This window comes from Saccharothrix sp. CCNWYY140 (assembly GCF_037401995.1).
GTDB lineage: Bacteria > Actinomycetota > Actinomycetes > Mycobacteriales > Pseudonocardiaceae > Actinosynnema.
In genome coordinates this window covers 1-55,921 of record NZ_JBBEGC010000035.1, presented here as the reverse complement: position 1 = coordinate 55,921, position 55,921 = coordinate 1, and the positions used below count along the sequence as shown (strand labels likewise).

58 protein-coding genes (1 of these 58 cut by a window edge) are annotated in these 55,921 nt (G+C 72.5%); 14 read left to right on the top strand and 44 right to left on the bottom strand.

Going from position 1 to position 55,921, the window contains the following annotated elements:
• Window positions 1-125, bottom strand: the beginning of a protein-coding gene (locus WBN91_RS17960) for a serine/threonine-protein kinase (RefSeq protein ID WP_337724462.1). Its footprint begins 1,489 nt before the window's first position; the window shows 125 of its 1,614 coding nt (coding positions 1-125); the start codon lies at window positions 123-125; its stop codon lies beyond the left edge, outside the window.
• On the bottom strand, window positions 122-913 hold the full coding sequence (locus tag WBN91_RS17955; RefSeq protein WP_337724461.1) for a hypothetical protein: 792 nt from the start codon (window positions 911-913) through the stop codon (window positions 122-124). Before WBN91_RS17955 ends, WBN91_RS17960 begins: the two co-directional genes overlap by 4 nt.
• 181 nt (window positions 914-1,094) lie before the next feature.
• Here WBN91_RS17955 and WBN91_RS17950 point away from each other — a divergent pair, with 181 nt between their 5' ends.
• Window positions 1,095-1,886 (top strand): hypothetical protein, encoded by a 792-nt coding sequence (locus tag WBN91_RS17950; protein ID WP_337724460.1) that lies wholly within the window; start codon window positions 1,095-1,097, stop codon window positions 1,884-1,886.
• A gap of 260 nt (window positions 1,887-2,146) precedes the next feature.
• On the opposite strand, the gene WBN91_RS17945 is transcribed toward WBN91_RS17950, so the two are convergent.
• The 5 genes from WBN91_RS17945 to gap form a co-directional block, all read right to left on the bottom strand.
• Entirely contained in the window at window positions 2,147-2,491 is a 345-nt protein-coding gene (locus tag WBN91_RS17945) for an RNA polymerase-binding protein RbpA (RefSeq protein ID WP_121227993.1), read from the bottom strand.
• 37 nt (window positions 2,492-2,528) lie between these two features.
• Window positions 2,529-2,762: a preprotein translocase subunit SecG gene (secG, locus tag WBN91_RS17940; protein ID WP_337724459.1), complete on the bottom strand. Its 234-nt coding sequence runs from the start codon at window positions 2,760-2,762 to the stop codon at window positions 2,529-2,531.
• 89 nt (window positions 2,763-2,851) lie between these two features.
• Window positions 2,852-3,640, bottom strand: a complete 789-nt coding sequence (gene tpiA, locus WBN91_RS17935) for a triose-phosphate isomerase (protein WP_337724458.1) — start codon at window positions 3,638-3,640, stop codon at window positions 2,852-2,854.
• Window positions 3,640-4,830 carry a phosphoglycerate kinase gene (locus WBN91_RS17930; protein WP_337724457.1) on the bottom strand — a complete coding sequence of 397 codons (1,191 nt, stop codon included), beginning with the start codon at window positions 4,828-4,830 and terminating at the stop codon, window positions 3,640-3,642. The genes tpiA and WBN91_RS17930 overlap by 1 nt, the downstream gene beginning before the upstream one ends.
• Before the next feature lie 23 nt (window positions 4,831-4,853).
• The gene (gap, locus tag WBN91_RS17925) at window positions 4,854-5,858 is read right to left on the bottom strand and encodes a type I glyceraldehyde-3-phosphate dehydrogenase (protein WP_337724456.1); all 1,005 of its coding nucleotides are present in this window, start codon (window positions 5,856-5,858) and stop codon (window positions 4,854-4,856) included.
• Between the two features lie 378 nt (window positions 5,859-6,236).
• Between gap and WBN91_RS17920 the strand changes: the two genes are divergently transcribed.
• The 4 genes from WBN91_RS17920 (at window position 6,237) to WBN91_RS17905 (ending at window position 7,326) form a co-directional block, all read left to right on the top strand.
• Window positions 6,237-6,389, top strand: a complete 153-nt coding sequence (locus tag WBN91_RS17920) for a hypothetical protein (RefSeq protein ID WP_337724455.1) — start codon at window positions 6,237-6,239, stop codon at window positions 6,387-6,389.
• 2 nt (window positions 6,390-6,391) lie between these two features.
• On the top strand, window positions 6,392-6,562 hold the full coding sequence (locus WBN91_RS17915; protein ID WP_337724454.1) for a hypothetical protein: 171 nt from the start codon (window positions 6,392-6,394) through the stop codon (window positions 6,560-6,562).
• 127 nt (window positions 6,563-6,689) lie between these two features.
• Complete coding sequence (locus WBN91_RS17910) at window positions 6,690-6,932, top strand: FitA-like ribbon-helix-helix domain-containing protein (protein ID WP_337724453.1); 243 nt, start codon at window positions 6,690-6,692, stop codon at window positions 6,930-6,932.
• On the top strand, window positions 6,922-7,326 hold the full coding sequence (locus WBN91_RS17905) for a type II toxin-antitoxin system VapC family toxin (RefSeq protein WP_337724452.1): 405 nt from the start codon (window positions 6,922-6,924) through the stop codon (window positions 7,324-7,326). Before WBN91_RS17910 ends, WBN91_RS17905 begins: the two co-directional genes overlap by 11 nt.
• An 18-nt stretch (window positions 7,327-7,344) precedes the next feature.
• On the opposite strand, the gene whiA is transcribed toward WBN91_RS17905, so the two are convergent.
• From whiA to WBN91_RS17870, 7 genes are all read right to left on the bottom strand, one after another.
• Window positions 7,345-8,331, bottom strand: a complete 987-nt coding sequence (gene whiA, locus WBN91_RS17900) for a DNA-binding protein WhiA (RefSeq protein WP_121227983.1) — start codon at window positions 8,329-8,331, stop codon at window positions 7,345-7,347.
• Window positions 8,322-9,347, bottom strand: a complete 1,026-nt coding sequence (locus WBN91_RS17895; protein ID WP_337724481.1) for a gluconeogenesis factor YvcK family protein — start codon at window positions 9,345-9,347, stop codon at window positions 8,322-8,324. The genes whiA and WBN91_RS17895 overlap by 10 nt, the downstream gene beginning before the upstream one ends.
• Before the next feature lie 2 nt (window positions 9,348-9,349).
• Complete coding sequence (gene rapZ / locus WBN91_RS17890) at window positions 9,350-10,207, bottom strand: RNase adapter RapZ (RefSeq protein ID WP_443217742.1); 858 nt, start codon at window positions 10,205-10,207, stop codon at window positions 9,350-9,352.
• A 26-nt stretch (window positions 10,208-10,233) separates the two neighbouring features.
• Window positions 10,234-12,180 (bottom strand): excinuclease ABC subunit UvrC, encoded by a 1,947-nt coding sequence (gene uvrC / locus WBN91_RS17885; RefSeq protein WP_337724450.1) that lies wholly within the window; start codon window positions 12,178-12,180, stop codon window positions 10,234-10,236.
• An 89-nt stretch (window positions 12,181-12,269) separates the two neighbouring features.
• Window positions 12,270-12,764 (bottom strand): Rieske (2Fe-2S) protein, encoded by a 495-nt coding sequence (locus WBN91_RS17880; protein ID WP_337724449.1) that lies wholly within the window; start codon window positions 12,762-12,764, stop codon window positions 12,270-12,272.
• Window positions 12,765-12,867: 103 nt separating this feature from the next.
• Window positions 12,868-13,263, bottom strand: coding sequence for a Rieske (2Fe-2S) protein (locus WBN91_RS17875; RefSeq protein ID WP_337724448.1), 396 nt, complete (start codon window positions 13,261-13,263; stop codon window positions 12,868-12,870).
• A gap of 24 nt (window positions 13,264-13,287) precedes the next feature.
• Window positions 13,288-13,782, bottom strand: coding sequence for a hypothetical protein (locus WBN91_RS17870; RefSeq protein WP_309114855.1), 495 nt, complete (start codon window positions 13,780-13,782; stop codon window positions 13,288-13,290).
• Window positions 13,783-14,119: 337 nt separating this feature from the next.
• Here WBN91_RS17870 and WBN91_RS17865 point away from each other — a divergent pair, with 337 nt between their 5' ends.
• Genes WBN91_RS17865 through WBN91_RS17855 form a run of 3 tightly spaced genes read left to right on the top strand, consistent with a single transcriptional unit; the run spans window position 14,120 to window position 17,142 of the window.
• Window positions 14,120-15,619, top strand: coding sequence for a helix-turn-helix domain-containing protein (locus WBN91_RS17865; protein ID WP_337724447.1), 1,500 nt, complete (start codon window positions 14,120-14,122; stop codon window positions 15,617-15,619).
• Complete coding sequence (locus WBN91_RS17860) at window positions 15,619-16,104, top strand: hypothetical protein (protein ID WP_337724446.1); 486 nt, start codon at window positions 15,619-15,621, stop codon at window positions 16,102-16,104. The genes WBN91_RS17865 and WBN91_RS17860 overlap by 1 nt, the downstream gene beginning before the upstream one ends.
• 51 nt (window positions 16,105-16,155) lie before the next feature.
• Window positions 16,156-17,142 (top strand): helix-turn-helix transcriptional regulator, encoded by a 987-nt coding sequence (locus WBN91_RS17855; RefSeq protein WP_337724445.1) that lies wholly within the window; start codon window positions 16,156-16,158, stop codon window positions 17,140-17,142.
• Here the strand turns inward: WBN91_RS17855 and WBN91_RS17850 are convergent.
• From WBN91_RS17850 to rpe, 8 genes are all read right to left on the bottom strand, one after another.
• Window positions 17,099-18,433, bottom strand: coding sequence for a M28 family peptidase (locus tag WBN91_RS17850; protein ID WP_337724444.1), 1,335 nt, complete (start codon window positions 18,431-18,433; stop codon window positions 17,099-17,101). The two genes, WBN91_RS17855 and WBN91_RS17850, sit on opposite strands and share 44 nt — an antisense overlap.
• A 105-nt stretch (window positions 18,434-18,538) precedes the next feature.
• Window positions 18,539-18,724, bottom strand: coding sequence for a hypothetical protein (locus WBN91_RS17845; protein WP_337724443.1), 186 nt, complete (start codon window positions 18,722-18,724; stop codon window positions 18,539-18,541).
• Between the two features lie 626 nt (window positions 18,725-19,350).
• Window positions 19,351-19,782 carry a PH domain-containing protein gene (locus WBN91_RS17840; RefSeq protein ID WP_337724480.1) on the bottom strand — a complete coding sequence of 144 codons (432 nt, stop codon included), beginning with the start codon at window positions 19,780-19,782 and terminating at the stop codon, window positions 19,351-19,353.
• 5 nt (window positions 19,783-19,787) lie between these two features.
• Entirely contained in the window at window positions 19,788-20,267 is a 480-nt protein-coding gene (ribH, locus tag WBN91_RS17835) for a 6,7-dimethyl-8-ribityllumazine synthase (RefSeq protein ID WP_337724442.1), read from the bottom strand.
• Window positions 20,264-21,538: a bifunctional 3,4-dihydroxy-2-butanone-4-phosphate synthase/GTP cyclohydrolase II gene (locus WBN91_RS17830; RefSeq protein ID WP_337724441.1), complete on the bottom strand. Its 1,275-nt coding sequence runs from the start codon at window positions 21,536-21,538 to the stop codon at window positions 20,264-20,266. Before WBN91_RS17830 ends, ribH begins: the two co-directional genes overlap by 4 nt.
• On the bottom strand, window positions 21,535-22,155 hold the full coding sequence (locus WBN91_RS17825; protein ID WP_337724440.1) for a riboflavin synthase: 621 nt from the start codon (window positions 22,153-22,155) through the stop codon (window positions 21,535-21,537). The genes WBN91_RS17830 and WBN91_RS17825 overlap by 4 nt, the downstream gene beginning before the upstream one ends.
• Window positions 22,156-22,167: 12 nt before the next feature.
• A complete protein-coding gene (gene ribD / locus WBN91_RS17820; RefSeq protein ID WP_337724479.1) occupies window positions 22,168-23,145 on the bottom strand; it encodes a bifunctional diaminohydroxyphosphoribosylaminopyrimidine deaminase/5-amino-6-(5-phosphoribosylamino)uracil reductase RibD in 978 nt (325 codons plus the stop codon).
• 23 nt (window positions 23,146-23,168) lie between these two features.
• Window positions 23,169-23,819 carry a ribulose-phosphate 3-epimerase gene (gene rpe / locus WBN91_RS17815; protein WP_443217741.1) on the bottom strand — a complete coding sequence of 217 codons (651 nt, stop codon included), beginning with the start codon at window positions 23,817-23,819 and terminating at the stop codon, window positions 23,169-23,171.
• A gap of 194 nt (window positions 23,820-24,013) precedes the next feature.
• Here rpe and WBN91_RS17810 point away from each other — a divergent pair, with 194 nt between their 5' ends.
• Entirely contained in the window at window positions 24,014-24,649 is a 636-nt protein-coding gene (locus tag WBN91_RS17810) for an SDR family NAD(P)-dependent oxidoreductase (protein ID WP_337724438.1), read from the top strand.
• Between the two features lie 217 nt (window positions 24,650-24,866).
• Here WBN91_RS17810 and WBN91_RS17805 read toward each other — a convergent pair whose 3' ends face one another.
• From WBN91_RS17805 to WBN91_RS17780, 6 genes are read right to left on the bottom strand one after another with little or no spacing between them, the layout of a single operon-like run.
• A complete protein-coding gene (locus WBN91_RS17805) occupies window positions 24,867-27,317 on the bottom strand; it encodes a helix-turn-helix transcriptional regulator (protein WP_337724437.1) in 2,451 nt (816 codons plus the stop codon).
• A 36-nt stretch (window positions 27,318-27,353) separates the two neighbouring features.
• Window positions 27,354-27,872, bottom strand: a complete 519-nt coding sequence (locus tag WBN91_RS17800; RefSeq protein WP_337724436.1) for a flavoprotein — start codon at window positions 27,870-27,872, stop codon at window positions 27,354-27,356.
• On the bottom strand, window positions 27,869-29,293 hold the full coding sequence (locus WBN91_RS17795) for an RsmB/NOP family class I SAM-dependent RNA methyltransferase (RefSeq protein ID WP_337724435.1): 1,425 nt from the start codon (window positions 29,291-29,293) through the stop codon (window positions 27,869-27,871). The genes WBN91_RS17800 and WBN91_RS17795 overlap by 4 nt, the downstream gene beginning before the upstream one ends.
• Window positions 29,290-30,213 (bottom strand): methionyl-tRNA formyltransferase, encoded by a 924-nt coding sequence (gene fmt / locus WBN91_RS17790; RefSeq protein WP_337724434.1) that lies wholly within the window; start codon window positions 30,211-30,213, stop codon window positions 29,290-29,292. Before fmt ends, WBN91_RS17795 begins: the two co-directional genes overlap by 4 nt.
• Window positions 30,213-30,761 carry a peptide deformylase gene (def, locus tag WBN91_RS17785; protein ID WP_337724433.1) on the bottom strand — a complete coding sequence of 183 codons (549 nt, stop codon included), beginning with the start codon at window positions 30,759-30,761 and terminating at the stop codon, window positions 30,213-30,215. The genes fmt and def overlap by 1 nt, the downstream gene beginning before the upstream one ends.
• 52 nt (window positions 30,762-30,813) lie before the next feature.
• Window positions 30,814-30,954, bottom strand: coding sequence for a hypothetical protein (locus tag WBN91_RS17780; RefSeq protein ID WP_337724432.1), 141 nt, complete (start codon window positions 30,952-30,954; stop codon window positions 30,814-30,816).
• A 140-nt stretch (window positions 30,955-31,094) separates the two neighbouring features.
• On the opposite strand from WBN91_RS17780, the gene WBN91_RS17775 reads away from it, so the two are divergent.
• Together WBN91_RS17775 and WBN91_RS17770 are read left to right on the top strand one after the other, a co-directional pair.
• The gene (locus WBN91_RS17775) at window positions 31,095-31,679 is read left to right on the top strand and encodes an RNA polymerase sigma factor (RefSeq protein WP_337724431.1); all 585 of its coding nucleotides are present in this window, start codon (window positions 31,095-31,097) and stop codon (window positions 31,677-31,679) included.
• Window positions 31,679-32,875, top strand: a complete 1,197-nt coding sequence (locus WBN91_RS17770) for a hypothetical protein (protein WP_337724430.1) — start codon at window positions 31,679-31,681, stop codon at window positions 32,873-32,875. The genes WBN91_RS17775 and WBN91_RS17770 overlap by 1 nt, the downstream gene beginning before the upstream one ends.
• A gap of 43 nt (window positions 32,876-32,918) precedes the next feature.
• Here WBN91_RS17770 and ggt read toward each other — a convergent pair whose 3' ends face one another.
• Together ggt and WBN91_RS17760 are read right to left on the bottom strand one after the other, a co-directional pair.
• Complete coding sequence (gene ggt / locus WBN91_RS17765; protein WP_337724429.1) at window positions 32,919-34,694, bottom strand: gamma-glutamyltransferase; 1,776 nt, start codon at window positions 34,692-34,694, stop codon at window positions 32,919-32,921.
• A 347-nt stretch (window positions 34,695-35,041) separates the two neighbouring features.
• Window positions 35,042-35,611: a CGNR zinc finger domain-containing protein gene (locus WBN91_RS17760; protein ID WP_337724428.1), complete on the bottom strand. Its 570-nt coding sequence runs from the start codon at window positions 35,609-35,611 to the stop codon at window positions 35,042-35,044.
• A gap of 73 nt (window positions 35,612-35,684) precedes the next feature.
• Here WBN91_RS17760 and WBN91_RS17755 point away from each other — a divergent pair, with 73 nt between their 5' ends.
• Both WBN91_RS17755 and WBN91_RS17750 read left to right on the top strand, forming a co-directional pair.
• Window positions 35,685-36,461, top strand: coding sequence for an MBL fold metallo-hydrolase (locus tag WBN91_RS17755; protein WP_337724427.1), 777 nt, complete (start codon window positions 35,685-35,687; stop codon window positions 36,459-36,461).
• 104 nt (window positions 36,462-36,565) lie between these two features.
• Window positions 36,566-38,572 carry a primosomal protein N' gene (locus WBN91_RS17750; protein ID WP_337724426.1) on the top strand — a complete coding sequence of 669 codons (2,007 nt, stop codon included), beginning with the start codon at window positions 36,566-36,568 and terminating at the stop codon, window positions 38,570-38,572.
• Between the two features lie 350 nt (window positions 38,573-38,922).
• Here the strand turns inward: WBN91_RS17750 and WBN91_RS17745 are convergent, their stop codons facing one another.
• The 14 genes from WBN91_RS17745 to pyrR form a co-directional block, all read right to left on the bottom strand.
• A complete protein-coding gene (locus tag WBN91_RS17745; RefSeq protein ID WP_337724425.1) occupies window positions 38,923-40,911 on the bottom strand; it encodes a phosphocholine-specific phospholipase C in 1,989 nt (662 codons plus the stop codon).
• Window positions 40,912-40,941: 30 nt separating this feature from the next.
• The gene (locus WBN91_RS17740) at window positions 40,942-42,300 is read right to left on the bottom strand and encodes a hypothetical protein (protein ID WP_337724424.1); all 1,359 of its coding nucleotides are present in this window, start codon (window positions 42,298-42,300) and stop codon (window positions 40,942-40,944) included.
• On the bottom strand, window positions 42,293-43,495 hold the full coding sequence (metK, locus tag WBN91_RS17735; protein WP_337724423.1) for a methionine adenosyltransferase: 1,203 nt from the start codon (window positions 43,493-43,495) through the stop codon (window positions 42,293-42,295). Before metK ends, WBN91_RS17740 begins: the two co-directional genes overlap by 8 nt.
• Window positions 43,496-43,557: 62 nt before the next feature.
• Window positions 43,558-44,811, bottom strand: coding sequence for a bifunctional phosphopantothenoylcysteine decarboxylase/phosphopantothenate--cysteine ligase CoaBC (gene coaBC / locus WBN91_RS17730; protein ID WP_337724422.1), 1,254 nt, complete (start codon window positions 44,809-44,811; stop codon window positions 43,558-43,560).
• Window positions 44,808-45,086 carry a DNA-directed RNA polymerase subunit omega gene (gene rpoZ, locus WBN91_RS17725; protein WP_015103666.1) on the bottom strand — a complete coding sequence of 93 codons (279 nt, stop codon included), beginning with the start codon at window positions 45,084-45,086 and terminating at the stop codon, window positions 44,808-44,810. The genes coaBC and rpoZ overlap by 4 nt, the downstream gene beginning before the upstream one ends.
• Window positions 45,087-45,154: 68 nt before the next feature.
• Complete coding sequence (gene gmk / locus WBN91_RS17720; RefSeq protein WP_337724421.1) at window positions 45,155-45,754, bottom strand: guanylate kinase; 600 nt, start codon at window positions 45,752-45,754, stop codon at window positions 45,155-45,157.
• Entirely contained in the window at window positions 45,751-46,068 is a 318-nt protein-coding gene (mihF, locus tag WBN91_RS17715; protein ID WP_033427832.1) for an integration host factor, actinobacterial type, read from the bottom strand. Before mihF ends, gmk begins: the two co-directional genes overlap by 4 nt.
• 304 nt (window positions 46,069-46,372) lie before the next feature.
• On the bottom strand, window positions 46,373-47,191 hold the full coding sequence (gene pyrF / locus WBN91_RS17710; RefSeq protein WP_337724420.1) for an orotidine-5'-phosphate decarboxylase: 819 nt from the start codon (window positions 47,189-47,191) through the stop codon (window positions 46,373-46,375).
• Complete coding sequence (carB, locus tag WBN91_RS17705; protein WP_337724419.1) at window positions 47,188-50,502, bottom strand: carbamoyl-phosphate synthase large subunit; 3,315 nt, start codon at window positions 50,500-50,502, stop codon at window positions 47,188-47,190. Before carB ends, pyrF begins: the two co-directional genes overlap by 4 nt.
• A 1-nt stretch (window position 50,503) precedes the next feature.
• The gene (gene carA, locus WBN91_RS17700; RefSeq protein WP_337724418.1) at window positions 50,504-51,631 is read right to left on the bottom strand and encodes a glutamine-hydrolyzing carbamoyl-phosphate synthase small subunit; all 1,128 of its coding nucleotides are present in this window, start codon (window positions 51,629-51,631) and stop codon (window positions 50,504-50,506) included.
• Complete coding sequence (locus WBN91_RS17695) at window positions 51,628-52,110, bottom strand: PH-like domain-containing protein (RefSeq protein ID WP_337724417.1); 483 nt, start codon at window positions 52,108-52,110, stop codon at window positions 51,628-51,630. The genes carA and WBN91_RS17695 overlap by 4 nt, the downstream gene beginning before the upstream one ends.
• On the bottom strand, window positions 52,107-53,390 hold the full coding sequence (locus tag WBN91_RS17690) for a dihydroorotase (RefSeq protein WP_337724416.1): 1,284 nt from the start codon (window positions 53,388-53,390) through the stop codon (window positions 52,107-52,109). Before WBN91_RS17690 ends, WBN91_RS17695 begins: the two co-directional genes overlap by 4 nt.
• Window positions 53,387-54,319 (bottom strand): aspartate carbamoyltransferase catalytic subunit, encoded by a 933-nt coding sequence (locus tag WBN91_RS17685; RefSeq protein WP_337724415.1) that lies wholly within the window; start codon window positions 54,317-54,319, stop codon window positions 53,387-53,389. Before WBN91_RS17685 ends, WBN91_RS17690 begins: the two co-directional genes overlap by 4 nt.
• Window positions 54,316-54,888, bottom strand: a complete 573-nt coding sequence (gene pyrR, locus WBN91_RS17680; RefSeq protein ID WP_337724414.1) for a bifunctional pyr operon transcriptional regulator/uracil phosphoribosyltransferase PyrR — start codon at window positions 54,886-54,888, stop codon at window positions 54,316-54,318. The genes WBN91_RS17685 and pyrR overlap by 4 nt, the downstream gene beginning before the upstream one ends.
• Window positions 54,889-55,146: 258 nt before the next feature.
• Between pyrR and bldD the strand changes: the two genes are divergently transcribed.
• Window positions 55,147-55,635, top strand: a complete 489-nt coding sequence (bldD, locus tag WBN91_RS17675; protein WP_015103676.1) for a transcriptional regulator BldD — start codon at window positions 55,147-55,149, stop codon at window positions 55,633-55,635.
• Window positions 55,636-55,921 lie beyond the last annotated feature (286 nt).

Here is a 55,921-nt window from a genome sequence, read left to right as displayed (position 1 = left end):
ATCGCCACGGGACGGCCCAGCGGGCGGTGGACGCCGGCGTAGACCACGCCCATGCCGCCGTGGCCGATCTGACCGCCGATGTCGTACTGGGGCAGCGCCGCGACGACGCTGGCGCTGACCGTCACGCGGCACCGCCGGGCAGCGGGCGTGTGATGCGCTGGGTCGCCTCGGGGTCCGTGGGCGGCACGTCGTCGGATGCCGGGTGCGGGGTCAGGTAGCCCAGGAGCAGGGCGGCGGCGGCCGAGCCGAGCAGGAACGGGATCTCCGCCGCCGGTGACGGGGCCATCACCCGCAGGACGGACAGCGAGATCACCGCGACCAGGCCCGTGCCGACGCCGGCCGGGAGGAACTGCATCGCGCGCTGCCAGCGGTTGGCCGGGAGCTTGCGCCGCGCCAGGCCCCACAGTGCGGCGGCCCACGCCAGCACGGTCAGGACGAAGACGGCGAGGCCGAACACCCCGTAGACCGACCACATCGACCCGCGCACGTCACCGGTCGCGCTCACCGTCGCGACGACCTCGCGGTTGACGTCGAGGACCTCGATGTCGGTGGGCAGCAGGCCGGTCGCCTGGGTGCCGAGTTGGCCGAGGTCGAGCACGAAGGCCTTGGTGACGCTCTGCTTCGCGGGCACGTCGAAGGGCACGGTCGTGTCGTAGGAGAAGAACGTCAGCGCGAGCGCGGTGCCGGACAGGCGCACGGTCTTGATGTGGCGCACGGTGTCCGTTCCGTTGTGGACGGTCACTTCGATGCGCGTCGACGTCGCCGGGTCGAGCACGAGGTCGTCGTCCGGGGTGACCCGCTTGCCGTCCACAATGGCGCTCAGCGTGACCTCGTCGGGGGCGATCGCGTGCGCGGTCGAGGTGCCGGCGCCCAGGAAGATCCCGAGGGAGAGCAGTAAACCAACCCTGCTCATAATGCGTCTCACAGGGGCACCTCGAAGTTCATGGGCACGGACGAGTCCGGGAGTCGGTATGCGAACGGCTGGAACACTAGCTCTACTCGGTGCCGTGGCCTATGGCGTTACGACCCTTGTGTCCACACCGGCATCGGCGCAGCCAACGGCCGTCGCGACCGCCTCGCCCGAGCAGGGTCCGGTGGGCAGCACGTTCACCCTGACGTGGTCGGGCGTGTACCTCGACCCGGACTGCGGCGACTACACCGTGCGCATCATGTGGGACGGGAAGCAGGTCGTCGGGAGCGGCCGGCACTCCGGGCGCGGTGCGGGTTCGGGCACCGGCACGGTCCCGGCCGGCGCGTCCGTCGGGGGCCACCGCGTGACGGCGGTGCCGGTGTGCGCGGCCTCCGGGTACCCGACCGACAGCTTCACCGTCATCGCGACCCCGACCACCACCCGCCCGCCGGTCACGACGACCACCACCGCTCCCCCGCCGGTCACCACCACGACCACCGCGCCACCCACCACGACCACGACCCGCCCCACGACGACCACCACCACCGAGACGACGACCACGACCACCGACTCCAGCAGCTCGTCCGCCGCCCCCACGACCACCACCCCGTTCGACGGCGACGGCGCCCTGACGCTGGACAAGGACAACATCCAGCCCGGCGACCCGCTGACCGCCACCGGCACGGGGTGTCAGCCGGGTTCGGAGGTCAAGCTGTCGTCGCTGGGCGAGGACGTCGGCAAGGCGAAGGCGGACAGCTCGGGGACGTTCAGCACGCGGGTGGAGTTCGCGACCATCCAGCCGGGCCGGCACGTGATCCGGGCGGACTGCGGCATCGTGCTGGTCGGCAGCGTGGACGTGGCCCTGACCAGCTCGACCGGCGGCACCACGTCGACCCTGGTGGTGCTGGTCTTCTTCATCCTGATCGGGGCGCTGCTGCTCCGCCGCCAGTTCAGCGCCCTACGCCGCCGCACCTGATCGGGCCCCACCTGATCGGGAGAGAGGGGGCGGGGGGCCGGCGGCGGCGCAGAAGTGCGGTAGTTCGGCCTGGGACGGGTGGTCGGCGGCGGCTCGGGGTGGGCAGCGGAGTCTTCGGCTTTCCGACAGTCGCCGGCTGGTCCCGGCCGACGCTCACCCCGATCCTCGCCCCGGGCGTCCTCGCTCCGGGCCAGGGCCGGCCGAGCGCATGACGGCGGCCCCCGGCGGAGATCCGCCGGGGGCCGCTGTGCCGGTACCTGCTAGGGCTCTTCTCGCTGCTTGCGCAGCTTGGTGAGCGCCTCTTCGAGGATCGCCTCGCCGTCCGCGTCGGAGCGGCGCTCCTTCACGTACGCCAAGTGCGTCTTGTACGGCTCGTTGCGCGGAGGAGCAGGCGGGGCCTGCTCGTCCCGACCCGCCGGCAGACCGCACCGCGGGCAGTCCCAGTTCTCCGGGATCTCCGCCTCGACCGCGAACGACGGACGCGACTCGTGCCCGTTGGCGCACCAGTACGACACCCGGCGCCGGGGCGCGGACTCGCCGCGCTCCGATTCGCCCATCGGGCCTGCGCCGACGCGGGTACCGCGAATCGCGTTACCACCAGCCATCGACCCTCACACCCCCACCACTGTGGTTTCCCTGTAGTCAGTTGACCTTGAGCAGCAGCCCGATGCCGACGATGGCGATCACCCAGATCGCGCCGACGAACAGCGTCAGGCGGTCCAGGTTCTTCTCCACCACGCTCGACCCGGACAGGCTCGACTGCATACCGCCGCCGAACAACGAGGACAGCCCGCCACCGCGACCGCGGTGCAGCAGCACCAGCAGGATGAGCAGCAAGCTCGACACGATCAACAGGATCTGAAGGAACAGGATCATTTCTTCCTCGCTGTCAGGCAGGTGACGCCACAGAGTACCCGGTCAACTGCCGACCGTGGACCACCGCGGTGGTTGGGGATGTTCGAGACTCAGGGTAGTGGGCCGCCGGCGGCCAGGGCGCAGAGCTTGGTGAACTCGTCCGCGTCCAGGCTCGCACCACCCACAAGGGCGCCGTCGACGTCCTTCTGCGCGACCAGTTCGCCGATGTTGCCCGACTTCACCGATCCGCCGTAAAGCACCCGAACGGCCGACGCCACGTCCTCGCCGTGCAGCTCGGCGAGCTTGGCCCGCAGGGCCGCGCACACCTCCTGCGCGTCGGCGGACGAGGCGACCTTGCCGGTGCCGATGGCCCACACCGGCTCGTACGCGATGACGACGTCCTTCACCTGGTCGGCGGACAGGCCCGCCAGGCCCGCCACCAGCTGGTCGGTGCAGTGCTGGACGTGGTTGCCCGCCTCCCGCACGTCCAGCTGCTCGCCCAGGCAGAAGATCGGCGTGACGCCGTGCTTGAGGGCGGCCTTGACCTTGCGGTTGACCAGGGCGTCGTCCTCGTGGTGGTACTCGCGGCGCTCGGAGTGGCCCACGGTGACGTAGGAGCAGCCCAGCTTGGCCAGCATCGGGCCGGACACGTCGCCGGTGTAGGCGCCCGAGTCGTGCGGGGACAGGTCCTGCGCGCCGTACTTGAGCAGCAGCTTGTCGCCGTCGACGAGGGTCTGGATGGACCGGATGTCGACGAACGGCGGCAGCACCGCCACCTCGACCTTCGCGAAGTACTTCTCGGGCAGCGCGAAGGCGATCTTCTGCACCAGGGCGATCGCTTCGAGGTGGTTGAGGTTCATCTTCCAGTTGCCGGCGATGAGCGGCTGACGCTGTGCCATCAGTCCTCCAGAACCGACACGCCGGGGAGTTCCTTGCCCTCGAGGAACTCGAGGGAGGCCCCACCACCGGTGGAGATGTGCGAGAACCCGTCCTCGGGCAGGCCCAGCGCGCGCACGGCCGCGGCCGAGTCGCCGCCGCCGACCACGGTGAACGCCTCGCTCTTCACCAGCGCCTCCGCCACGGCACGGGTGCCGCCGGCGAACGCCTCGAACTCGAACACGCCCATCGGGCCGTTCCAGAACACGGTCTTGGCGTCGGCCAGCTTCGACGCGAACAGCTCGCGCGTCTCCGGGCCGATGTCCAGGCCCTGCCGGTCGGCCGGGATGGCGTCGGTCTTGACGACCTCGAACTCCGCGTCCGGCGCGAAGTCGGTCGCGGCCAGCACGTCCACGGGGAGCACCAGCTCGACGCCGCGCTTCTCGGCCTCGGCGAGGAAGCCGGACACCTGGTCCAGCTGGTCCGCCTGGAGCAGCGAGCCGCCGACCTCGTGGCCCTGGGCCTTGAGGAACGTGTAGGCCATGCCGCCGCCGATGAGCAGCCGGTCGACCTTGGTCAGCAGGTTCGCGATGACGCCGAGCTTGTCGGACACCTTCGCGCCGCCCAGCACGACCACGTACGGCCGCTGGAGGTCCGCTGTTGCCCGATTTCCGGCTCCGCCGGAGGCGAGCTTGTTCAAGACCTCGACCTCGGCCAGCACCAAGCCGCCCGCGTAGTGCGGCAGCTTGCGGGCCACGTCGTAGACCGACGCCTGCTTGCGGTGCACGACGCCGAAGCCGTCGGAGACGAACGCGTCGGCCTTCGCGGCCAGCTCGTCGGCGAGCGCCTCGCGCTCCGCGTCGACCTTGCTGGTCTCGCGCGGGTCGAAGCGGATGTTCTCCAGCAGCGTCACGGTGCCGTCGGCGCCGGCCTCGGTGCCCAGCTCGACGGTCTGGCCGAGCAGCTCGCCCAGCCGCACGGCGACCGGGGCGAGGGAGAACTTCGGGTCCGGCTCGCCCTTGGGGCGGCCCAGGTGCGCGGCGACCAGGACGCGCGCGCCCCCGTCGACGAGCGCCTTCAGGGTGGGCACCGACGCGCGGACGCGGCCGTCGTCGGTGATCTTGTCGCCGTCGAGGGGGACGTTCAGGTCGGCGCGCACCAGGACGCGCCGACCCGACACACCCTCGGCGATCAAGTCGCTGAGAGTCTTCACAGCTCCGCTTTCGGCTGGGGTGGTCAGAGCTTGGAGGCGACCAGGTTGACCAGGTCGGCGAGGCGGTTGGAGTAGCCCCACTCGTTGTCGTACCAGCCGACGACCTTGACCTGGTTGCCGATGACCTTGGTCAGCGGCGCGTCGTAGATGCAGGAGGCCGGGTCGGTGACGATGTCGCTCGACACGATCGGGTCCTCGTTGTAGCGCAGGTAGCCCTTGAGAGCGCCCTCCGCCGCGGCCTTGTAGGCGGCGTTGACCTCGTCGACGGTGGTCTCGCGGCCGACGGTCACGGTGAGGTCGGTGGCCGAGCCGGTGGGGGTCGGCACGCGCAGCGCGTAGCCGTCCAGCTTGCCGTTGAGCTCCGGCAGGACCAGGCCGATCGCCTTCGCGGCACCGGTGCTGGTGGGCACGATGTTCAGCGCGGCGGCCCGGGCGCGGCGCAGGTCCTTGTGCGGCGCGTCCTGGAGGTTCTGGTCCTGGGTGTAGGCGTGGATCGTGGTCATCAGGCCGCGCTCGATGGTGAACGCGTCGTGCAGCACCTTGGCCAGCGGGGCCAGGCAGTTGGTGGTGCAGGAGGCGTTCGAGATGACCGTCTGCGAGCCGTCGTACTGGTCGTCGTTCGCGCCCAGCACCACGGTCAGGTCCTCGCCCTTGGCGGGGGCCGAGATGATGACCTTCTTGGCGCCACCCTCGTCGACGTGCTTGCGCGCGGCGGCGGCGTCGGTGAAGAAGCCGGTCGACTCGACCACGACGTCCACGCCGAGGTCCTTCCAGGGCAGCTTGCCCGGGTCGCGCTCGGCCAGCGCCTTGATGGTCTTGCCGTCGACCTCGATGCCCTCGTCGTTCACCTTCACGTCGTACGGGAGCCGGCCGAGGATGCTGTCGTACTTGAGCAGGTGCGCCATCGTGTTGACGTCACCGAGGTCGTTGAAGGCGACGATCTCGATGTCGTGCCCGCTGGCCTGAACGGCGCGCCAGAAGTTGCGACCGATGCGGCCGAACCCGTTGACACCTACGCGAACCGTCACGGTGAGTCTCCTCGATACTCGACTGGCGATGTGCCAGTGGGCGTGCGGATTGACTGTTACGAGCAGCCGCGAGCCAGCCTAGCCTCCGCACTGCGTCCCTGGTCACGTGGACCACCAGGATCTCTTTATCGAGCAAGAAAATCCAGTGCTACGGTTCAGTAACCGCGACCGTGCGTGACATTTCGCGCAATCGTCTTGCGCAACGACGGCACCCGGCTGTCACCGAGCCGGCCGCACCCGGTGACAACCGCGTGAACACCCGACCCGACGACCTCACCCGACAGTCGCAACCCGCGCCGCACTCCGCAAGTCGGTGCCGGGAACGGCGCGCTGGGTACCCGGTCGACCCCAGGCAGCGACCGCGACGGGAGTGGGACCGTGACGAGTTACGCGCACCGGGTGACGGTGGACCTGCCCGCCGACGACCTCTTCGGCTTCCTGTCCCAGCCCGAAACCCTGCCGCGCTACTTCCCGGCCTTGACCGAGGTCGAGCCGGCAGTCCGGGCGAGGACGACTACCACGGGGAACTGACCGTGTCCGACGAGGGCGCGGGGCGTAGCGAGGTCGCCGTCACCCTGCACACCGAGCGCGCCGGTGGGCCGGAGGTGCAGCGCGGGCTGGAGGAGGCGGTGGCCGTGCTGACCCAGCGGGCGACCGCGGAGACCCAGACCGAGGCCGCCGAAAAGGGCGACGACTGGTTCTGAGACTGCCGTCGCGCGATCCCGGCGCACGGCGTGCGCACACAGCACTGTTACGTTCGCCGCGCTCGTGGGCCGCACACGAACGGGTAGTCGCGCCGCTATAGCGCCAGAGTCGCGCTAAATTAGCGCTATGGCGACGATCCAGGTGCGAGACGTTCCCGACGAGGTGGCCGACACCTTCCGCCGACGCGCGGCGGTGGCCGGCCAGTCGTTGCAGGTCTACATGAGGGAGCTTCTCATCAAAACCGCAATCCGCCCCGACAAGGCCGAACTCATGGCCCTTGTCGAACGAACCTTGGCCAACGAGCCCGGACCGGGGCTCGACGGGGAGACCATCCGGTCGTTGCTCGAGGAGGTCAGGGGTGGCGAGTGACTACGTGGTGGACGCCGGCGCCGCGCTGGAGGCGCTGACCGGCGAGACCTCCGCGGGCATGGTGCTGCGCACCCGGATCACCGAGTCGATCTGCCACGCACCGCACCTCATCGACGCCGAAGTCGGTGACGTGCTCCGGCGTGCGGTCATCCACGGTGTCGTCACCGAGAAAGCCGCGCGAACGAACCTGAGCGTGTTGAGCGGCCTGATCGACCACCGGTACCCGCACGCCGGTGTGGTCGCCGCGAGGGCCTGGGAACTGCGTGACACGGTCAGGTTCTACGACGCCCTCTACGTCGCCCTGGCGACCATGCTCGGCGTCCCGCTGCTGACCACCGACGTCAAGCTGAGCAAGGCGCCCGGACTGCCCTGCTCGGTGGAGTTGGTCGGCTGACCCGCACGGGGTCGGCGGTCAGACTTCGGCTTCCAGCATTTCGGCCGTGACCGCCGACTCCGTGTCCGGCATCCCGAGTTCCCGTGCCCGCTTGTCGGCCATCGCCAGCAGCCGCCGGATCCGGCCGGCGACCGCGTCCTTGGTCATCTGCGGGTCGGACAGCTGGCCCAGTTCCTCCAGGGACGCCTGCCGGTGGGCCAAGCGCAGAGCGCCCGCCGCCGCCAAGTGGTCCGGAGCCTCGGGGCCGAGGATCTCCAGGGCCCGCTGCACCCGGGCCGCCGCCGCGACCGCCGCGCGGGCCGAGCGGCGGAGGTTGGCGTCGTCGAAGTTGGCCAGGCGGTTGGCCGTGGCGCGGACCTCGCGGCGCATGCGGCGTTCCTCCCACGCCAGCACGCTGTCGTGCGCGCCCAGGCGGGTCAGCATCGCGCCGATCGCGTCGCCGTCCCGGATCACCACCCGTTCCGCGCCGCGGACCTCGCGGGACTTCGAGCCGATGCCCATCCGCCGCGCCGCGCCGACCAGGGCCAGCGCCGCCTCCGGGCCGGGGCAGGTGACCTCCATCGACGACGAGCGGCCGGGCTCGGTCAGCGAGCCGTGCGCCAGGAACGCGCCGCGCCACGCCGCCTCCGCGTCGCACACCCCGCCGGACACCACGGGCGCGGGCAGGCCCCGGACCGGACGGCCGCGCGGGTCCAGCAGGCCGGTCTGGCGGGCCAGGCCCTCGCCGTCCTTGACCACCCGCACCACGAACCGCGTGCCCTTGCGCAGGCCGCTGGAGGTGATGGTGAAGACGTCGGACTGGTGGCCGAACAGGTCGTGGATCTCGCGCCGCAGCCGCCGCGCGGTCGAGCCGAGGTCCAGCTCGGCCTCCACCACGACCCGGCCGCCGACGATGTGCAGGCCGCCCGCGAACCGCAGCAGCGAGGCCACCTCCGCCCGCCGGCAGCAGGTCTTGGAGACGGCCAGCCTGCTCAGCTCGTCCTTGACCGCAGACGTCATCGCCACGGCTCATCGCCTCCCCTGGTCTCGCGTTGTTCCACCAGCGTTGTACTCGACGCCTCCTCGGGCCCCGCAGGCAGGCCGTCCAACGCCCGACGAATGCTCAACGCGAGAGCGGCCGGGTCGTGACGGTCGGGTGAACCCGCCAGGGCGATCGGCGACAGGTGCGCCGCGGCCCCGAGAGCTGCGGCGGCGCGCCGCAGGCGGTCCGGCACGGGCACCGCGTCGGCGTCCGCGATGACGGCGTCGACGCGCAGGTTCGGGGCGTGCGCGCACAGCACGTCCAGGTGCAGCTCCGGGGAGAACCCGGCGGTTTCCCCCGGTTGGGGGACGAGGTTGAGCACGACGACCTTCTTCGCCGACGTCCGCGTCAGCGCTTCGTGCAGGGACGGCACCAGCAGGTGCGGGAGCACGCTGGTGAACCACGAGCCCGGCCCGAGCAGCACCACGTCCGCGTCCAGCACGGCCCGCACCGCCTCCGGGCACCCCACCGGGGGCTCCCCCGGGCCGCCCGGTCCGTGCAGGCGGATGCGCTGCACCCGACCGGGGGTGGTGGCCACCGCGACCTGGCCGCGGATGCGCCGCACCACGTCGAGGTCCTCGTCCAGCCCGGTGACGTCCGCTTCGATCTCCAGCGGCTCGGTGCACATGGGCAGCACGCGCCCCCGCACCCCGAGCAGCTTGCCCGCCTCGGCCAACACCGCCACCGGATCGCCCAGCTGCTCCAGCAGGCCCGCCAGGACCAGGTTGCCGATCGCGTGCCCGGCCAACGCGCCCGTGCCGCCGAAGCGGTGCTGGAACAGGTCCGCCCACAAGGCGCCCGAACCCTCGGTGTCGGCCAGCGCGACCATCGCCTTGCGCAGGTCACCCGGCGGGAGCAGACCCAGTTCGCGGCGCAGGCGACCGGACGAGCCGCCGTCGTCGGCGACCGTCACCACCGCGGTCACGTCGTCGGTGACCCGCCGCAGGGCGGTGAGCGTGACGTGCAAGCCACGCCCACCGCCTAGTGCCACTGCCTTCAAGCTCACTCGCGTCCCAGGTCCCGGTGCACGACCTTCACGGCCATGCCGTCCTCGGCGGCCAGCCGCGACGCCAGCTCCTCGGAGATGGCGACGCTGCGGTGCTTGCCGCCCGTGCAGCCCACGGCCAGCGTGAGGTACCGCTTGCCCTCGCGCCGGTAGCCGGCGCCGATCAGCCGCAGCAGCTCGTGGTAGCGGTCGAGGAACTCGTCCGCGCCCTCCTGCGTGAGCACGTAGTTGCGCACGTCCCCGTCCAGGCCGGTCTGCTCGCGCAGCTCGGGGATCCAGAACGGGTTGGGCAGGAACCGCACGTCCATCACCAGGTCGGCGTCCATCGGCAGGCCGTACTTGTAGCCGAAGGACAGCACGGTGACCCGGGTCCGGGTGGCCGACTCGCTGCCGAAGGTGTCCTCGATCTTGGCGCGCAGCTGGTGCACCGACAGCGCGGAGGTGTCCAGCACCAGGTCCGCTTCCTCGCGCAGCGGCGTGAGCAGGACCCGCTCGGCCTCGATGCCGTCCTGCAACCGCCCGTCCGCCTGGAGCGGGTGGCCGCGGCGCACCGACTCGAAGCGGCGGATCAGCACGTCGTCGGTGGCCTCCAGGAACAGCACCTTCGGCTTGTAGCCGCGGGCGTCCAGGTCCTTGATGACCGCCGCCAGGTCGTCGGTGAACGCCCTGCTGCGCACGTCCATGACCACCGCGACCCTGGTGATGGCCCCCCGCGCCTGCGCGCCCAGCTCCACCATCGTCGCGATCAGCTCGGGCGGCAGGTTGTCCACCACGAACCAGCCCAGGTCCTCCAGGCACTTCGCGGCGGTGGACCGGCCCGCTCCCGACAGGCCCGTCACCACCGCGACCTCGATGCCGGACTTCTCGCCGGCCTGTGCGCTCACGATTGCTCCCCTTCGGTACCGGCCGCGCTCAACGTCGCGTGCACGGCCTCGGCGGTGCGCCTGCCCACACCAGGCACCCCGCTGATCTCCTCGATGCTCGCCTCACGGAGTTTCTTCAGTGAGCCGAAGTGCTTGAGCAGTGCCGCTTTCCGCGTCTGCCCCAGACCCGGCACGTCGTCCAGTGCCGAGGTCGTCATGCGCTTGGACCGCTTCTGGCGGTGGTAGGCGATCGCGAACCGGTGCGCCTCGTCGCGGACCCGTTGCAACAGGTAGAGGGCCTCGCTGGTGCGGGGCAGGATCACCGGGTCGGGCTCGCCGGGGACCCACACCTCCTCCAGCCGCTTGGCCAGGCCGACCACGGCCACGTCCGTGATGCCCAGCTCGGCCAGCACGTCACTGGCGGCCTGGGCCTGCGGCGCGCCGCCGTCGACCACGAGCAGGTTGGGCGCGTAGGCGAACTTGCGCGGCTTGCCGGTGTCGGGGTCGATGCCCGGCAGCGGGCCGTCCTTGGTCTCCTTGGTCTCCCTGAGGTAGGCCTGGAACCGGCGGCGCACCACCTCGGCGATGGAGGCCACGTCGCCCTGGTCGGCCCCCTCGCGGACGGCGAAGCGCCGGTACTCGGACTTGCGCGCCAGGCCGTCCTCGAAGACCACCAGCGACGCCACCACGTCCGTGCCCTGGACGTGGCTGATGTCGGTGCACTCGATGCGCAGCGGGGCGGTGTCCAGGCCGAGGGCCTCCTGGAGCTCCTGGAGGGCCGCCGACCGGGCCGTCAGGTCGCCCGCGCGCTTGAGCTTGTGCTGCTGGAAGGCCTCCTTGGCGTTGCGCTCGACGGTCTCCATCAGCGCCCGCTTGTCCCCGCGCTGCGGCACGCGCAGCGCCACCCGCGCGCCGCGCAGGTCGGTCAGCCAGCGTTCGACCGCGGCGGCGTCGTCGGGCAGCTCCGGCACCAGCACCTCGCGCGGCACGGGCGCCGACTCGATGCCGCTGGCCCGCGCGGACTCGACCTGCTCGCCGTAGAACTGGGTGACGAACTGGTCCACCAGGTCGGCGACGGAGGTCTCGTCCACCTTGTCCACGACCCACCCGCGCTGACCGCGCACCCGCCCGCCGCGCACGTGGAAGACCTGGACGGAGACCTCCAGGTCGTCCTGGGCGAAGGCGACGACGTCGGCGTCCGTGCCGTCCCCGAGCACGACGGCTTGTTTCTCCAGGGCGCGCTTGAGGGCGGAGAGGTCGTCGCGCAGGCGGGCGGCCTTCTCGAACTCCAACTCCTCGGCGGCGGCGGTCATCTCCCGGTCGAGCTTGCGGACCATCGCGTCGGTCTTGCCCGCGAGGAAGTCGCAGAAGTCCTCGACGATGTCCCGGTGCTCGTCTTGGGTGACCTTGCCGACGCAGGGCGCGGAGCACTTGTCGATGTAGCCGAGCAGGCAGGGCCGGCCGATCTGGTTGTGCCGCTTGAACACGCCGGCCGAGCAGGTGCGGGCGGGGAAGACGCGCAGGAGCAGGTCGAGGGTCTCGCGGATGGCCCAGGCGTGGGCGTAGGGGCCGAAGTAGCGGACGCCCTTGCGGCGCGGGCCGCGGTAGACGTGGAGGCGGGGGAAGTCCTCGTTCAGCGTCACGGCCAGGACGGGGTAGCTCTTGTCGTCCCGGTAGCGGACGTTGAAGCGGGGGTCGAACTCCTTGATCCAGTTGTACTCGAGCTGGAGCGCCTCGACCTCGGTGCCCACGACCGTCCACTCGACCCCGGCGGCGGTGGTCACCATCTGCCGGGTGCGCGGGTGCAACCCGGCGACATCGGCGAAGTACGAGTTCAACCGCGACCGCAGGCTCTTGGCCTTGCCGACGTAGATGACGCGCCGGTCGGCGTCGCGGAACTTGTACACGCCGGGGGCGTCGGGGATGGAGCCTGTCGCGGGGCGATAGGTCGACGGATCGGCCACCCGACAAGCCTACGTGCGCCCCCCGACACTCAAACGCGCGCCCGACCCCTGTCCAGGGCCGGGCGCGAGCGATCCACATCACTGATCGGTCAGGCGAGTACGACCTGGTCGCCCTGGACCTTCACGGCGACCGTCTTCAAGCCGCTGGTCGCCGGACCCTTCTTCACGGCGCCGTCGGACGCGCTGAACTGGCTGCCGTGGTTCGGGCAGGTGATGGTGCCGCCGGACGGGGCGCCGACCGGGGTGCCGGCGTGGGGGCAGGTCGCGTCGAAGGCCTTCACGGTCGAGCCCGATCGGGTGATGACCAGGTTCTTGCCGCCGGCCTCGACGACCACGCCGCCGCCGTCGGGCACCTCGGACAGCGACACGATGCCCTCGGTCGCCGACCCGCCCGTGGTGGGTGCGGCGCCGCCGGTGGTCGGGGTGGAGCCGCCGTTCGTGGAACCCGTGGAGCCCGTGGAGCCCGAAGTGCCGGGGGTGCTCGCGGTGCCGCAGGCGGCCAGGCCGCCCGGGACCGCCAGTGCCACCAGGACTCCGCACAGCATCGAACGGCGGGACAGGCCGGGGTGCTCGGTGGGGGTCAAAACCGGTCCTCCGTGGTGGTGGGTCGTCGTCGTTCGGTCTCTACCGCAATACGACACCACGGGGCGCGGGGTTCAACGCTGTCGAGACGCTGTCGAGACGCTGTCAAGCCAGGAGCACGTCCTGGCCCGCCACCCGGACGGGCACCTCCGCCAAGCCCTTCTCCGCGGGCCCCGAGAGGACCGCCCCGGAAGACGGGTCGAAGGTCGAGCGGTGGGTGGGGCAGGTGATGGTGCCGGCGGTGGGTGGGTTGACGACGGTGCCCTGGTGCGGGCACGCCGGGTTGAAGGCGCGGACCGACGTGCCCGAGCGCACCAGCAGCAGCTGCCCGTCCGAGGCGACCGGCACCAACGCGCCCGAGCCGTCGGGCACGTCCGCGAGCCCGGCGATCCGGTCCCCCGCACGGGCGGACCCGACGCCGGGCTTGCGGGTCGAGCCGGTCGACGACGCACAACCGGTCAGGGCGAGCAGACCGCACAGCAGCAGCGTCCTACGTTCCACTCGCCCATCTTCACAAACGCGGCGCTACCGGTCCGACGCGGTCGCCGTGCGGGCCAGTGCGAGGACCGCGGTGAACGGCGGGAACCAGTGCCGGGAGTGCGACGGCGGGTTCGCCCACCGCAGTGAGCCGTAGCGGGTCATCGTCGGCGGCAGGGCGATGCGCTGCGGCGAGCGGACGAACTGGACCTCGGGCGGCGCCTTGAGGTGCGTGGGCAGCAAGGCGACGAGCTCGGCGAGGAACACCCAGTGCTCCCGCGGTCCGGGTATGACGGTGACGGGCCCGGCCAGCATCCGGGCCTTCAGGTCGGCCAGCACGCGCGAGCCGATCCGCGCGGGCATGGCCAGTGCCGTCGTGGCGGGGCCCAACGGCAGGAAAACGCCCTGTTCGGTGACGGACACCTTCCAGCCCAGCAGCCGGTAGCCCGCGATGGCCTCGCCGAGCGCCTGCTGGTGCGCACGGTCACGGGGCGGCCCGAGACGCGGTGTGGTGTCAGCATTGGTTGAGGCGGTGATGCTCATCGTGGAGGTCCCTCCCCGGTCGGGTGGAGCGGGCGGTGACCCGCCGGCCGGGGTTCTCCCGGACGCGGGGCACGTCCCGAAGGGTGGGCGCATATACCGCCGGCCACCACACCCCTTCCGGGTCGGGCCCATGCACCGGACGCATCAAGTGGATGCACCACCCGGCCCCACCTGGGCCACGCGGGTGGCCCCACCCCCTCTTATGCATGAAATGAATGGACTCCCGATCACATGCCGATAGACTGTCGAGCACGCTCAGTGACGGGAGCGAGAGCCGATGGAACCGAAAGCTCGAAGAGCATCCAGTACCAGGCGCGCTTGCCCGTTGTGCGGAGCGGTGATCGCCGCCGACAACACAGACCGGCTCTGCCACCGGTGTCGGCGCAACTCGCGCACCGAGCTCTACGGCCCGCCCGAGGTCCCGGCCGACTTCTGGGACCACGAGGTGATGGTCGCCGCCTTCACCGACCGGGACATGGGAGCGGTCCTCGCCGCTTACCGCCGCCACCCGCACCACGTCAGCCGCGTCACCCAGGACCGCATGGCGTCGTGGCTGGGCATCAGCCAGGCCCAGTTGTCGCGGTACGAGACCGGCGACAACCCGATCGACCGGATCGAGAAGCTGCGCCAGTTCGCGCGGGCGCTGCGCATCCCCGGTGACCGGCTGTGGTTCGACCGCGTCGGTATCCCAAGCCAGGCGGGCCCCGCCGACCACGGCGCCCCGCCCGATGTGCTCGCCGCGGCGTGGGACGCGTCGAGCATTGCCAGATCGGTCGAGGAGACGGCGAGGAGCGACTTGGCGATCAGCAGACGAGCGGCGCTCACCGGAGCAGCCGCGGTGGCGATGGGTCCCGCCCTGGTCGAACCGCTTCAGCGGTGGCTGAACCCACTCCAGCCCCTGACCCGGTGGTCGTCCAGCGCGGCCATCAGCGAGGAGGAGCTGGCCGCGTTGCAGCGCGTCGCGGACGGGCTGCGCGGGTGGGGCGGACGAGGCGGGTACGGGCTGGCGCGCAAGGCGGTGCTCGGGCAGTTGGAGGAACTGGCCGAGCGGCTGTCGCGCGCGCCGGCGGGCCCCACGACGGAACGCGCGTTCTTCATCGGCGCGGAACTGTCGAAGGTGGCGGCGAGCATGTCGTGGGACGCCGGGATGCACGACGCCGCGCAGCGGTACTACGTGCTCGGCATCCGGATGGCGAAGGCGGGCCGCAACGACCCGTTCGCCGCGCTGTGCCTGGCGGCGATGGCGCGGCAGATGTTCGACCTCGGGCGGCCCGAGGACGGGCTGGAACTGGTGCAGTTGGGCCAGTACGGGACGCGGCGCAGCGCGACGCCGACTTTAGAAGCGCTGCTGCGCACGCGGGAGGCGTGGGCGTACGCGCAGATGGGACGGGTGCGGGAGTTCCACCGGGCGGTGGGGCAGGCGCAGGACAGCTTCGCGCAGCGCAGGCCGGGCGCGGAGCCGTGGTGGCTGGACAGCTTCGACGAGGCGGAGCTGGAGGGCGTGATCGGGGCCAGGATGCGCGACCTGGCAGGCCACGACCCGCGCCAGGCGCCCCAGGCGGAACAGCACATCCGCCGCGCCCTGACCCTGCGCGACCCGTCCCGGGTGCGCAACCGGGCGTTCGACGTCATCGGGCTGGCCCGGACGCGGATGGTCGCGGACGAGCCGGAGGAGGCGTGCGCCTTGATCAACCAGGTGCTGCCGACGGCGGCGGGCTTGGCCTCCGGCCGGGTCGTGCGCAAGCTGCACGACTTCGCGAAGGAAGCCGAACGCCACCGCGACCTGCCGGCGGTGCGCGAGACGCGTGAGGCGATTCGCGGGGTGCGGACGGCCTGATGCGCGTGGGGATCACCGGGCACAGCAACCTCGTGCCCGAATGCGTCGACGCCGTGCGGACGGCGATCCGGGCGGCGCTGGACGCCGAGGCGGCGGGCGGGTCATCCCTGGTGGGGGTGACCTGCCTGGCGCCGGGCGCGGACCAGCTGTTCGCCCGGGTGGTGCTGGAGCTGGGCGGACGGGTCGAGGTCGTCCTGCCCGCGGTGGACTACCGGGACAAGCTCAAACCGGAGAAGCGGGCGGAGTACGACGAGCTGCTGGCGCAGGCACATGTGGTCAGCGTGCTGCCCAACGAGCTGTCGGGGCGGCACGCGTACGTCATGGCCAACGAGCGGATGCTGGCCTCGGTGGAGTTGCTGATCGCGGTGTGGGACGGCAACCCGCCGGACGGCCGGGGCGGGACGGCGGACGTCGTGGAGACGGCTCGCGCTTCGGGCGTTCCGGTGGTGGTGGTCTGGCCGGAGGGTGCCCGCAGGAAGTCGTGACCCCGTAGTCGAGGACGGGAGTTGTCCTCGATCGGTGCCAGACTAGGCGGCATGTTGGAGACCTCGGCTCGGCTGCTCAAGCTGTTGTCCCTGCTCCAGGTGCGGCGGGACTGGACCGGGGCGGATCTCGCCGGGCGGCTCGGGGTGGACGTGCGGACGGTGCGGCGGGATGTCGACAAGCTGCGGAGCTTGGGGTATCCCGTCAACTCCGTGCCGGGGGTGTCCGGCGGCTACCAGTTGGGGGCCGGGGCCGAGTTGCCGCCGTTGTTGCTCGACGACGACGAGGCCGTCGCCGTGGCGGTCGGGTTGCGGACCGCGGCCAACGGGACCGTCACCGGGATCGAGGAGACCTCGGTCCGGGCGTTGGCGAAGCTGGAACAGGTGCTGCCCTCCCGACTGCGGCGGCGAGTCAACGCCTTGCAGGAGCACACCATCGCGCTCACCCCGACCGTGGCGACCGTCGACTCGGAGACGTTGACGACCATCGCCGGCGCGTGCCGCGACCACCAGCGGTTGCGGTTCCCCTACGCCGGGCGGGAGGGGGACAGCAAGCGGCACGTCGAGCCGTTGGGGTTGGCGCACACCGGGCGGCGGTGGTACCTGGTCGCCTGGGACGTGGACCGCCAGGACTGGCGGACGTTCCGGGTGGACCGGATCCCCGAGGTTCCGTCGCTCGGGGCTCGGTTCGTGCCGCGCGACCCGCCCGACGCGGACTTGGCGTCTTATGTGTCCCGTCAGCTCACGGTCGCGCCTTACACGTACCAAGCCGAGCTGATCATGCACGCGCCGATCGAGGAGGTAGAGCGGCGGACGTCGAAGACCTCGGTCCACCTGGAGGCGTTGGACGACAACCGCACGTTGCTGAGGGCCGGGTCGCCCAGCCTGGCCGATCTGGGGCTGTGGATCGGGTTGATCGGGGTGGACTTCGACGTGGTGTCGCCGCCCGAACTCGCCGAGCACCTGCGGGTGCTCGGCGAGCGGTTCCTGAACGCGGCTAGCTCCGCTGGCAGGCCAGGCGGTACGCCGCCGCCCCGATGAGTTCCAGGGACACCTGGAGCCGCTCCGGGCTGACGTTGAGCTCGATGGTGTCCTCGGGCGTGTGGTAGAGCGGTTCCAGCTGGTGGGGGCCGCCCTCGCCGCGCCAGGAGAAGTTGGCGGCGGCGATCTTGCGCTCGTGGAAGGGCACGTGGTCGCTGCTGCCGCGCGCGACGGGGCCGTGGACCTGGGAGCCGTAGCCGAGGCGGGCGGCGGCTGCGGCGACCTCGCGGGTGGTGGCGTTGTCGCCGCCGTCGACCGACAGCAGCCAGTACGCGGTGGCCGGGCCGTGGCTGGTGGCGACCATGTCGTTCTGGAAGACGCCCGAGATGCGGGCCGCGTCGGCGTCGGTCAGCTGGCTGACGTAGTAGCGGGAGCCCAGCAGCCCCTGCTCCTCCGAACCCCAGAGGGCGAACCGCAGGGCCTTGTGGGTCGGGAGGTGGCGGAGGACTCGGGCCAGTTCGAGGGCCAGGACGGTGCCGCTGCCGTCGTCGTTCGCGCCCGGCGAGCCGGGGACGCTGTCGTAGTGGGCGGTCACCATCACCACGTCGTCGCCGCCGAAGGTGCCGGGGCGTTCGGCCAGGACGTTGTACGAGGTCAGGTTCGGGTGGTGGGTGGTGGCCACGGTGACGGTCGCGGGCTTGGCGGCACGCAGGCGTTCGACGTGGACCTGGGCGATCCCGAGCACGGGCACGCCGACGTTCGCCGTCAGGGTGGGCGAGAACGCGCTGGTCTTGCCGGCGGGCGGGGTGGAGACGCGGCCGACGAGGATCGCCTTCGCGCCCCGGGCGGCGGCGTCGAGGACGGCGGTGGAGCCGGCGGGGACGTTGACCAGCAGGACGACCTGGCCGGTGAGGTCGGCGGGCAGGGCGGCGCCGGTGTCCAGGTCGAGCAGCGGGCCGGTGGCGGAGGTGTTCAGGGCGCCGAAGCGGGACGCGCCGGCGTTCCACACCGCGCCGTCGGGCAGGGTCAGCGTGGACAGGTACTTGTCGGGCACGGTGAACGGCTGGAGGTCCACGTCGTAGCGCAGCTTGCGCAGGACGTCGGCGATGTAGTCGCGGGCGCGGTGCTCGGACTCGGTGCCGCCGATGCGCTGGCCGATGCCGTCGCTGAGCACCTTGAGGTGTTCCATCGCGCGGCGGGCGCGCACCCGGGCCACGACGGGGAAGTCGCCCAGGTCCAGCTCCGGCGACGCGGACGCGCCAGGCCGCTGGGCGTTGGCGGCGGGGTTGAGCCCCAGGGTGACGGCTCCCGCCGCCGCAACGGCACCCGCCAGCACAGACCGTCTACGCATTCCAGGCCCCCTCGGTTCGGGTTGATCACCTGAACCTAGGCAGGGCTTGGACGAGCCGGAAGAGTGCCGATGGCGGACAGGCCGCCGCCATCGGCACCACGACGATCAGACGGTCTCGACCCGGACCCGGTCGCGCACCGCGTCGAACTCGACCACGCGGACCCGGACGGATTCGCCGACCTCCGCCGTCACGTCACCGACCAGCAGACCGGGCACGCCACCGACGGACACCAGAGCGCCGAAGGGCACGTGCCGGGTGATCTCGCCGGTCACCACTGCACCTTTGTGCATTCGCTTCACCTCCTCTCCCACCCGTGGCGGGAGGAGGCGGCGCGCGGCTCAAGCCGTGACCGGGCAACCGATCCGTGCGCGGCCCGTGCGGGCCAACCCGGCAGTCATGGCGCCGATGCTAGCCCGGCGGGGCACCGCGTGACCCGCGTTCCGCTCGATTGCGCCCGGTTCCGCGCGGAGCAACCCTCGGCGGTTCCGGCGCAGCACAGCGGACGGCAGTTCGGGCGGCGGGCGGGCGGGCAGGCGGGCGGCAGGCAGGCGGGCGGCGGGCGGCAGGCAGGCAGCAGGCAGGCAGGCGGAAGGCAGGCAGGCGGAAGGCAGGCAGGCGGAAGGCAGGCAGGCAGGCGGAAGGCAGGCAGGCGGAAGGCGGGCGGCGGGCAGGCAGGCGGCAGGCGGCGGGCGCGCAGGCGGGCAGCGGGCAGGCGGCGCCTGCCCGTGGCCGTGGGTGGTGGCGGGCCGCCCTTGTCGCAGGTTGGTGTGGTTGCCGGCGGTGCGGTGGTCGGCTGGGCGTGGCCTCCGGCCCCCGGCTCCAGGGTCTCACAGGGGTACGACAATCCCGCTGGAAGCGCCCCGGGGCTCATTCTCCCAGCGGGGACCGACAAGCGTAGGCGTCAGCCGGTCGCGGGTCAGCCGGTCGCGGTCTTGTGCAGTTCGCGCAGTGCCCGCACGGCGGCCACCGCGTGGTCGCGGTCCACCGCCTGGACGGCCATGATCGACACGTACTCGTCGTCCGGCAGTTCCAGCCGTGCCCAGGACGCCCCGTCCGGGAACGACACGTGCAGCACCTCGGACCACTCGAACCGGTGGGCGGTCACGACGTTGCGGACCTCGACCCCGGACTCGTCGGCACGCACGCGCGGGCGGGTCAGCAGCAGCACCCCGCACGCCAGCAGCACGCCCAGGATGATCATCGCCACCTGGTCGGAGGTGCGGAAGATGACGCCGGTCGGGGTGTCGCCGAGCAGCAGGCCGACGATGGTGAACACCACGACCAGGAACACCGCGCTGACGACGGCGACCGTGCGGATCTTGCGGGGGCGGAACTCGACGGCGGACATCGTGCTCACCGGTCCGCCCTCAGGTCGCGCAGCACCAGGGCCGTGTCCAGCGCGGCCACAACCGCCTCGAAGCCCTTGTCCTCCACCGAGTCCTCGAACCCGGCGCGGGCCAGGGCCTGCTCTTCGGTGTCGCAGGTCAGCACGCCGTTGCCGACCGGGGTGGAGGTGTCCAGGGCGATGCGGGTGAGGCCGGCGGTGACCGAGTCGCACACGTACTCGAAGTGCGGCGTGCCGCCCCGGATGACCACGCCCAGCGCCACGACGGCGTCGTGCGTGCGGGCCAGTTCCTGCACGACCACGGGCAGCTCGATGGCGCCGGCGACCCGCGCGACGGTCGGGGACGCGACCCCGGCCTGCGAGGCCGCTTCCAGCGCGCGGGCCACCAGCTGCGAGGTGATCTTCTCGTGCCACTTGGTGGCCACCACGGCCAGCGTCACGCCCGCCGCGTCCGGGACCGCCGCCTCCGGCCTGCCCTCGCCGCTCATTCCGCACCCTCCGTCGTGCTCACGATCGCGCCACCCTGGCTCAACGCCTCGTACTGCTCCAGCTGGTGCAGCTCGTGCCCCATCCGGTCCCGCTTGGTCCGCAGGTAGTGCAGGTTCTCCGGGTTCGGCGAGATGGGCAGCGGCACGCGGTCGATCACCCGCAGGCCGTAGCCCTCCAGACCGACCCGCTTGGCCGGGTTGTTGGTCAGCAGGCGCATGGACTTGATGCCCAGCTCGCACAGGATCTGCGCGCCGGTGCCGTAGTCGCGGGCGTCCGCGGGCACGCCCAGCGCCAGGTTCGCGTCCACGGTGTCCGCGCCCAGGTCCTGCAACTGGTAGGCCTGCAACTTGTGCATCAGGCCGATGCCCCGGCCCTCGTGCCCGCGCATGTAGAGCACGACACCGCGGCCCTGCGCGGCCACCGCCTCCAGCGCCGCGTCCAGCTGGGGGCCGCAGTCGCAGCGCAGCGAGCCGAACACGTCACCGGTCAGGCACTCGGAGTGCACGCGGACCAGCACGTCCTCGCCGTCGCCGATCTCGCCGAACACCATCGCCACGTGCTCGATGCCGTCGAGCTTGGAGTCGTAGCCCACGGCGGTGAACACGCCGTGCGCGGTGGGCAGGCGGGCTTCCGCGACCCGCACGACCTGGGTCTCCACCCGCCGCCGGTAGGCGATGAGGTCGGCGATCGTGATCAGCGCGAGGTCGTGGTCGGCGGCGAAGACCTCCAGCTCGTCGCGCCGCGCCATGTCGCCCTCGTCCTTCTGCGACACGATCTCGCACAGCACGCCCGCCGGGGCCAGGCCCGCGAGCCGCGAAAGGTCCACGGCGGCCTCGGTGTGGCCGGGGCGGCGCAGGACACCGCCGTCGCGGGCGCGCAGCGGCACGACGTGGCCGGGGCGGTTGAAGTCCTTGGCGTCGGAGGTCGGGTCGGCCAGCAGCCGGATGGTGCGGGCGCGGTCGGCGGCGGAGATGCCGGTGGACACGCCCTCGCGGGCGTCCACGGTGACCGTGTACGCGGTGCCGCGCTGGTCCTGGTTGGTGTGGTACATCGGCGGCAGGTCGAGCCGGTCGCAGTCGGACTCGGTCAGCGACACGCACACGTACCCCGAGGTGTAGCGGACCATGAAGGCCAGCAGCTCCGGCGTCGCCTTCTCGGCGGCGAAGATCAGGTCGCCCTCGTTCTCGCGGTCCTCGTCGTCCACGACGATGACCGGCCGGCCGTCGGCGATGTCCCTGACGGCCCGCTCGATGTCGGAGAAGTCCTTCACCGCGCCTCCTCCGCTCCAGTGTCCCGCAGGTGCGGCGTCGCGAGCCGCTCGACGTACTTGGCCAGGACGTCGACCTCCAGGTTGACCAGGTCGCCGGGCGCGCGCCGGCCCAGCGTGGTCAGCTCCAGCGTGGTCGGGATGAGGCTGACGGAGAACTGGTCCTCGCCGACCGACACGACGGTCAGGGACACGCCGTCCACGGTGATCGAGCCCTTCTCCACCACGTACCGGGCCAGGCCGGGCGGCAGTCCGATGTGGACGACCTCCCAGTGCTCGGCCTTCTCGCGCGCCAGGACCGTGCCCGTCCCGTCGACGTGGCCCTGCACGATGTGCCCGCCGATGCGCTGCCCGAGGGCGGCGGCGCGCTCCAGGTTGACCCGGTCGCCCTCGGTGACCTTGGCCAGGCTGCTGCGGCGCAGCGTCTCGCGCATGACGTCGGCGGTGAACGCGCCGTCCACGACGTCGACCACGGTGAGGCAGACGCCGTTCACCGCGATCGAGTCGCCGTGCTTGGCGTCGCTGGTCACCACCGGACCCTTGATGGTGACGCGCGCCGCGTCCGGCAGGTCCGCCACGGCGACGACCTCACCCAGTTCCTCGACGATCCCGGTGAACACCGCTGTCCTCCTCTAGTGCGCCGGCGTCGGAACTGCGGAGATCCGCACGTCCGGCCCGCACATACTGACCTGCTCCACGACCAATCCCACAGCGTCGGTGATGGTCGACACCCCCGCGTCCCGCAGGGCGGCCGGCCCGTCACCGAGCAGCTTGGGCGCGACGTAGGCGAGGACCCGGTCGATCCGGCCCGCCCGCGCGAACGCACCCGCCAGCGTAGGGCCGCCCTCCAGCAACACGTCCACCACATTCCGCTGCGCCAGCTCACCCAGGACGACGTCCGGGTCGTGCGTGCGGACGTGCAAGGTCTCGGCCTCGTCGTCGAGGACGTGCGCGTGCGGCGGCAGGTCGCTGGTGCCCACGACCACCCGCAACGGCTGCCGGACCACCCCTGTTCCCCGGGCGGTAAGTCGCGGGTCATCGGCCCTGATGGTGCCGGTTCCGACCATGATCGCGTCGATGGTCGTGCGCAGGGCGTGCACCTCCGCGCGGGACTCCTCGGAGGAGATCCACCGGCTGGTGCCGTCGGCGGCGGCGGTGCGGCCGTCGAGGGTGGCGGCGTACTTCCAGGTGACGTGCGGGCGACCGGTGCGGGCGTGGTGCAGCCAGGCGCGCAGCGGCTCGACGTGCGTGGGCAGGTGCTCGACGGTCACGCCGGCGGCGCGCAGCACGTCCGCTCCCCCGGCGGCCTTGGGGTTCGGGTCGACGTTGGCGAAGACGACCCGAGCCACACCGGCGTCGAGCAGGGCGGCCGTGCACGGCGGGGTGCGGCCGTGGTGGGCGCAGGGTTCGAGGGTCACCACGGCGGTGCCGCCGCGCGCCCGTTCCCCGGCTTCGGCCAGTGCGACGACCTCGGCGTGCGGACCTCCGGGCGGCCGGGTCGCGCCGATGCCTACGAGCCGGCCGCCGGCGTCGAGGACGACCGCGCCGACCGGCGGGTTGGGGCTGGTGGTGCCGTGGACGGCGGCACTGGCCTCGACGGCCAGCGCCATCGCCTCGGCGAGGGTCGGCGCGGTCACCGGGAGCGGGCCGCCAGCGCCCGCAGCTTCTCCATCGCGACGGCGGGGTCGCTCGCGTCGTAGATCGCGGAACCGGCGACGAAGCAGTCCACGCCGGCCTCGGCGGCCTGGGCGATGGTGTCCTCGTTGATGCCGCCGTCGATCTCCACGATCAGGTTCAGGTGCCCGGTGTCGACCAGGCGGCGCGCGGTGCGGACCTTGTCCAGCACCTCGGCCATGAAGCTCTGGCCGCCGAAACCGGGTTCGACCGACATCACCAACAGCGTGTCGTAATGCTTGAGGATGTCGACGCAGGACTCCAGCGAGGTGCCCGGTTTGATCGACAACCCGGCTTTCGCGCCCGCCGCGCGGAGGTTCTTGGCCAGCGTGACGGGGTCGGCGGCGGCCTCGGCGTGCACGGTCACGTTGTGCGCGCCGGCTTCGGCGTAGCCGATGGCCCAGCGGTCCGGGTCGTCGATCATCAGGTGGCAGTCCAGCGGGATGTCGGTGGCCTTGAGCAGCGCCTTCACCACCGGCAGGCCGAGGGTCAGGTTGGGCACGAAGTGCGCGTCCATGACGTCGACGTGCAGCCAGTCCGCGCCGCGGACGGCGGCGGCCTCGTCGGCGAGGCGGGCGAAGTCGGCGGACAGGATGCTCGGGGCGATCATCGGCTGGTGGACCACAGGGGCTGAGTCTAGGTTCCGCGCAATGTCCGGACCTATCGGGGAGTCGAATTTCACTCCCCGTGCGAGCTTTCTCGGGTCGTGCGCGGAAAATTCCGAACTACTCACCCGGGTAGTTCCCAGCCCGCCGCCGGCGGGATTACGTTCGTCGGGGGGAGCGCGACTGGGGAGCACTGGGGATGAAAGCCGAATTCAGCCAGAAGATCGCACTGGTGACGGGTGCCTGCACGCCGCTGGGCACCGAGGTGGTGGAGTCACTGGCCCGCCAGGGGGCCTTGGTGGCGGCGGTGGACAGCGACGGCCCGCGACTGGCCGAGCTGGTGGAGAGGTTGCAGCGGGCGGGGGTGCGCATCGCGGGCCGGCAGATCGACGTCCGGTCCAGCGCCGCCGTGGACGCGCTGGTGGACCAGGTGGAACGGGAGTTCGGCCCGATCGACGCCGTGGTGACGGTGGCGGCGGCCCTGCGCCCGGGACCGGCGTTGTCGATCACCGACGAGGACTGGGCGCACAGCTTCGGCGTCAACGTGGACGGCGTCTTCCACGTGTCCCGAGCGGTGGCCACGCGGATGGTCACCCGAAGGCGGGGCACGATCGTGGTGGTGGCGGCCCACACGGCCACCGTGCCGCGCACGAGCGTCGCGGCGTACACGGCCTCACGGGCGGCGGCCATCGCCTACACGGAGTGCCTGGCGTTGGAGGTGGCGTCGCGCGGGGTGCACTGCGCGGTGGTGTCCCCGGACGACGCCCGCCGCGTGGTGGACGAGGTGAGCTTCCTGCTCGCCGACACCGTCCAACCCCCGGCCCAATCCGCCTGAGGCACGAAGCTCGCCGACCAAGATCGATTGTCGGTGCCCCCCGGTAGAATGGATACCGGGGGGCCGTGGCCCGCGCCCGCCTGCAAACTCGGCGCACACCCGCCCGAACGCGAGCCCGCCGGCAACCCGACCGACGCGCAACCCGACCAACCGCGCGCCCCAACCAACCGCGCAAAACGACCGACCGCGCGCCCCGACCGACCCAGCCGGCCGCGCGTCACACCTCGGCGTGCTCCTGCTCGCCGGCCAGCCGCGCCAACTCGACCCGCGAGCTGATCCCGAGCTTCCGGAAGATCCCCCGCAAGTGGTAGTTCACCGTGTGCGGCGACAGGAACAGCTGCCGCGCCACCTGCCGGTTGGTCAACCCCGCCCCCACCAGCCGCGCGATGTCCCGCTCCGGCGACGACAGCCGCCCCCACTCGTCGCTGCCCTCGCTCTCCGGCGCGTCCACCCCCACCCGCCGCCGCAGCCGCGCCGCGTCACCGGACGCGCCCATCCGCTCGAAGATCCGCAGCGCCACCTCGGCGTGCTCGCGCGACCGGTGCTCCTGACCCGACTCGGCCAGCAGCACCGCCAGGTCCTCGTGCGCCGACGCCTGCGCCCACGGGTGCCGGTGCTTGCCCGCCGCGACGACCAGCCGCTGCTCGTCCCCGTCCAGCAACGCCCGCGCGTGACTGGCCCCCACCGACACCGCCACGCACGAAGGGTTGTTGGCCGCCAGCTCCTCCGCCGCGCCCACGACCACCCCGGCCATCCGGCTGTCCCCCACCACCAGCGCCAGCCGCACCAGCCACGGCCCGGCGCCGGGCTCCTCGATCAGCATCCGCCGCGTGTTGGCCGGCTCCGCCAACCGCTCCCGCGCCAGCTCCGCCGCCCGCTCCGGACCGCCCTGCGCGTCGGCGACCAGCAACTCCACCCAGTCGTACTGCCCGGAGTGCAGCACGGCCTCGCCACCGGCCAGGTCGCCCCGGTACCGCCGCACGTGCGACGCCGCGCCCTCGACGTCCCCCCGGTGCAGCGCCACCACCGCCAGCACCGCCGACGCCAGCGGCACCAGCAGCCGCAGGCCCCGGTCGTGCGCCAACGACAGGCCCGAGTGCGCGGCCACCTGCGCCTGCACGAGCTTGCCCGCCTGGGACAGCACCCGGGCGCGGGCGATCGTGCGGGCGGCGGGCGCGCCGGCGGTGACGGCCTCGTCGGTGTCCGGGCCGTCGCCGCGCACCAGCTTCTCGGCGTCGGCGAACTCGCCCAGCGACGACAGCTTCATCGCGAACGCCACCGCCGCGTGCGACTGCCACCACGCGGTCGGCCGGTCCAGTTCCCAGCGGGTCGACTCGCGGCCCCAGTACAGGCCCTCGGCGAGGTTGCCCGCGTTCCACTCCAGGCACGAGTGCACGCACGCCGCCATCACCACGTCCGCGTCGCTGGCCTCCCGGTCCCGCGCGGTCAGCACGGACAGCGCGTGCGCGCCGGCCCGGTTGCCGGTGGCGAAGTACAGCGACAGCAGGCGGCCGGCGGCGGCGAGGCGGCGCAGCGGTTCGGGCGCGGAGGCCACCGCCAGGGCGTGCTCCATCTCGGCGACGGCGTCGGCGGGGCGGCCGTCGGCGAGCAGGATGCCGGCGAGGGCGGTGTGCAGTTCGGCGGCGGGACCGGCGTGCGGGCGTTGGGCGAGGCTCTCGCGGGCGAGGGTGATGGCCGCGCCGAGCCGGCCGCCGGCGGCGAGCTGCCGGACGCCGTGCACCGCCGCCGCGCCGCGCCGCTCCTCCGACGAGGAGGCGGCGGGCAGCTCGCGCAGCTCGGTGCGCAGCAGGTCGGCGTCGTGGCGCAGGGCGTGCAGCACGGACGGCGGGATCGCCTGCACGACCGCCTGCCACCCCAGTTCCGAGGCGAACTCCAGGCGCAGCCCCGCGGACACCACGAGGCCGGAGGCCAGCACCTCGTCCACGGCGGGCAGCAGCGCGCCGGCGGTGCGCCCGGTCATCGTGGCCACGTCCCGCAGCAGGAACGACCGGCCCAGCACGGCGGCGACGCGCAGCAGCTGCACGGCACCCGCCGACAGCGCCTCCACCTGGGCGCACACCAGGGTGGCGGCACGGCGCGGCAGCCCGGCGCCGGTCAACCGGGCGACGCCGTCGGCGACGTCGAGCCGGTGCTCCTCGCGCAGGCCGGTGACCAGTTCGACGACCAGCCTCGGGTTGCCGCCGGCCGACCCGACCAGCGCGGCCAGCGCCGGTTCGGGTTCCGCGCCGAGCACGTCCTTGAGGACCTGGGCGACGACGTCGTCCCCGACCGGTCCGAGGGTGAGCACCTCGCCGTAGGCGGGCAGGACGCGGCGCAGGTCCGGCCCGGCGTACGCGCCGGTGAGGGCGAGCAGCGTGGTGGCGCCGGCGGAGCGCAGCCGGGGCAGCGCGGCGAGCACGGCGGGCGGGTCCTCGTGCGCGTGGTCGATCGCGACCAGCGGGTTGTCACCCGGCCGGAGGCCGTCGAGGTCGGCGGGGTGCACCAGCGCGGTGGAGTAGCCCCGGCCCCGGGCGGCGTCCACCGCGTCGCGCAGCAGGAGGGACTTGCCGGTGCACGGCGGACCGTCGATGGCGAGCAGACCACCGGGTGCGGACAGGAACCGGAGAACCGAAGCCCATTCACGATCCCGGCCGTACGATTTCGACACGGGCCAGCCTGCTACGGCTCTCGGTGGGCTGTCAATTCACCTCTTATTGTCGAATGCGACGAACGGCGCAACCGCGGCCAGTTCTTTCAGCACTTCTTCAGGCCCGCCGGACACGACCCGCACGCCCGCGCCACGCAGGACGGCCAGGTGAGCGGAATACGCGGGATGATGGGATTGGTCTGGGCCAACCTGCGGTAAAACCACCATCGGCGCGCGCCGGCCAAGCGCTTCACCCAGAACGGTGAGCGCTTGGTTGTCGCCGATGCCGAGCGCGAGTTTCGCGAGCGAGTTCAGCGTCGCCGGCGCGAAGACGAACGCGTCCGGAACCGGGTGGGGTTTCGGTTCGGAAGGCAGCCGCGAAGTCCAACGCACCGGCAAGTCGGTCAGCGCGCGCAAACCGTCCAATTGCGGCTCCAACCACCGCGCCACGGTCGGGGTGAGCGTGATGGCCAACCGCCACCCGCGAGCCGCCAACGGCTCCGCCAACCCCGACCGCAACCACGTCTCCACCCCGCCGGCCGCCGACGCGACCAGCCCGAGCACGGGTGTGCTCACGGCCGGCGCAGCAGCGCGCAGAACATGGCGTCGGTGCCGTGCACGTGCGGCCACAGCTGCACGTGGGGGCCGCTGCCCAGGTCCGGCACGCCGGGGAAGTACTCGCGGGTGTCCAGCTGCTCCGCGCCGGTCCGCCGCGCCACGTCGCCGACCACGCCGACCGACTCCGACAGGTGCGGCGAGCACACCACGTACGCCACGACCCCGCCCGGCCGCACCAGTTCCAGCGCGGCGGTCAGCAGTTCGCGCTGCAACCGGGCCAGCGGGGCGACGTCGGAGGGCTGCCGCCGCCACCGCGCCTCGGGACGGCGGCGCAGCGCGCCCAGCCCCGTGCACGGCGCGTCCACCAGCACCCGGTCGAACCCGCCCGCCGGCAGGCCCGAGTCGCGGCCGTCGGCCACGTGCACGGTGATCGGCAGGTCACCGGCGGCCTTGCGGACCAGCTCCGCCCGGTGCGGCGCCTTCTCCACCGCGTCCAGGGTCGCGTCCGACAGCGACGCCAGCGAACCCAGCAGCACGGCCTTGCCGCCCGGTCCCGCGCACAGGTCCAGCCACCGCGCGTCCGACCCCTCCAGCGGCACCCGGGTCATCGCCAGCGCGCACAGCTGGCTGCCCTCGTCCTGCACCGACGCCAGCCGCTCGCGCACCGCGTCCAGGTCGCCCGGGTCGCCGGCGCCGGCTTCCAGGTGCACCCCGTACGGCGAGTAGGGCGCGACGTCGCCGCCGGTCATCGCGGCCAGCTCGTCGGCGCTGCACTCCCCCGGCCGCGCGGCCAGGTGCACCAGCGGCCGGGTGTCGTCGGCCCGCAACGCCTCGCGCAGCGGCTCACCGCGGCTGCCCAGGGCCTCCGCGAACGCTTGCGCGATCCACCGCGGGTGGGCGTGGGCCATCGCCAGGTAGCCGATCGGGTCGGTGTCCTCGTCCGGCGCGACCTCCTCGACCCAGCCGGCCTCGTCCTGCTCGGTCACCCGGCGCAGCACGGCGTTGGCGAACCCGGCCGCGCCCGAGCCCAGCTCCGCGCGCACCAGGTCCACAGTGGACGCGACGGCGGCGTGCGCCGGGATGCGGGTGCGCAGCAGCTGGTAGGCGCCCAGGCGCAGGGCGTCCAGCACGGAACCGTCCACTTCGGACAGCGGGCGGTCGGAGCACGCGGTGAGCACCGCGTCCAGCAGGCCCAGCGCCCGCGAGGTGCCGTAGGCCAGTTCGGTGGCCAGCGCGGCGTCGCGGCCGGTGATCCGGCGTTCGCGCAGCAGGCCGGGCAGCACGAGGTTGGCGTAGGCGTCGCGCTGCCGCACGGCGCGCAGCGTGTCCAGCGCCGCCTGCCGCGCCGGGTCCTCCACCGGCGGGCGGGACGGGCCGGTGCGGCGGCGCGGCGGGTGCGGGCCGCGGGGTCGGGAGGGACGGGACGACCGCTGTGTCATGAGATCCGCTCCCCCGCCTCGATGCGCACGCCGCGCGCCCAGTCCGTGGCGGCCATCCGCTTCTTGCCCTGCGCCTGCACGTCGGTGAGCGCCACGGGCGTGGTGCCGGTGCCGACCAGCACGCGCTTGCGCTCCACCCGCAGCTCACCGGGCTTCAAACCGTCCTCGTCGACCGGGAGGACCGGGCCGAGCTTGAGCCGCTCGCCGCGGAACTCCGCCCACGCGCCCGGGTCCGGCGTCACCGCGCGGGCCACCCGGTCCAGGGCCGCCGCGGGCGCGGCGAAGTCCAGCCGGCCGTCGTCCACGGTGACCTTGGGCACGTAGCTGACGCCCTCGTCGGGCTGCTCGACCGGCCGCAGCGTGCCGTCCTCGATGCCGTCGACGGTGGACACCAGCAGCTGCGCGCCGGACTCCGCGAGCCGGCCCAGCAGGTCGCCCGCCGTGTCCCGCTCGCGCACCCGCTCGGTCACCACCCCGTACACCGGACCGGCGTCCAGCGCCTTGACGATCCGGAACGTCGTCGCCCCGGTGATGTCGTCACCGTGCCGCACCGCCGCCTGCACCGGGGCCGCGCCACGCCACGCGGGCAGCACCGAGAAGTGCAGGTTCACCCAGCCGTGGACGGGGATGGCCAGCGCCGACTCCGGCAGCAACGCCCCGTAGGCGACCACCGGGCACAGGTCGGGCGCCAACTCGCGCAGCCGGGCCTGGAAGTCGGGGTCGGACGCCTTGGCCGGGGTCAGCACCTCGATGCCGTGCTCGTCGGCCAGCGCCGCGACCGGCGACCGCTCGACCTTGCGGCCCCGGCCGGCGGGGGCGTCCGGGCGGGTGACCACGGCCACCACCTCGTGCCGGGACGCCAGCAGCGCCTTCAGGGACGGCAGCGCCGGTTCGGGCGTGCCCGCGAAGACCAGCCGCATCACGCACCACCGCCGAACAGCGGGTGCGGCGACTGCTTCAGCGTGGGCACGCCGCCGTCGAACCAGGACTGCTGCCGGATCTCGCGCATGGCCTGCTTGCGGGTCTGGTCGTCGAGGCGGTCCAGGAACAGCACGCCGTCCAGGTGGTCGGTCTCGTGCTGGATGCACCGCGCCAACAGGTCCGACCCCTCGACCTCGACCGGCTCGCCGTGCATGTTCCAGCCGCGCGCGACCACGTGCAGGTGCCGGCGGCAGTCCCAGGACATCCCCGGGATGGACAGGCAGCCCTCGGGGCCGTCCTGGACCTCGTCGCCGACGACGTCGAAGGTGGGGTTGACCAGGTGCCCGGCGAAGCCGTCGCAGTGGTAGGTGAACACGCGCAGGCCCACGCCGAGCTGCGGTGCGGCCAGCCCCGCGCCACCGGCGTCGCTCATCGTGTCCCACAGGTCCTTGACCAGCTTGCGCAGCTCCGCGTCGAAGTCGGTGACCTCGACGGCGGGGGTCCGCAGCACCGGGTCGCCGAACAGCCGGATGGGTTGGACGGTCACGCACTCTCCTCGCAACGGGGCAGACGGCCAGTCTAGGAGAGCGCGGGGCGGCTCAGTGCTCCATGCCCCGGCCGAGGAAGATCACACCCACCAGCGCGGCGAGGAAGTGGCCGAGGAACCGGGTGGCGGTCAGCAAGCCCGTGGTCAGCGCCGGGGTCCTGGTCGGTGCGGTGGTCATCGTGATGGCGGTCATGTCGCTCGCTCCTCTCGTGCGGTACCACCACGGTGCCGCGCGGGGCCGTACCCGCGCGTCCGCTCGGAGTAGCGAGAGCGGCTCATCATCTGGGATGAGGTGGACTGCAACATCCGGGAGGGGTTCGGCAACTTGAGTGCATGAGGGGTGCCACGACGAGGCGTCAGGGGGCGGCGCGCTTGGTCGAGACCGACGCCGAGCTGTGGGGACGCGGTGACCGGGCCGCGTTCGCCGAGTTGTTCGACCGGCACGCGGAGGCGGTGTGGAACCACGCCTACCGGCTGACCGCGTCGTGGTCGCTGGCCGAGGACCTGACGTCGGCGACCTTCCTGGCCGCGTGGCGACGCCGGTCGGAGGTGGCGCTGGTGCGCGACTCGGCCCTGCCCTGGCTCTACACGGTGGCCGGGAACCTGGCGCGCACCGAGTTCCGCCGGCTGGGCCGATTACGCCGGGCGCTGGCCCGCGTGCCCGAGCCCGACGTGGTGCCCGACCACGCCGACCGCGTGGCGTCCTCGGTCGACGACTCCGACGAACTGCGGCGGGTCCTCGCGGTGGTGCGGACGATGCCGCCCGCCGAGCGCGAGGCCGTCGAGCTGTGCCTGCTGGGCGAGCTGTCCGCGGCCGAGGCCGCGCAGGTGCTCGGGGTGGCCGAGGTCACCGTGCGTTCCCGCATCTCCCGCGCCCGCGCCCGGCTGCGCGCCACCCTGGACGAGGAGGTCTCCTGATGAGCTTCCCGGAACTCCCCCCGCGCCGCGCGTTGCCCCCGGACGTGCGCGAACGCATGCGCCGCAGGGTCTTCGGCCGCCCGGCGCGCGGGTCGGCGACCGACCGGGCGGGTGGCCGCGGCGCCGGTGGTCCGCTGGCCGTGGCGGCGGCGGTCGCGGTGCTGGTCGGGGGCTTGGTCGTGGCGCGGACGGCGGACCAGGACGGGTCGGGTGCGCTGCCCACCCCGTCGACGGCCGCCACCCGCGGGTTCGCCGGTCCCGACGACGCCCAGGTCGTGGCCACCACATCCGAGGACCTGTCCCGCTGCGGCCTGAGCGCGGCCCTGTTCACCGTGCGCTTCGACGGCCGCCGGGTCCTGGCCGACCGGTCGGACCGGTACTGCGAGCTGACCTACGCCACCACGTCCACCTCGACGAGCGCGATCTCGGTCCCGGTCGGCGACCTGCGGGTGACGTGGCGCTCGCCCAGCGGCGTGCTGGTCGGGAAGGTGCCGCCGAACCTGGCCGGGCTGGTCACGCGGTCGTCGCGCGGCGCGCTGCCCAGTGCCCTGACCGACTACGGCTACTTCGTGACCCTGTCCTCGTCGCCGACCACGGTGTTCGAGCTGACCCACCGCGAACAGCCGGTCCAGGTGCACACGCTGGACCCGGCGACGGTGCCGGACGCGGCCAGGACGGTCGACTTCCACCCCAGCGGCGTCGCCGACCCGGCCGCGAACGTGCTGGACCGCTGCCTGGACGTGGGCATGCTCAGCTCCGCCCGCCCGGTCAGCGACGTCGTGCCGTGGACGCTGGGCGCGGTGGTCGGCGCCGACACCACCGCCGGGCTGGCGGTGCTGCGCGGACCGGCCGGCACCACGGCGTACTGCCGGCTCGACCTGTACCGCGCGAAGCAGGTGGACGGGCCGATGGGCGGCGTCGGGTCGCCCGCCGACGCCTACCAGGTGCGCGCGCTCGTGTCGCGGAACTCCGGTCCGCCGCTCGGTTTCGTGCTGCTGGTCGGCGGCACGCTGCGGGACGACGTGCACCGCCTGGAACTGGTGGACGCCTCCGGCCCGCGCCCGGTCGAGGTGCGGGACCGGACGTTCGCCGGGGTGCTGACCGAGCTGTCGTCGACGGACGTGTCGGCGGTGGGCGCGCGGCTCACCGCGTACGCGCGGGACGGGACCGTGTTGCAGACCGGTCCCGTCTCCTAGCCGGTCGGGCGGCCCCTCTGGGGGTAGGGGCCGCCCGACATCCCTAGCGCGGGTAGACCACGCGGGCCGCGCCACCACCCCGGCGGGTCGGTTCGGCGGCGGCACGCCACCGGCCGTCGGGCAGGCGTTCCACGGCGGTCACCGCGCCGATCTCGCCGGTCGAGGCGAAGCGGTGGCCCAGCGCGATCAGGGCTTCGTCCTCCTGGGTGGCCAGGAACGCGGCCTCGGCCTGGGTGTTGACGCCGTTGCGCTGGGAGGCGCGGGGCGCCTCGATGGCCTGGCGCAGCGTGAACCCGCGGTCCAGGCGCTGGGTGAGGACCTGGATGACGGTGGTGATGATGCTCGCGCCGCCCGGCGAACCCAGGGCCAGCACCGGCTTGCCGTCGTCCAGGACGATCGTCGGCGACATCGACGAGCGGGGGCGCTTGCCGGGGCCGGGCAGGTTCGGGTCCGGGACGCCGGGGGTGACCGGGGTGAAGGAGAAGTCGGTCAGCTCGTTGTTGAGCAGGAACCCGCGACCGGGCACGACGATGCCGCTGCCGCCCTCCTGCTCGATGGTGAGGGTGTAGGCGGCGACGTTGCCCCAGCGGTCGGCGACGGTGAGGTGGGTGGTGTCGGTGCCTTCGTACGGGGTGGGCGCGTCGGTGCCGTCCGTGCCGCACGGGGTGGGGTTGCGCGGGTCGCCGGGCGGGACGGGGCTGGTCATGGCGGAGGTCGGCGAGATCAGGCACGCGCGGGTGTCGGCGTAGGCCTGGGAGAGGAGTTCCGCGGTCGGCACGTCGGAAAAGCTCGGGTCGCCCACCCAGCGGTTGCGGTCGGCGAAGGAGAGTCGGCTGGCCTCCAGGAACCGGTGCAGGTACTGGGTCGGGGTCTCGTCGGCGAGCTTGGTGGTCTCCAGGATGTTCAGCGCCTCGCCGACGGTCGTGCCGCCGGAGGAGGGCGGAGCCATGCCGAAGACGTCCAGGCCGCGGTAGGTGGTGTGGCTGGGTTCGCGCTGCGGGGCGTTGTAGTTGCCCAGGTCGGTCATGGTCATCGCGCCGGGGCGGACGATCCGGGTCGACGTCGGCTTCACGGGCGGCTGGGTGACGGTCTGGACGATGTCCTTGCCGATGCCGCCCTTGTAGAGCGCGGAGACGCCGTCCTTGCGCAGGGCGCGGTAGGTGTCGGCGAGGTCGGGGTTGCGGAAGGTGGCGCCGATCTGCGGGACCGGCAGGAACAGGGCTTCGCTGGAGGTGAAGTCGGCGAAGCGGGCGGCGTTCTCGGAGACCTGGCGGTGGAAGGTCGAGTCGACCAGGAACCCCCGGCGGGCCAGGTCCTCGGCCGGCTTGAGCGCCTTGTCCAGCGAGATCGTGCCCCACCGTTGCAGCGCCCGCTGCCACGTGCGGGGCGTGCCGGGAACCCCCACCGACAGCCCGCTGGTGACGGCTTCGGCGAACGGGATCGTCTTGCCGTTCTCGACGAACAGGTTCTCGTTCGCGGCGGCGGGCGCGGTCTCGCGACCGTCGATCGTGCTCACCTTGCGCGTCTTGGCGTCGTAGTAGACGAGGAAGCCGCCACCGCCGATCCCGGCGGAGAACGGGTCGGTGACCCCGAGCGCGGCAGCCGTGGCGACCGCGGCGTCCACGGCGTTACCACCCCGGCGAAGGACGTCGATGCCGACCTGCGAGGCGTCGGGGTCGATGCTGGCGACCACCCCACCCGCACCGACGGCTTCGGGTTCACGGGGTGCGGCGGCAGCGGCAGCGGCAGGAACACCGGCGGGAACGACAAGGGCGGCCACCACGGCAAGGGCGGCGAGTGAACTGGTCGACCGGAGCATCGTTCCCTTCTACTCCTGAACCGCTGCCCCGAGAACCCCCACACCCCGTCTTCACCTTCGGAGCCACCCCACAACAGCCACCCCACACAACCACCCCGAGCCCACCACCCCCGAGCCCGCCACCCCTGAGATCGCCGCCCCTGAGATCGCCGCCCCTGAGATCGCCGGCTCCTGAGATCGCCGGCTCCTGAGATCACCGGCCCGGAATTGTCGGTCCCTGGTGGGAGAATGGAAGCGGGGGCCGGAGGCCGCGCCCGCCCGCACACCCACCACCCCTCCGCGCTCGCCGGCCCGGAATTGTCGGTCCCCCGTGGGACAATGGAAGCGGGGGCCGGAGGCCGCGCCCGTCAGTCGGCTTTGCGGCGCGCGTAGGCCCGAGCCGCCCGAGCCCGATCCCCGCACCGCGTCGAGCACCAGTGCCGGCGCGCATGGGTCCGCAACAAGTACCGGTTGCACGGCGGCGACCCACAAGCCGCCAACCGCTCGGCGTCCGCCCCGGTCACCAGGTCCGCCGCGTTCGCCGCGAGCACCGCCAGCGCGTGCTCCACGATCCGCGTGATCGGATGCGGCGCCTCCCGGTGCAGCCCCCGAACCGGGTCCCACCGCAGCAGCGATGCCGTGGGCGTCCGCGTCATGGCGTCGTTCACCGCGTCCACCGCACCCGCCGGGACCGGCGACCCGTCCACCCGCGCCGCCAGCAGCACCCTGATCTGCTCCCGCAACGCCCGCAACTGCGCCGTGCACATCTCCCGCAACCCGGCGTCGGCCGGCGCGAGGTCGTGCTCGGCCAGCCAGCGCGTCGCGGCGTCCGGCGACCCGAGCAGGTCCAGGTACTGCCCACCGGGCAGGGCCAGCGCGCTGTTCGCGAAGTCCAGCGCCGGGTAGACCTCCGCACCCGCGGCCGGGATCACGTCCATGCGTCTCATGGTAACGCTTGCGGTTTCCCGTGAGGCTGGGCTAGCTTCCTCACGGTAAAACTTTGCTTTTTCCATGACTGGGGATGCCATGACCGAGCAGATCACCGTGCAGACCTTCGGCGGCCCGACCGCGTTGATCGAGGTCGGCGGCCTGCGCTTGCTCACCGACCCGACCTTCGACGCGCCCGGCGACTACAGCGTCGGCAAGCGCGTCCTGACCAAGACCATGCCGACCACCACGACCCCGGCCGAGCTGGGCCGGATCGACGCCGTCCTGCTCTCCCACGACGAGCACCCGGACAACCTCGACCACGCCGGCCGCGCGCTGCTGGCCGACGTCCCGCTGACCCTGACCACCCGGAGCGGCGCGGACCGGCTCGGCGGCACGGCCCGCGGACTCGCACCCTGGGAGCACGTCGACCTGCCCCGACCCGACGGCGGCACGCTCACGATCACCGCCGCGCCCGCCCAGCACGGGCCGGACGGGTGCGAGCCGGTGACCGGGGAGGTCGTCGGGTTCGTGCTGACCGCGGCCGACCTGCCCACGGTCTACGTCAGCGGGGACAACGCCTCGCTCGCGGTGGTGGAGGAGATCGCCGCGCGGGTCGGGCCGGTGGACACCGCCGTGCTGTTCGCCGGCGCGGCTCGAACGGTGCTGTTCGACGGGGCGCTGCTCACGCTCGACAGCGCGCAGGCGGCGTCAGCGGCACGGATCCTGGGCGCGCGCCGGGTTGTGCCGGTGCACTTCGAGGGGTGGGGGCATTTTACCGAGGGCCGGGACGTGCTGGTGGACGCCTTCGCCGCGGCCGGGCTGGACGGTGTGCTCGACCCCGCTTTCACCCGAAAGTGATCTTGCACTCATCGAACACCTGTTCGAAACTATACCCATGACGTCATCCCACCCGGCCCACCGTCCCGACAACCACTAGGAGGCACTCTGGTAGACCTCAGCGCATGGCAGGCAAGGCGAGCGCTCGTCGCGGGGAACGCGTACCCGCGTCGACGCTGCCCGTCGCCCGGATCTGTGTGGACGTTCCGCTGCCCCACCTGGACCGTCCGTTCGACTACCAGGTCTCGACCGAACAGGACGCGGACGCGGTGCCCGGTTGCCGGGTGCGGGTGCGGTTCGCGGGCCAGTTGGTCGACGGCTACCTCCTCGAACGCGTGGAGGAGTCGGACTACGGCCGGCAGCTGACGTTCCTGGACCGGGTCATCTCACCGGAGCCGGTGCTGTCGCCGGAGGTGGCGGCCCTGGCGCGGGCGGTGGCGGACCGGTACGCGGGCACGTTGACCGACGTGCTGCGGATGGCGGTGCCACCCCGGCACGCCCGCACCGAGGCCAAGCCTTCTCCCCCGCCGGCACCGGTACCGCCGGCGCCGGTGCTCTCGGCGGAGTCGGGCGAGGGCTGGGCGCGGTACCCGTTCGGGCCGAACCTGCTCGACGCTCTGCGGTCCGGCCGGACCGCACGGGCGGTGTGGCAGGCGCTGCCCGCCGAGGACTGGCCCGCGCGCCTGGCCGAGGCCGCCACGACCGTGGTCAGCACGGGTCGGGGTGCGCTGGTGATCGTGCCGGACCACCGCGACCTCGCCCGACTGCACGCGGCGTGCGCGGCGCTGGCCGGGCCGGACGCCGTGGTCACGCTGTCGGCCGACCTCGGTCCCGCCGAGCGGTACCGGCGGTGGCTGGCGGTGCGGCGCGGGGCGGTGCGGCTGGTGCTGGGCACGCGGGGAGCGGCCCTCGCGCCGGTGCACGACCTGGGGCTGGTCGTGGTGTGGGACGACGGTGACGACCTGCACACCGAGCCGCGCATGCCTTACCCGAACGTGCGGGACGTGCTGGTCCAGCGGGCGCACCTGACCGGGGCGTCGCTGCTGCTCGGGGCGTTCGCGCGGACCGCCGAGGCGCAGCTGCTGGTGGACAGCGGCTGGGCGCACGAGGTGGTCGCGGCGCGGGAGACGCTGCGGGCGGTCGCGCCGCGGGTGGCGGCGGTGGGCGACAGCGCGTGGCAAGACGTGAAGGACCCGGCCGCGCGCAGTGCGCGGCTGCCCTCGATCGCGTTCGAGGCGGCGCGGGCGGCGTTCGAGGAGAACTCGCCGGTGCTGATCCAGGTGCCGCGCCGGGGGTACGTGCCGGCGTTGGCGTGCGGGCAGTGCCGGGCGGCGGCGCGGTGCCGTCGGTGTGCCGGTCCGTTGGCGTTGCCGGGTGGCGCCGACGACGACGTGCCGAAGCCCGCGTACTGCCGGTGGTGCGGGGCGACGGAGGCGGCGTTCCGGTGTCCGGCGTGCGGGTCGAGGCGACTGCGCGGCCAGGTGATCGGCGCGCGGCGCACGGCCGAGGAGCTGGGGCGGGCGTTCAGCAACATCCCGGTGCGCACGTCCGGCGGCGACGAGGTGCTGGCGGCCGTGCGGGGCGGCCGTGCGCTGGTCGTGGCGACGCCGGGGGCCGAACCGATCGCCGAGGGCGGCTACGGGGCTGTCCTGTTGCTGGACGGCTGGGCACTGCTCGGCCGCGCCGACCTGCGCGCAACTGAAGAAACCCTCCGCCGTTGGATGACGGCGGCGGCACTCGCGCGCCCTGCGGGCAAGGTCGTCGTGATCGCCGACTCGAGCCTGCCCCCGGTCCAGGCCCTGGTCCGCTGGGACCCGGTGTGGCACGCCCGCCAGGAACTGGCCGCCCGCACGGAACTTGGCTTCCCGCCCGCCGTCCGCATGGCCACGCTCGACGGCCCGCCGGACGCCCTCGCCACCGCCCTGGCCGACCTCCCCCTGCCACCGACCGGCGAGGTCCTCGGCCCGGTCCCGCTACCGGACGACGACCAGCGGGAACGAGCCCTGGTGCGGGTGTCGAGAACCCACGGCAAGGCCCTGTCCGAACACCTGGCGGCACTCCAAGCCACCCGCAGCGCCCGCAAGGACCCCACCCCGATCAGGATCAAACTCGACCCGCTCGAAGTCCTCTGACCGACCCGAACCCGCAACCCGGAACGCGGGACGCGGCACACGCGAAGTGGCAGACGGGACGTGGAACACGGATCCCACTACCGACCGCAGCCCCACCGACGCCCGCCCACCGGCCCGATGGCCCGCGCTGACCCAACGGCCGACTGCCGGACCCACCGCCGACCCCGGCCGCTGGCCGAGCCGCCAACTACTCCCTGCCCGCCCTGCGCCACCCGCCCGCCCAGGGACGAGCGCCCACCGACCGCAGCCCCGCCCGATCCCGGCCTCCGCCGCCCGCCGCCCGCCGCCCGCCGCCGAGCGACCATCGCCTTCCGGCGGCCGACAATTGCGCGCCGCCGGACCCAGAGCGGTCAGCCGGAGAGGCTTTCGCGGCCGTTTTCGATGTGGCCCGACAGGCGGCGGTGGAAGGTGGTGGTGTGGATGGTCAGGTCGTACCAGCCGTGGTGGAAGGCGGTGAGCCACGGGAGGGTTCGGCGTTTGCCTGGGCGGACTGTCACGTGGAAGTTGCGGCCGTCGCCGGTGATCTCGAAGGTTTCGTCGTGATCGCCGGTGTTCGCCAAGGTGATCGTGAGGACGCGGCTGTGGCCGTTCACGGACGACTCCACGCCGACCGTCTCCCCCGCCTCGCCGGCGAACTCGCGGCGGAAGCCGTTGGGGCCCAGCACGGTGAAGCGGTACGTCGACGTGAAGGGAACCGTGAAGTCCTGTGGCGTTGTGACGTCGAAGTGCACGGGGTACTCGAACTCGCCCTGGTACGGGTACAGGGCCAGGTGTGCGCTCGACTGACCGCTGTTGCGCAGCGACAGCCGCACCGTGCTGTCCACGACCCGCCCCGTCACCTCCGGCTGGTACGGGAGCGGTCGGGCGGGGCGGGTGCCCGGTTCCTGCGTGGGCATGTGCTGGTCGGCGGGTGGCGTGGGGCGCCAGCGCGGGGTGGCGGGCGGAACCGGGCCGGGGGCTGCCACCACCGGGCGGGTGCCTCGGCGGGTGAAGTCGAAGGCGGAGGTCAGGTCGCCCGCCACCTTGCGGCGCCAGGCGCTGATGTTGGGTTCGGCCACGTCCAGCCAGCGTTCCAGGAAGCGGGTGTTGGACGTGTGGTCGAAGATCTCCGAGCACACGTAGCCGCCCACCGTCCACGGGGACACGACGGTCATGGGCACGCGTGGCCCCAAGCCAAGCGGGCGGTCGCCGACGTACTCGTCCGTCACGCCCACGGGCGGGCGCGGCGGCGGCACGTGGTCGAAGTAGCCGTCGTTCTCGTCGTAGGTGATGAACAACGCCGTGGTGTCCCAAACCTCCGGTACGGACGCGAGGGCGTCCAGCACCTGGTAGGTGATCGACGCGCTGGCGGCGGGCGAGGACGCGCCCGGGTGCTCGGAGTCCACAGAGGACGGCACCAGGTACGACACGGCGGGAAGGCCGCCGGATTCGACCGCGGCGCGGAACTCCGCGCCCAGGGTGCCGGGGCGGACGCGGTGCAGGGCGCGGTCGTAGAGGGCGCGGTCCGAAGGGGACAGTTGGGACACGCCTTCCGCCAAGCCCGCCAACAACTCCTGCGGGTTCGGCGAGCGGAAGACGGCCGAGTAGAACGAGTCCAGGGACTTGTGCGAGCCGCGCAGGGCCTTGCGGGCGATGTCCTTGAAGCGGGTGAAGAACTCCAGGTTGTTGTCCTGGTAGTTGTCCCACTCCTGGAACACCCGCCACGACACGCCGGCCTCCGACAGCCGCTCCGGGTAGGTGGTCCACGAGTAGCCGGGGTGGGTGTCCTCGGCGTACGCGGAGTTGCCGACGGCCCGTGCGCCCGACGCCTCGAAGCCGGTGTAGCCGCTCACCCAGTAGTTCCGGTTGGGGCTGGTGGACGTCGGCACCGAGCAGAAGTACGCGTCGCACAACGTGAACGTGTCCGCCAGCTCGTGGTGGAACGGCAGGTCCAAGCGGTCGTAGTACGCCATCGTCGCGGCCGTCTTGGCGGGCACCCAGTTGTCGTGCCAGCCGCCGCGCAGCGCCTTGTGGCCGCCGTCCCAGCTGTGGTCGAGGTCGCCGATGTACTGGATGTCGCGCGACCCGCGCGCCTCGCGCACGGAGAACGGCAGCACGCCGGACTGGGTGAACACGCCGTCCAGGGCGTTGCGGTCGGAGAACCCGCGGACCCCGCGCAGGGTTCCGTAGTAGTGGTCGAAGGACCGGTTTTCCTGCATGAGCAGCACGACGTGCTTGATCGCCGACAGGCCACCGCGCCGGGGTTCGCGCGCCAACGCCTCGTGCACAGAGGGCGGCAGCAGGGAACCCGCGGCGCCCAGTCCGGCGGCGGTGAGGAGGGTGCGACGCGAAACCGACATGGCCGAGGTTCTATCGGCCGCAGATGAACCTCAGGGGTTCTTGCGCACGAGCCCGGTGAAACCCGCGACGAACAGCGTGGCGAACGCCCAAGCCAGCAGCTGCAACACCCACGTCGACACGACCACGAAGGTGCCCAGTCCGGTGGACGTGGAGATCTGGCACTTCACGCCCTCGGGCTTGGCCAGCGGCGTCACGGCGTTCAGCGCGTGCCCGACCTGGTCGACCGCGGAGCACGAGCGCACCAAACCGGCCGGGCCGGCGACGCCCGCGACCAGGAGCACCGCGGTCAGCAGGGTGCCGAGCAGCCACACCAAGGCCATCGCCGGGCGGTAGCCGTAGCCGACGGTCGCGCCGGTCACCCGGTGCCACAGCCGTCCCCACCCCGACAGGCGTCCGCGCCGCAGCAGGTCCCGCTGCTGCGCCACCCGGATGCGGCGCACGTCCCGCTCGTGGCCCGCGGCTTGGTGGGCGGCGGCGAGTTGGAGGTAGGGCTGGCTGGCGTACACGGGCGTGCGGGTGGCGAGCATGTCCAGCCACTCGTCCACGGACGCGTCGCGCGGCACGCCCGCGTAGGTCAGGCCGTCCAGGTCGATGCCGCCGTGCAGCAGGGACGGCGAGAACAGGATCTCCATGCCCGCCCGCACCTGCTTCACGTCCAACGCGATCGGCCCGCGCAGCGAGCACCCCCGCACCACCAGCTGACCGCCCAGCCGCGCACCGCGGATGCGGACCGCCGCGACCCGGTCGGACGTGGTGACGGCCTGCAACCCCTCGCCCAGGAACAGGTTCTCCTCCACCTGGAGGTCCACGCCGAGCAGGGCCGAGTCGGCCGCGGACAGCCGGGCGCCGTGGCAGCGCACGCTGCCGCCGATGCGGGCGCCGTCGAGGCGGACAGTGCCCTCGGCGCGGACGTCGGTGAGGAACAGGTGGCTGCCGGTGCGCAGCTTGGTGGCGTGCACGGCGTAGTCGACGCCCTTGAAGACCGACCCGCGCAGGCTCACGTGCGCGCCCACGTCGGCTTCACCCAGGTCGAGCGCCCAGCCGTCCTCACAGGTCAGCCGGGCGTTCTGGAGCAACAGGTAGTGGTCGAGCTTGAGCCACGGCGCGGACACCGAGGGCGCGACCAGGCCGCTGAGGTCCAGTGAGGCGAACCGGGACCGGTCGAGGAGCACCGGCCCCTCGACCACGCAGTCGCGCAGCACCAGGGGCCGGGACACGCGCACGTCGGACAGGTCGAGCTGCCCGGAGATGCGCGCGCCGCTGATCCGGAGACCCCGTTGATCGAGCTCGTCGGTCAACAGGTCCCGGATCAGCGACGCGGGTACTTCCTCTTCCGCCAGGTCCACGGCCTCGCCGCGGACCAGCCGGTCCGCTAAACCGTCACGCACCCGCGGCGACGCGCAGGGCGTCGGCGCGGTCGGTGTTCTCCCACGGCAGGTCGACGTCGGTGCGGCCGAAGTGGCCGTACGCGGCGGTCGGCGCGTAGATCGGGCGCAGCAGGTCCAGGTCGCGGATGATCGCGGCCGGGCGCAGGTCGAAGACCTCGCCGATCGCCTGCTGGATCTTGGTCGGGTCCACGGTCTCGGTGCCGAAGGTCTCCACGAACAGACCCACCGGCGCGGCCTTGCCGATCGCGTACGCCACCTGCACCTCGATGCGGGTCGCCAGGCCCGCGGCGACGGCGTTCTTGGCCACCCAGCGCATCGCGTACGCGGCGGACCGGTCCACCTTCGACGGGTCCTTGCCGGAGAACGCGCCACCACCGTGGCGGGCCATGCCGCCGTAGGTGTCGACGATGATCTTGCGGCCGGTCAGACCGGCGTCACCCATCGGGCCACCGATGACGAACCGACCGGTCGGGTTGACCAGCAACCGGACGTTCGAGGTGTCCAGACCCAGCTCGGCGATCTCCGGCGTCACGACGTGCTCGCGGATGTCGACGCCGAGCAGCTTCTCCAGGTCGATGCCGTCGGCGTGCTGCGTGGACACGACCACGGTGTCCAGGCGCACCGGCTGGTCGCCCGCGTACTCGATGGTGACCTGGGTCTTGCCGTCCGGACGCAGGTAGGGCACGGTGCCGTCCTTGCGCACGGCGGTCAGCCGCCGCGACAGGCGGTGCGCCAGCGCGATCGGCAGCGGCATCAGCTCCGGCGTGTCGGTGCACGCGTAACCGAACATCAGACCCTGGTCGCCCGCGCCCTGCTTGTCGATCTCGTCACCGGCGCCCTCGACGCGCTCCTCGTAGGCGGTGTCCACGCCCTGCGCGATGTCGGGGGACTGCGAGCCGATGGCCACGTTCACGCCGCAGGAACGACCGTCGAAGCCCTTGGCCGACGAGTCGTAGCCGATCTCCAGGATCTTCTCCCGGACGATCGACGGGATGTCCGCGTAGGTCTCCGTGGTGACCTCGCCCGCCACGTGCACCTGGCCCGTGGTGATCAGCGTCTCCACGGCCACCCGCGAGCGGGGGTCCTTGGCCAGCAACGCGTCGAGGATCGAGTCGCTGATCGCGTCGCAGATCTTGTCCGGGTGCCCCTCGGTCACCGACTCACTGGTGAACAGCCTGCTGCTGTGCTGGCTCACGGCACTCCCTATCTGGTTTCCATGCGGTCCGAAAAGCTTAACGGGCGTCGCCGCCCGGATTGTCATCGTCGAGCGGAAGGGGCCACCGCGTCCCACACTGCGGACGCCAGGCGGGCTTTCGACCCGTGTGGCAGCGCGGTCTCGGCACCGTCGGCCGACAGCAGCCAGCCCGCGTTGTCCTCGACCTCGAACGCGCGACCGTCGCCGACGGCGTTGACGACGAGCCAGTCGCAACCCTTGCGCTTGAGCTTCGCGCGACCGTACTCCAGGACGTCGGACTCGCCGTCGCCGGTCTCGGCGGCGAACCCCACCACGACCTGGCCGGCCCGGCGGGCGGCGACCAGCTCGGCCAGGATGTCGGCGTTGCGGGTCAGGGCCACGGGGTCGGGGTCGCGGTCGGTCTTCTTGATCTTGTGCTCGGCACTGGCCACCGGCCGGAAGTCGGCCACGGCGGCGGCCATCACGACCACGTCGGCGTCCTTCGCCACGAAGTGCATCGCGTCGCGCAGCTCGGCGGCGGTGCCCACGCGCTCCAGCTCGACGCCGGCGGGGGTGGCCAGGTCGGCGGTGTGCGCGGCGACCAGCGTCACGCGCGCGCCGCGCTGGGCGGCGACGCGGGCCAGCGCGTAGCCCTGGCGACCGGAGGACCGGTTGCCCAGGAACCGCACCGGGTCCAGCGGCTCGCGCGTCCCGCCGGCGGAGATGGCGACGTGGACGCCTTCGAGGTCGCGGGGCAGCGCGTCGGGGCGCTCCAGCAGCAGCCGGGCCAGCTCGACGATCTCGCTGGGCTCGGGCAGCCGGCCCTTGCCGGTGTCCTTGCCGGTCAGCCGTCCGCTCGCGGGCTCGGCCACGATCACGCCGCGCGAGCGCAGCAGCGCCACGTTGGCCCGGGTCGCCGGGTGCTCCCACATCTCGGTGTGCATCGCCGGGACCAGCAGGACCGGGCAGCGCGCGGTCAGCAGCGTGTTGGTGAGCAGGTCGTCGGCCAAGCCGGCCGCGGCCTTGGCGAGCAGGTTGGCCGTGGCCGGGGCGACGACCACCAGGTCGGCCTCCTGGCCCAGCTTCACGTGCTGCACCGACGGGACGTCGGAGAACACGTCGGCGTGCACGGGCTGCCCGGACAGGGCCTCGAACGTGGCCGCGCCGACGAACTTCAGCGCGCCGTCCGTGGGCACGACGCGGACGGAGTGGCCGGACTCGGTGAGCCGGCGCAGCACCTCGCACGCCTTGTACGCGGCGATGCCCCCACCCACCCCGAGCACGACCCGGGGCTTGGTGGAGGCTGTGTCGCGCCCTCCGGGGAATCCGTGCGTCACTCGCCCTCGGTGTGCTCGAGGAGACCCGCGTGGATCTCCCGGAGCGCGATCGACAGCGGCTTCTCGCGCGGGCCCGGCTCGACCAGCGGGCCGACGTACTCCAGCAGGCCCTCGCCCAGCTGGGCGTAGTAGTCGTTGATCTGCCGCGCCCGCTTGGCCGCGTAGATCACCAGCGCGTACTTCGAGCTGACCTGCTCCAGCAGGTCGTCGATCGGCGGGTTGGTGATGCCCTCCGGAGAACCCGACAGCGGGCCCAGCTCGGTGTGCGTGGTCACTCGTCAACGCTCCTGCGGTTGGTTGTGCAAAGCGGGTGGCGTCCTCAAGCCGCCGCGGACGCGCGCCATCACGCGTCGGACGCTGGGCCGACCACCAAGTGTAGCAAGCGGGTCGCGGCGGACCGCACGTCGTCGTTCACGACGACCTCGTCGAACTCCGGCTCGGCCGCCAGCTCCTCGCGGGCGATCTCCAGCCTGCGCGCCACCACGGCGGGGTCCTCGGTGCCGCGGCCGGTCAGCCGCCCCACCAGGTCCTCCCAGGACGGGGGCGCGAGCATGACCAGCTGGGCCTCCGGCATGGCCGCCCGGACCTGGCGCGCGCCCTGCAACTCGATCTCCAGCAGGGACGGCCGGCCCGACGCCAGCGCCGCCAGGACGGGGGCGCGCGGCGTGCCGTAGCAGTTGCCCGCGAACTCGGCGTGTTCGAGCAGTTCGCCGTTGTCGACCATCTTGTCGAACTCGGCCCGGTCCACGAAGTGGTAGTGGACCCCGTCGACCTCGCCCGGCCTCGGTGCCCGTGTGGTCACCGAGACGCTGAAGTGCACATCGGGCCCCCTGCGCCGCAGCTCGGCCAGCACGCTGGACTTGCCGACGCCGGAAGGCCCGCTCAGGACGGTGAGGCGGGGCCGGACGCGTGCGCCCGACCCCGCCCCGGTGCCATCAGTCACTCGCCGCTGAACTCGGTGAGCAGCGCCTTGCGCTGCCGCTCGCCGAGGCCGCGCAGCCGACGGCTCGGAGCGATCTCCAGCCGCTCCATGATCTGCTGCGCGCGAACCTTGCCGACGCCCGGAAGGGCCTCGAGCAGCGCGGACACCTTCATCTTGCCAAGGACCTCGTCGCTCTCGGCGGCCTTCAGCACGTCCGTCAGGGTCGTGCCGCCACGCTTGAGGCGCTCCTTGAGCTCAGCCCGAGCGCGACGAGCGGCAGCAGCCTTCTCCAGCGCTGCGGCCCGCTGCTCCTCGGTAAGCTGGGGAAGGGCCACGATTTCCTCCGTGGTGTGGGAATTTCAATTCTGTTTCGGTGCCGCGACCGTACTCCAAGCGCAATTGCCTGGGCGCAACGTGGTCCCAGTCAGGTGAAACATCTTCCAGCGCCTGGTTGCCGCGGCGGGTGGTAGTAGTACCAACACCCCCCGACGCCTCCGCCACCGCCACCGGTAACGCCCTGCGCACGACCTGTGTGGTATGCGCTCGATGGGGTATGGACCCGTCGGTGGCCTGGACCGTACCAGGCAACGTTTACGCAGGTGAGCGGACACCGCAAAGCGTGTCGCGATTTGATGGTGATCACATCGCGAGGGAGTCCCCGACGCGCCGCGCCGCAGACCGCAACGATGCGGAGTCGGGGCCGTGCTTGAGGACGTCCCGGGAGCTGGTCGGCAGCACCCCGGGCAGGTCGTCGCCGAACAGCCGGCGCAGGTCCGCCACGGTCGCGCCCTGGGCGCCGAAGCCCGGCGCCAGGACGTATCCGTGCAGGTCAGAAAGGTCGAGGTCGAGCTGCGCGAGCGTCGCGCCGACGACCAGCCCGACGTCACCCAACGGCTCCGCGCCCGCGTTGCGGCGGGCCGCCTCGTCCACCACGGCCTGGCCGACGGAACCCCCGGAGGGGGCCTCCGCGCACTGCACGGAGGCCCCTTCCGGGTTGGACGTGCGGGCGAGCACGAACACACCGCGCCCACTCGCCCGTGCGGCTTCGAGCGCCGGGTCCAACGAGCCGAACCCGAGGTAGGGCGACAGGGTGACGGCGTCTCCGGCCAACGGCGAGCCGTCGGACAGGTACGCCGCCGCGTAGGCCGCCATCGTCGACCCGATGTCGCCGCGCTTGGCGTCCACCAGGGTGAGCGTCCCGGTGCCCCTGAGGCCCTCCAGGACGCTTTCCAGCACCGCCACGCCCCTCGAGCCGTACGCCTCGAAGAACGCCGCCTGCGGCTTCACCAGGGCCACGTGGCCGCCGAACGCCTCGACGCAGGTCAGGGCGAACCGCTCCAGCCCGGAGACGTCCCGGGGCAGGCCCCAGGCGTCCAGGAGGCCGGGGTGCGGGTCGATGCCCACGCAGAGGGGTCCGTGCGCGGAGACGGCCCCGGCGAGCCGCTGGGCGAAACTCATCCCTCACCCCGCAGCGCGGCCTGGAGGGCCTGGAGCGGCCGGACGCCGATGTCACCGCGGATGGCGGCCTCGATGCCGTGCACGGCCGCCGCCGCGCCCTGGATCGTGGTGACGCACGGGATGTCCTTGGCGACCGCCGCCGTGCGGATCTCGTAGCCGTCCACCCGCGGCCCGCTGTTGCCGTACGGGGTGTTGATGATCATGTCGACGTGCCCGTCGAGGATGGCGTCGACGATGTTCTTCTCGCCCTCGAAGTGCTTGCGGACCACCGTGCACGGGATGCCGTTGCGCCGCAGCACCTCGGCCGTGCCCTCGGTGGCCAGCACCTCGAAGCCCAGGTCGGCCAGCCGCTTGACCGGGAAGATCATGGCCCGCTTGTCCCGGTTGGCCACCGACACGAACACCCGGCCCGACGTGGGCAGGGAGCCGTAGGAGGCGGTCTGGGACTTCGCGTAGGCCATGCCGAAGGACACGTCGATGCCCATGACCTCGCCGGTGGACTTCATCTCCGGCCCGAGCAGCGAGTCCACGCCGTGGCCCTCCGGCGTGCGGAACCGGTGGAAGGGCAGCACGGCCTCCTTGACCGCGACCGGCGCGTGCTGGGGCAGCTTGGCGCCGTCCCCGGTGGCCGGCAGCAGGCCCTCGGTGCGCAGCTCGGCGATGGTCGCGCCAAGCATGATCCGGGCCGCCGCCTTGGCCAGCGGCACCGCCGTGGCCTTGGACACGAACGGCACCGTGCGGGACGCGCGCGGGTTGGCCTCCAGGACGTAGAGCACGTCGTCCTTGAGCGCGTACTGCACGTTGAGCAGGCCGCGCACGCCGATGCCCTCCGCGATGGCCCGGGTGGACCGGCGGACGTTGTCGATGTCGGTCTCGCCCAGGGTGATCGGGGGCAGGGCGCACGCCGAGTCGCCGGAGTGCACGCCGGCCTCCTCGATGTGCTCCATCACACCGCCGATGAAGACGTCCTCGCCGTCGAACAGGGCGTCCACGTCGATCTCGATGGCGTCGTCGAGGAACCGGTCGACCAGCACCGGGTGCTCCGGGGAGACCTCGGTGGCGCGGGCGATGTAGCTCTTCAGCGACTCCTCGTCGTAGACGATCTCCATGCCCCGGCCGCCCAGCACGTAGGACGGGCGCACCAGCACCGGGTAGCCGATCTCGTCGGCGATCTTCTTGGCCTGCGCGAACGAGGTGGCGGTGCCGTACTTCGGCGCGGGCAGGCCCGCGTCGGTGAGCACCTGGCCGAACGCGCCCCGGTCCTCGGCGAGGTGGATGGCGTGCGGCGGGGTGCCCACGACCGGGACGCCCGCCTCCTCCAGCCGCCGCGCCAGGCCCAGCGGGGTCTGGCCGCCCAGCTGCACGATGACGCCCGCGACGGTGCCCGAGCGCCGCTCGGAGTGCACGACCTCCAGCACGTCCTCGAAGGTCAGCGGCTCGAAGTACAGGCGGTCGGAGGTGTCGTAGTCGGTGGACACGGTCTCCGGGTTGCAGTTGACCATCACCGTCTCGTACCCGGCGGCCCGCAGCGCCATCGCCGCGTGCACGCACGAGTAGTCGAACTCGATGCCCTGGCCGATGCGGTTCGGGCCTGAGCCCAGGATCAGCACCTTGGGCTTATCGCGCTGCTCGGTCACCTCGGTCTCGGCCTCGGGGTCCAGCTCGTAGGCCGAGTAGTGGTACGGGGTGCGCGCGGCGAACTCGGCGGCGCAGGTGTCGACCGTCTTGTACACCGGCCGCACGCCCAGGCGGTGCCGCAGGGTGCGCACGCCGTCCTCACCGGCCAGCTCGGCGCGCAGCGCGGCGATCTGCCGGTCGGACAGTCCTGCCCGCTTGGCCTTGCGCAGCAGGTCCGCGCCCAGCACGGGGGCGTCCTCGATCTCCCGGCGCAGCTGCACGAGCCAGGCGATCTGCTCGATGAACCACGGGTCGATCTTGGAGGCCTCGTACACCTGCTCGATGGTCGCGCCCAGGCGCAGCGCGCGCTCCAGCGTGTACAGGCGGCCGTCGTGGCCCTTGCGGAGGGCCTCCAGAGTGGACTCCAGCGCCGTCGTTGGGTCCGTGACCAAAGGATCGGGCACAGTCCAGAAGCCGCCCGCCTTGGTCTCCATCGACCGCAGGGCCTTGCCCAGCGCCTCGATGAAACTGCGGCCGATGGACATCGCCTCGCCGACGGACTTCATCGTCGTGGTGAGCGTCCGGTCCGCGCCGGGGAACTTCTCGAAGGCGAACCGCGGCACCTTCACCACGACGTAGTCCAGCGTCGGTTCGAAACTCGCCGGCGTCTCGCCCGTGATGTCGTTGCGGATTTCGTCGAGCGTGTAGCCGATGGCCAGTTTCGCCGCGATCTTGGCGATCGGGAAACCGGTCGCCTTGGACGCCAGCGCCGAGGAGCGCGACACGCGCGGGTTCATCTCGATCACGACCATGCGGCCGTTCTCGGGGTTGAACGCGAACTGGATGTTGCAGCCGCCGGTGTCCACGCCGACCTCGCGGATGACCGCGATGCCGACGTCGCGCATCTGCTGGAACTCGCGGTCGGTCAGCGTCATCGCGGGCGCGACGGTCACCGAGTCGCCGGTGTGCACCCCCATCGGGTCGATGTTCTCGATCGAGCACACGACCACGACGTTGTCGTTGCGGTCGCGCATCAGCTCGAGCTCGTACTCCTTCCAGCCGAGCACGCTCTCCTCGATCAGCACCTCGGTGACCGGGGACTCCGCGAGGCCGGTGGCGGCCAGCCGCTCCAGCTCCTCGGGGGTGTGCGCCATGCCCGAGCCGAGGCCGCCCATCGTGAACGACGGCCGGATGACCACCGGCAGGCCCAGCTCCGCGACGGTCTCGCGGACCTCCTGCATGGTCTTGCACACGGCGCTGCGCGGGACCTCGGCGCCGATCTTGCGCACGATGTCCTTGAACATCTGCCGGTCCTCGCCGCGCTGGATGGCGTCGATGTCCGCGCCGATCAGCTCGACGTCGTACTTCTCCAGCACGCCCCGCTCGTGCAGGGCGATGGCGGTGTTGAGCGCGGTCTGGCCGCCCAGGGTCGCCAGGATGGCGTCCGGGCGCTCGGCCGCGATGACCTTCTCGACGAACTCCGGGGTGATCGGCTCGACGTAGGTGGCGTCGGCGAACTCCGGGTCGGTCATGATCGTCGCGGGGTTGGAGTTGACGAGGCTGACCCGCAGGCCCTCCTCGCGCAGCACGCGGCACGCCTGGGTGCCGGAGTAGTCGAACTCGCAGGCCTGGCCGATGACGATCGGGCCGGAGCCGATGACGAGCACGTGCTTGAGATCGGTCCTCTTCGGCATGTCAGCGCCCCTCACCCATCATCGTCACGAACTCGTCGAACAGCGGAGCGGCGTCGTGCGGTCCGGCCGCCGCCTCCGGGTGGTACTGCACGCTGAACGCGGGCACCTCCAGGGCGCGCACGCCCTCGACCGTGCCGTCGTTCGGGCAGTAGTGGCTGAGCTGGACGCGGCCGAAGTCGGAGACGAACTCCTCCCCCGGCTCGCCCTCCAGCGCGAACCCGTGGTTCTGCGCGGTGATGGCCACCTTGCCGGTCGCGACGTCGATGACCGGGATGTTGATGCCGCGGTGCCCGTAGCGCATCTTGTAGGTGTCGCGGCCCAGCGCGCGGCCCAGGATCTGGTTGCCGAAGCAGATGCCGAACAGGGGGACCTTGCGGTCCAGGATTCCGCGGGTCAGCTCCACGGCGTGCGCCTGGGTGGCGGGGTCGCCGGGGCCGTTGGACAGGAAGACGCCGTCGGGGCTGACCGACAGGATCTCGTCCACCGTGGAGGTCAGCGGCAGGACGTGCACCTCGATGCCTCGGGCGGCCATCATCCGCGGGGTGTTGGACTTGATGCCCAGGTCCAGCGCGGCCACGCGGAACCGGCGCTCGCCGACCGCGTCCACCACGTACGGCTCGGGCGTGGTGACGTCGCCCGCGAGGTCCGCGCCCTTCATCTGCGGCGAGGTGCGGACCCGGTCGAGCATCTCCTCGACGCCGCCCAACTCGTCGCCGGAGAACACGCCCGCGCGCATCGCGCCCTGCTCGCGCAGGTGGCGGGTCAGCATGCGGGTGTCGATGCCCGCGATCCCGACGACGCCCTGGCGCACCAGCTCGGCGTCCAGGCTGCGCTTGGACCGCCAGTTCGACGGCACCCGCGCGGGGTCGCGCACCACGTAGCCCGCGACCCAGATGCGGGTGGACTCGTCGTCCTCGTCGTTCCAGCCGGTGTTGCCGATCTGCGGCGCGGTCTGCACCACGATCTGGCGGTGGTAGGAGGGGTCGGTCAGCGTCTCCTGGTAACCGGTCATGCCGGTGGAGAACACCACCTCGCCGAGGCTCGCGCCGATGGCGCCGTAGGACTCGCCTCGGAACACGCGGCCGTCTTCGAGGACCAGCGCCGCGGTTGTCGTTGCCGGAGAAGTCACTTGCGGCCTCCCAGTGCCTGCACCCACTGCTCGTACACGTCCTTGTCGTCGCCGCGGAACCCGGTGTCGAAGGTCTGGCCCCCGAGCTGCCAGCGGAGGACCAGCAGACCGTCCGGGCCCATCACCTTGCCCGCGAGGCCGCGGGCGGTGCGGGCGTCCAGGACGTCCTCCAACGGGATCCACATCGGGCTCGCGCCGGTGCGCTCGACCAGCACACCGGTGTCGGTCAGCTTGAGCGTCGCCTCGGCGCGGTGGCCGATGTCGCCCACGGCGACCCGGTCCTGCCAGTTGTCGCCGATGGTCGTGCCCACGTACACGCCGGTCGTCTCCAGCGTCGCCGCGCCAGTGGCGGCGGGCGGCTGGGGGAAGGCGGGCAGCGCGGACTGGCGCTTCGCGCGGTTGTGCCAGCCGCGCCACATGCCGTAGAGGCAGAGCAGGAAGACGGCCAGGATCGCCAGGGACAGCAGCACGCGGGTCATGCGGGGATCCTTCCGCTGGTCGCCGTCACGCGCCCGCGCAGCAGCGTCGCCACGACCCGGCCGGGCAGCTCCATGCCCTCGAACGGGGTGTTGGCCGAGATGCTGGCCAGCTCCGCGCCCCGCACGGTCCACCGCGCGGCCGGGTCCACCAGGACCAGGTTCGCGGGCTCGCCGACCTCGATCGGCCGGCCCTGGTCGGGCAGCCCGGCGATCGCGGCGGGGCGCTCGCTCAGCACCCGCGCCACACCGCGCCAGTCCAGCAGACCGGTCTGCACCATCGTCTCCACCACGATCGACAGCGCGGTCTGGAGGCCGAGCATGCCGGGGCGGGCGGCGGACCACTCGCAGTCCTTGTCCTGCACGGCGTGCGGGGCGTGGTCGGTGGCGACGCAGTCGATCGTGCCGTCGGCCAGGGCCTGGCGCAGCGCCTCGACGTCGGCGCTCGTGCGCAGCGGCGGGTTGACCTTGTTGACCGGGTCGTAGGTCTCCAGCCGGTCGTCGGTCAGCAGCAGGTGGTGCGGCGTGACCTCGGCGGAGACCTTCGTGCCCCGGGCCTTGGCCCACTTCAGCACGTCCGCGGTGCCCGAAGTGGACACGTGGCAGACGTGCAGGCGGGCGTCGACCTGCTTGGCCAGCAGGCAGTCGCGGGCCACGATCGCCTCCTCGGCGGCGGCCGGCCAGCCCTGGAGGCCCAGGCGCGAGGCCTGCTCGCCCTCGTGGGCCTGCGCGCCGACGGTCAGCCGGGGCTCCTCGGCGTGCTGCGCGACCACCACGTCCAGCGCCTTGGAGTACTCCAGCGCGCGGCGCATGATCAGCGGGTCGTGCACGCAGTGGCCGTCGTCGGAGAACACCCGGACACCGGTGCGGGCCATCGTGCCCAGCTCGGCGAGCTTCTCGCCCTTGAGGCCCACGGTCACCGCGCCGACCGGGTGGACGTCCACCAGGCCGACCTCGCGGCCCCGGCGGGCCACGTGCTCGACGACGACCGCGTTGTCCGCGACCGGGTCGGTGTTGGCCATCGCGAAGACCGCCGTGTAGCCGCCCAGGGCGGCGGCGCGGGACCCGGTCTCGATGGTCTCGGTGTCCTCGCGACCCGGTTCCCGCAGGTGGGTGTGCAGGTCGACGAAGCCGGGGAGCAGGACCGCGCCGTCGGCCTCGATGACGTCGGCGTCGTCGGCGTCGGGTGACCCGATCTCCGCGATGACCCCGTCGCGGACGAGCACGTCCACGGGATCGCCTTCGCCGTACGGCCGTACTCCCCTGATGATCAAGGGGTTCACGCGGTTTCCTCCTCGTGGGCAAGCAGGTGGTAGAGGACGGCCATGCGCACGTGCACGCCGTTGCGCACCTGGTCGGTGATGGCGGCGCGCGGCGAGTCGGCGACCGACGAGGCGATCTCCATCCCGCGCAGCATCGGACCGGGGTGCAGCACGACGGCGTGGTCGGGCAGCAGGGCCAGTCGGCGCTCGTTGAGGCCGTAGGCGATCGAGTACTCGCGGGCGGACGGGAAGAACCCGCCGTGCATCCGCTCCGCCTGGACGCGCAGCAGCATCACCGCGTCCTGGCTGGGCAGGTCGGCGTCCAGGTCGTGCGACACGGTGACCGGCCACCGCTCCACGCCCGTGGGCAGCAGCGTCGGCGGGGCGACCAGCGTGACGTGCGCGCCCAGGGCCGTGAGCAGGTGGACGTTCGAGCGCGCGACCCGGCTGTGCAGCACGTCGCCGACGATCGCGATCCGGCGGTCACGCAGCTCGCCCAGGCGCTCGCGCAGCGTGGCCGCGTCCAGAAGGGCCTGGGTGGGGTGCTCGTGCATCCCGTCGCCGGCGTTCACCACGGACGTGCCGGTGTGCTTGAGCCAGTCGGCCAGCCGGTGGGCGGCCCCGGACGCCGGGTGGCGCACGATGACGCAGTCCGCGCCGGCCGCCGCGAGGGTCAACGCGGTGTCCCGCAGCGACTCGCCCTTGCTGACGCTGGACCCCGACGAGGACACGTTGACCACGTCCGCGCTCATCCACTTGCCCGCGATCTCGAAGCTCACGCGGGTGCGGGTGGAGTTCTCGTAGAACATCGTGATCACGGTCCGACCGCGCAGGGTCGGCAGCTTGCGCACCTCGCGCCCCTCCAGGGACTGCTTGAGGTTCGCGGCCGTGTCCAGGATCGCGGTGGCGTCCGCCGGGTCGATGCCCTCGGTGGACAGCAGGTGCCTCACCGCAGCACCACCCCGTCCCGCTGGTCGAACTCCTCCAGCAGCACGTGGACCTCCTCGGACCGGGCGGTGGGGACGTTCTTGCCCACGTAGTCCGCGCGGATCGGCAGCTCGCGGTGCCCCCGGTCGACCAGCACCGCCAGCTGCACGGCGCGGGGCCGGCCGTGGTCGCGCAGGGCGTCCAGGGCGGCGCGGATCGTGCGGCCGGAGAACAGGACGTCGTCGACGAGGACGACGAGGCGGTCGTCGATGCCGCCCTCGGGCAGCCGGGTGGCCTCCAACGGACGAGTGGGGCCCCGGCGCAGGTCGTCCCGGTAGAGGGTGACGTCGAGGGTGCCGGTGGGTACCGCCACCCCGCTGAATTCCTTGATGCGGCCCGCGAGCCGGCGGGCGAGGGGCGCACCCCGACTTGGAATCCCCATCAGGACTACTTCGGGTGCGCTCGGTGCATCGAGAGCCGTCTTCTCGATGATCTGATGGGCCATTCGGGCGACAGTGCGCGCGACGTCGCCGGCCGACAGGAGCTCGCGCTCCCCGGCCGGGTCCGTCGCGCCACGTTGACGTGGCGCCACGGTTGGACCTCCTTCCCCGCCTCGCTGGACGGGTCCTTAAAGGACGTCGGACACCCGGTTGGGACCAGGCTGACCAGCACGGTATCAGGCTTCGGGGGTCAATCGACCGGGTGGTCCACGTGGTCTCGCCCACCTGGGCCGGCGAGATCAGCTTGACCTGGTGACCACGGAGAGCAATCATTACTCTGCGTATTGATCTAAGCCTCCCCGCGGCAGTCCCCTACCGGCTGACGGGGCGAATGAACGGAGAACCGCCACATGGGCGACTACGCCAAGGCGCTGGGGGCAAAGCTCCGCGCGATCCGCCAGCAGCAGGGCTTGTCTTTGCACGGCGTCGAGCAGAAGTCCGGCGGTCGCTGGAAGGCCGTGGTCGTCGGCTCGTACGAGCGCGGAGACCGAGCCGTGACCGTCCAGAAGCTCGCGGAGCTGGCCGACTTCTACGGTGTCCCGGTCGCGGAACTGCTCCCCGAGGGCCGCGTGCCCTCGGGCGCCGAACCCGCGACGAAGATCGTCATCAACCTGGAGCGCCTGCAACAGCTGCCCGCGGAGAAGGTCGGGCCGCTGGCGCGGTACGCGGCCACCATCCAGAGCCAGCGCGGCGACTACAACGGCAAGGTCCTCTCCATCCGCACCGAGGACCTGCGCTCGCTGGCCATCATCTACGACATGACACCGGGCGAGCTGACCGAGCAGCTCATCGACTGGGGCGTGCTGCCCCCCGAGGCCCGCCCGGCCAAGGAAGACTGACAGGAGCACACACACGCACGCGACGACCTGGGCCGCTCACGTGGAGGGCGGCCCCGGCCTCTTTACGCTTCGCTTCTTACGCTTCGCTCTTCAACACGCTTCGCTTCCCAACGCGCTTCGCGCTTCTAACGCGCTCCGCGCTATTTACGCGCTTCGCGCTCTCAAACCGCACACCCCACCTTGAGGCGTCGCCGCGCAAGCGGCGGTGGTTTTCGCCGCGCTCCGCGCGGCGGTGGTGTTAACCACAAGGGAGGGGCCTCGTGTTCCCCACCGTATGGCCCGCCCG

What these genes read in the sequence shown, in the direction of transcription:
- WBN91_RS17955 (WP_337724461.1), bottom strand. Translation starts at nt 913, where the DNA reads ATGAGCAGGGTTGGTTTACTGCTCTCCCTCGGGATCTTCCTGGGCGCC.
- WBN91_RS17945 (WP_121227993.1), bottom strand. Translation starts at nt 2,491, where the DNA reads ATGGCTGGTGGTAACGCGATTCGCGGTACCCGCGTCGGCGCAGGCCCG.
- secG (WP_337724459.1), bottom strand. Translation starts at nt 2,762, where the DNA reads ATGATCCTGTTCCTTCAGATCCTGTTGATCGTGTCGAGCTTGCTGCTC.
- tpiA (WP_337724458.1), bottom strand. Translation starts at nt 3,640, where the DNA reads ATGGCACAGCGTCAGCCGCTCATCGCCGGCAACTGGAAGATGAACCTC.
- WBN91_RS17910 (WP_337724453.1), top strand. Translation starts at nt 6,690, where the DNA reads ATGGCGACGATCCAGGTGCGAGACGTTCCCGACGAGGTGGCCGACACC.
- WBN91_RS17870 (WP_309114855.1), bottom strand. Translation starts at nt 13,782, where the DNA reads ATGAGCATCACCGCCTCAACCAATGCTGACACCACACCGCGTCTCGGG.
- WBN91_RS17860 (WP_337724446.1), top strand. Translation starts at nt 15,619, where the DNA reads ATGCGCGTGGGGATCACCGGGCACAGCAACCTCGTGCCCGAATGCGTC.
- WBN91_RS17855 (WP_337724445.1), top strand. Translation starts at nt 16,156, where the DNA reads ATGTTGGAGACCTCGGCTCGGCTGCTCAAGCTGTTGTCCCTGCTCCAG.
- WBN91_RS17850 (WP_337724444.1), bottom strand. Translation starts at nt 18,433, where the DNA reads ATGCGTAGACGGTCTGTGCTGGCGGGTGCCGTTGCGGCGGCGGGAGCC.
- WBN91_RS17845 (WP_337724443.1), bottom strand. Translation starts at nt 18,724, where the DNA reads ATGCACAAAGGTGCAGTGGTGACCGGCGAGATCACCCGGCACGTGCCC.
- WBN91_RS17840 (WP_337724480.1), bottom strand. Translation starts at nt 19,782, where the DNA reads ATGTCCGCCGTCGAGTTCCGCCCCCGCAAGATCCGCACGGTCGCCGTC.
- ribH (WP_337724442.1), bottom strand. Translation starts at nt 20,267, where the DNA reads ATGAGCGGCGAGGGCAGGCCGGAGGCGGCGGTCCCGGACGCGGCGGGC.
- ribD (WP_337724479.1), bottom strand. Translation starts at nt 23,145, where the DNA reads ATGGCGCTGGCCGTCGAGGCCAGTGCCGCCGTCCACGGCACCACCAGC.
- rpe (WP_443217741.1), bottom strand. Translation starts at nt 23,819, where the DNA reads ATGATCGCCCCGAGCATCCTGTCCGCCGACTTCGCCCGCCTCGCCGAC.
- WBN91_RS17810 (WP_337724438.1), top strand. Translation starts at nt 24,014, where the DNA reads ATGAAAGCCGAATTCAGCCAGAAGATCGCACTGGTGACGGGTGCCTGC.
- WBN91_RS17795 (WP_337724435.1), bottom strand. Translation starts at nt 29,293, where the DNA reads ATGACACAGCGGTCGTCCCGTCCCTCCCGACCCCGCGGCCCGCACCCG.
- fmt (WP_337724434.1), bottom strand. Translation starts at nt 30,213, where the DNA reads ATGCGGCTGGTCTTCGCGGGCACGCCCGAACCGGCGCTGCCGTCCCTG.
- WBN91_RS17780 (WP_337724432.1), bottom strand. Translation starts at nt 30,954, where the DNA reads ATGACCGCCATCACGATGACCACCGCACCGACCAGGACCCCGGCGCTG.
- WBN91_RS17775 (WP_337724431.1), top strand. Translation starts at nt 31,095, where the DNA reads ATGAGGGGTGCCACGACGAGGCGTCAGGGGGCGGCGCGCTTGGTCGAG.
- WBN91_RS17770 (WP_337724430.1), top strand. Translation starts at nt 31,679, where the DNA reads ATGAGCTTCCCGGAACTCCCCCCGCGCCGCGCGTTGCCCCCGGACGTG.
- ggt (WP_337724429.1), bottom strand. Translation starts at nt 34,694, where the DNA reads ATGCTCCGGTCGACCAGTTCACTCGCCGCCCTTGCCGTGGTGGCCGCC.
- WBN91_RS17760 (WP_337724428.1), bottom strand. Translation starts at nt 35,611, where the DNA reads ATGGACGTGATCCCGGCCGCGGGTGCGGAGGTCTACCCGGCGCTGGAC.
- WBN91_RS17755 (WP_337724427.1), top strand. Translation starts at nt 35,685, where the DNA reads ATGACTGGGGATGCCATGACCGAGCAGATCACCGTGCAGACCTTCGGC.
- WBN91_RS17750 (WP_337724426.1), top strand. Translation starts at nt 36,566, where the DNA reads ATGGCAGGCAAGGCGAGCGCTCGTCGCGGGGAACGCGTACCCGCGTCG.
- WBN91_RS17745 (WP_337724425.1), bottom strand. Translation starts at nt 40,911, where the DNA reads ATGTCGGTTTCGCGTCGCACCCTCCTCACCGCCGCCGGACTGGGCGCC.
- pyrF (WP_337724420.1), bottom strand. Translation starts at nt 47,191, where the DNA reads ATGAGTTTCGCCCAGCGGCTCGCCGGGGCCGTCTCCGCGCACGGACCC.
- carB (WP_337724419.1), bottom strand. Translation starts at nt 50,502, where the DNA reads ATGCCGAAGAGGACCGATCTCAAGCACGTGCTCGTCATCGGCTCCGGC.
- WBN91_RS17695 (WP_337724417.1), bottom strand. Translation starts at nt 52,110, where the DNA reads ATGACCCGCGTGCTGCTGTCCCTGGCGATCCTGGCCGTCTTCCTGCTC.
- bldD (WP_015103676.1), top strand. Translation starts at nt 55,147, where the DNA reads ATGGGCGACTACGCCAAGGCGCTGGGGGCAAAGCTCCGCGCGATCCGC.